This is a genomic window from Nostoc sp. (assembly GCF_036919895.1).
Classification (GTDB): Bacteria; Cyanobacteriota; Cyanobacteriia; order Cyanobacteriales; family Nostocaceae; genus Nostoc.
Genome location: NZ_JBALBW010000013.1, coordinates 1 through 57,671 on the forward strand (window position 1 = coordinate 1; position 57,671 = coordinate 57,671).

The 57,671-nt window shown below is 41.2% G+C and carries 40 protein-coding genes and 1 pseudogene (1 of these 41 running past the window's edge); 22 read left to right on the forward strand and 19 right to left on the reverse strand.

Features of this window, described 5'->3' with window-relative positions; all coding sequences use genetic code 11:
* Window positions 1–130: 130 nt before the first annotated feature.
* The gene (locus tag V7K55_RS01995) at window positions 131–652 is read right to left on the reverse strand and encodes a hypothetical protein (RefSeq protein WP_334827656.1); all 522 of its coding nucleotides are present in this window, start codon (window positions 650–652) and stop codon (window positions 131–133) included.
* 233 nt (window positions 653–885) lie between these two features.
* Between V7K55_RS01995 and nfi the strand changes: the two genes are divergently transcribed.
* The 3 genes from nfi (at window position 886) to V7K55_RS02010 (ending at window position 4,200) form a co-directional block, all read left to right on the forward strand.
* Window positions 886–1,551 (forward strand): deoxyribonuclease V, encoded by a 666-nt coding sequence (gene nfi / locus V7K55_RS02000; protein ID WP_334827658.1) that lies wholly within the window; start codon window positions 886–888, stop codon window positions 1,549–1,551.
* Between the two features lie 107 nt (window positions 1,552–1,658).
* A complete protein-coding gene (locus V7K55_RS02005; protein ID WP_334827660.1) occupies window positions 1,659–2,198 on the forward strand; it encodes an FHA domain-containing protein in 540 nt (179 codons plus the stop codon).
* Between the two features lie 43 nt (window positions 2,199–2,241).
* Entirely contained in the window at window positions 2,242–4,200 is a 1,959-nt protein-coding gene (locus V7K55_RS02010) for an FHA domain-containing protein (RefSeq protein ID WP_334827662.1), read from the forward strand.
* Window positions 4,201–4,685: 485 nt separating this feature from the next.
* Here the strand turns inward: V7K55_RS02010 and V7K55_RS02015 are convergent, their stop codons facing one another.
* Window positions 4,686–4,934, reverse strand: coding sequence for a hypothetical protein (locus tag V7K55_RS02015; RefSeq protein WP_334827665.1), 249 nt, complete (start codon window positions 4,932–4,934; stop codon window positions 4,686–4,688).
* A 134-nt stretch (window positions 4,935–5,068) separates the two neighbouring features.
* Here V7K55_RS02015 and V7K55_RS02020 point away from each other — a divergent pair, with 134 nt between their 5' ends.
* The gene (locus V7K55_RS02020; RefSeq protein ID WP_334827667.1) at window positions 5,069–7,963 is read left to right on the forward strand and encodes a tetratricopeptide repeat protein; all 2,895 of its coding nucleotides are present in this window, start codon (window positions 5,069–5,071) and stop codon (window positions 7,961–7,963) included.
* Between the two features lie 57 nt (window positions 7,964–8,020).
* Here the strand turns inward: V7K55_RS02020 and V7K55_RS02025 are convergent, their stop codons facing one another.
* Window positions 8,021–8,155: a hypothetical protein gene (locus V7K55_RS02025; protein WP_334827669.1), complete on the reverse strand. Its 135-nt coding sequence runs from the start codon at window positions 8,153–8,155 to the stop codon at window positions 8,021–8,023.
* A gap of 75 nt (window positions 8,156–8,230) precedes the next feature.
* On the opposite strand from V7K55_RS02025, the gene V7K55_RS02030 reads away from it, so the two are divergent.
* Both V7K55_RS02030 and V7K55_RS02035 read left to right on the forward strand, forming a co-directional pair.
* The gene (locus V7K55_RS02030) at window positions 8,231–8,485 is read left to right on the forward strand and encodes a UPF0175 family protein (protein ID WP_334827671.1); all 255 of its coding nucleotides are present in this window, start codon (window positions 8,231–8,233) and stop codon (window positions 8,483–8,485) included.
* A gap of 214 nt (window positions 8,486–8,699) precedes the next feature.
* Entirely contained in the window at window positions 8,700–8,957 is a 258-nt protein-coding gene (locus V7K55_RS02035; protein ID WP_334827673.1) for a DUF3368 domain-containing protein, read from the forward strand.
* Between the two features lie 277 nt (window positions 8,958–9,234).
* Here the strand turns inward: V7K55_RS02035 and V7K55_RS02040 are convergent, their stop codons facing one another.
* On the reverse strand, window positions 9,235–9,978 hold the full coding sequence (locus V7K55_RS02040) for a response regulator transcription factor (protein WP_334827675.1): 744 nt from the start codon (window positions 9,976–9,978) through the stop codon (window positions 9,235–9,237).
* Between the two features lie 157 nt (window positions 9,979–10,135).
* On the opposite strand from V7K55_RS02040, the gene V7K55_RS02045 reads away from it, so the two are divergent.
* A complete protein-coding gene (locus V7K55_RS02045) occupies window positions 10,136–11,200 on the forward strand; it encodes a YheT family hydrolase (protein WP_334827677.1) in 1,065 nt (354 codons plus the stop codon).
* A 40-nt stretch (window positions 11,201–11,240) separates the two neighbouring features.
* Entirely contained in the window at window positions 11,241–11,948 is a 708-nt protein-coding gene (hetI, locus tag V7K55_RS02050) for a 4'-phosphopantetheinyl transferase HetI (RefSeq protein ID WP_334827679.1), read from the forward strand.
* 39 nt (window positions 11,949–11,987) lie between these two features.
* Here the strand turns inward: hetI and V7K55_RS02055 are convergent, their stop codons facing one another.
* From V7K55_RS02055 to V7K55_RS02090, 8 genes and pseudogenes are all read right to left on the reverse strand, one after another.
* Window positions 11,988–12,791 carry an SDR family NAD(P)-dependent oxidoreductase gene (locus V7K55_RS02055; RefSeq protein WP_334827681.1) on the reverse strand — a complete coding sequence of 268 codons (804 nt, stop codon included), beginning with the start codon at window positions 12,789–12,791 and terminating at the stop codon, window positions 11,988–11,990.
* Window positions 12,792–13,347: 556 nt separating this feature from the next.
* Window positions 13,348–14,862, reverse strand: a complete 1,515-nt coding sequence (locus V7K55_RS02060) for a thioester reductase domain-containing protein (protein ID WP_334827683.1) — start codon at window positions 14,860–14,862, stop codon at window positions 13,348–13,350.
* A 2-nt stretch (window positions 14,863–14,864) separates the two neighbouring features.
* Window positions 14,865–16,541, reverse strand: coding sequence for a PfaD family polyunsaturated fatty acid/polyketide biosynthesis protein (locus V7K55_RS02065; protein WP_334827685.1), 1,677 nt, complete (start codon window positions 16,539–16,541; stop codon window positions 14,865–14,867).
* A 181-nt stretch (window positions 16,542–16,722) separates the two neighbouring features.
* Window positions 16,723–21,471, reverse strand: a complete 4,749-nt coding sequence (locus tag V7K55_RS02070; RefSeq protein WP_334827687.1) for a PfaB family protein — start codon at window positions 21,469–21,471, stop codon at window positions 16,723–16,725.
* Between the two features lie 221 nt (window positions 21,472–21,692).
* Window positions 21,693–23,411, reverse strand: a complete 1,719-nt coding sequence (locus V7K55_RS02075) for an SDR family NAD(P)-dependent oxidoreductase (RefSeq protein ID WP_334827688.1) — start codon at window positions 23,409–23,411, stop codon at window positions 21,693–21,695.
* Window positions 23,412–23,535: 124 nt separating this feature from the next.
* Window positions 23,536–28,893 carry a beta-ketoacyl synthase N-terminal-like domain-containing protein gene (locus tag V7K55_RS02080; RefSeq protein ID WP_334827690.1) on the reverse strand — a complete coding sequence of 1,786 codons (5,358 nt, stop codon included), beginning with the start codon at window positions 28,891–28,893 and terminating at the stop codon, window positions 23,536–23,538.
* A 211-nt stretch (window positions 28,894–29,104) separates the two neighbouring features.
* Window positions 29,105–29,383, reverse strand: a pseudogene (locus V7K55_RS02085) (hypothetical protein).
* A 712-nt stretch (window positions 29,384–30,095) separates the two neighbouring features.
* A complete protein-coding gene (locus V7K55_RS02090) occupies window positions 30,096–30,425 on the reverse strand; it encodes a hypothetical protein (RefSeq protein WP_334827692.1) in 330 nt (109 codons plus the stop codon).
* A 622-nt stretch (window positions 30,426–31,047) separates the two neighbouring features.
* On the opposite strand from V7K55_RS02090, the gene V7K55_RS02095 reads away from it, so the two are divergent.
* From V7K55_RS02095 to V7K55_RS02125, 7 genes are all read left to right on the forward strand, one after another.
* Entirely contained in the window at window positions 31,048–32,256 is a 1,209-nt protein-coding gene (locus V7K55_RS02095) for an ABC exporter membrane fusion protein (protein WP_334827694.1), read from the forward strand.
* Window positions 32,257–32,337: 81 nt separating this feature from the next.
* Window positions 32,338–33,516 (forward strand): ABC transporter permease DevC, encoded by a 1,179-nt coding sequence (gene devC / locus V7K55_RS02100; protein ID WP_334827735.1) that lies wholly within the window; start codon window positions 32,338–32,340, stop codon window positions 33,514–33,516.
* Between the two features lie 206 nt (window positions 33,517–33,722).
* Entirely contained in the window at window positions 33,723–34,727 is a 1,005-nt protein-coding gene (locus V7K55_RS02105) for an NAD-dependent epimerase/dehydratase family protein (protein WP_334827696.1), read from the forward strand.
* A gap of 146 nt (window positions 34,728–34,873) precedes the next feature.
* Window positions 34,874–35,857 carry a glycosyltransferase family 2 protein gene (locus V7K55_RS02110; RefSeq protein WP_334827698.1) on the forward strand — a complete coding sequence of 328 codons (984 nt, stop codon included), beginning with the start codon at window positions 34,874–34,876 and terminating at the stop codon, window positions 35,855–35,857.
* A 77-nt stretch (window positions 35,858–35,934) separates the two neighbouring features.
* The gene (locus V7K55_RS02115; RefSeq protein ID WP_094331487.1) at window positions 35,935–36,402 is read left to right on the forward strand and encodes a DUF2141 domain-containing protein; all 468 of its coding nucleotides are present in this window, start codon (window positions 35,935–35,937) and stop codon (window positions 36,400–36,402) included.
* Between the two features lie 117 nt (window positions 36,403–36,519).
* A complete protein-coding gene (locus V7K55_RS02120; RefSeq protein WP_334827699.1) occupies window positions 36,520–37,806 on the forward strand; it encodes a glycosyltransferase in 1,287 nt (428 codons plus the stop codon).
* Between the two features lie 407 nt (window positions 37,807–38,213).
* Window positions 38,214–39,488 carry a glycosyltransferase gene (locus V7K55_RS02125; protein ID WP_334827701.1) on the forward strand — a complete coding sequence of 425 codons (1,275 nt, stop codon included), beginning with the start codon at window positions 38,214–38,216 and terminating at the stop codon, window positions 39,486–39,488.
* 394 nt (window positions 39,489–39,882) lie between these two features.
* On the opposite strand, the gene V7K55_RS02130 is transcribed toward V7K55_RS02125, so the two are convergent.
* Both V7K55_RS02130 and argZ read right to left on the reverse strand, forming a co-directional pair.
* Window positions 39,883–40,407 (reverse strand): DUF2085 domain-containing protein, encoded by a 525-nt coding sequence (locus V7K55_RS02130; RefSeq protein WP_334827703.1) that lies wholly within the window; start codon window positions 40,405–40,407, stop codon window positions 39,883–39,885.
* Between the two features lie 41 nt (window positions 40,408–40,448).
* Entirely contained in the window at window positions 40,449–42,560 is a 2,112-nt protein-coding gene (argZ, locus tag V7K55_RS02135) for a bifunctional arginine dihydrolase/ornithine cyclodeaminase (protein ID WP_334827705.1), read from the reverse strand.
* Window positions 42,561–43,270: 710 nt separating this feature from the next.
* Between argZ and V7K55_RS02140 the strand changes: the two genes are divergently transcribed.
* On the forward strand, window positions 43,271–44,863 hold the full coding sequence (locus V7K55_RS02140; RefSeq protein WP_334827707.1) for a glycosyltransferase family 39 protein: 1,593 nt from the start codon (window positions 43,271–43,273) through the stop codon (window positions 44,861–44,863).
* Between the two features lie 302 nt (window positions 44,864–45,165).
* Here V7K55_RS02140 and V7K55_RS02145 read toward each other — a convergent pair whose 3' ends face one another.
* Window positions 45,166–45,555, reverse strand: a complete 390-nt coding sequence (locus tag V7K55_RS02145) for a hypothetical protein (RefSeq protein WP_334827709.1) — start codon at window positions 45,553–45,555, stop codon at window positions 45,166–45,168.
* Between the two features lie 103 nt (window positions 45,556–45,658).
* Between V7K55_RS02145 and V7K55_RS02150 the strand changes: the two genes are divergently transcribed.
* Window positions 45,659–46,063 carry a response regulator gene (locus tag V7K55_RS02150; protein WP_334827737.1) on the forward strand — a complete coding sequence of 135 codons (405 nt, stop codon included), beginning with the start codon at window positions 45,659–45,661 and terminating at the stop codon, window positions 46,061–46,063.
* A gap of 18 nt (window positions 46,064–46,081) precedes the next feature.
* Here the strand turns inward: V7K55_RS02150 and V7K55_RS02155 are convergent, their stop codons facing one another.
* Both V7K55_RS02155 and infC read right to left on the reverse strand, forming a co-directional pair.
* Window positions 46,082–49,087 carry an MFS transporter gene (locus tag V7K55_RS02155; RefSeq protein ID WP_334827711.1) on the reverse strand — a complete coding sequence of 1,002 codons (3,006 nt, stop codon included), beginning with the start codon at window positions 49,085–49,087 and terminating at the stop codon, window positions 46,082–46,084.
* 286 nt (window positions 49,088–49,373) lie between these two features.
* Window positions 49,374–49,907, reverse strand: a complete 534-nt coding sequence (gene infC, locus V7K55_RS02160; protein WP_334827713.1) for a translation initiation factor IF-3 — start codon at window positions 49,905–49,907, stop codon at window positions 49,374–49,376.
* A 677-nt stretch (window positions 49,908–50,584) separates the two neighbouring features.
* Between infC and V7K55_RS02165 the strand changes: the two genes are divergently transcribed.
* Both V7K55_RS02165 and V7K55_RS02170 read left to right on the forward strand, forming a co-directional pair.
* Window positions 50,585–52,678 (forward strand): hydantoinase/oxoprolinase family protein, encoded by a 2,094-nt coding sequence (locus V7K55_RS02165; RefSeq protein WP_334827715.1) that lies wholly within the window; start codon window positions 50,585–50,587, stop codon window positions 52,676–52,678.
* Between the two features lie 77 nt (window positions 52,679–52,755).
* The gene (locus tag V7K55_RS02170; protein ID WP_334827717.1) at window positions 52,756–53,082 is read left to right on the forward strand and encodes a hypothetical protein; all 327 of its coding nucleotides are present in this window, start codon (window positions 52,756–52,758) and stop codon (window positions 53,080–53,082) included.
* Between the two features lie 30 nt (window positions 53,083–53,112).
* Here the strand turns inward: V7K55_RS02170 and V7K55_RS02175 are convergent, their stop codons facing one another.
* Window positions 53,113–53,568 carry a hypothetical protein gene (locus V7K55_RS02175; protein ID WP_334827719.1) on the reverse strand — a complete coding sequence of 152 codons (456 nt, stop codon included), beginning with the start codon at window positions 53,566–53,568 and terminating at the stop codon, window positions 53,113–53,115.
* A gap of 166 nt (window positions 53,569–53,734) precedes the next feature.
* Here V7K55_RS02175 and V7K55_RS02180 point away from each other — a divergent pair, with 166 nt between their 5' ends.
* Window positions 53,735–55,291 (forward strand): hydantoinase B/oxoprolinase family protein, encoded by a 1,557-nt coding sequence (locus tag V7K55_RS02180; RefSeq protein ID WP_334827721.1) that lies wholly within the window; start codon window positions 53,735–53,737, stop codon window positions 55,289–55,291.
* Between the two features lie 160 nt (window positions 55,292–55,451).
* On the opposite strand, the gene V7K55_RS02185 is transcribed toward V7K55_RS02180, so the two are convergent.
* Entirely contained in the window at window positions 55,452–55,649 is a 198-nt protein-coding gene (locus tag V7K55_RS02185; protein ID WP_334827723.1) for a hypothetical protein, read from the reverse strand.
* A 216-nt stretch (window positions 55,650–55,865) separates the two neighbouring features.
* Here V7K55_RS02185 and V7K55_RS02190 point away from each other — a divergent pair, with 216 nt between their 5' ends.
* Together V7K55_RS02190 and V7K55_RS02195 are read left to right on the forward strand one after the other, a co-directional pair.
* Window positions 55,866–57,386, forward strand: coding sequence for an aminotransferase-like domain-containing protein (locus V7K55_RS02190; RefSeq protein ID WP_334827725.1), 1,521 nt, complete (start codon window positions 55,866–55,868; stop codon window positions 57,384–57,386).
* A 167-nt stretch (window positions 57,387–57,553) separates the two neighbouring features.
* On the forward strand, window positions 57,554–57,671 hold the start of the coding sequence (locus tag V7K55_RS02195) for a DUF1003 domain-containing protein (RefSeq protein ID WP_334827727.1). 482 nt of this gene lie beyond the right edge of the window; 118 of the gene's 600 nt are visible here — the first part of the coding sequence; its start codon is at window positions 57,554–57,556; its stop codon lies off the right edge, out of view.

The window sequence follows — 57,671 nt, forward strand, 5'->3', positions numbered from 1 at the left end:
TGAGCGACTGCCGCACAGAGAAGCCAGTGCGTTGCGGGGGTGGAGGAGTTTGTAGCACCTGGCGCAACACAGAGAAATGAGGAGAAGAGAGTTTTCACCAGTTTTTGGGTATTTTTTTATTTGGAAGTCCCTAACGTTCTTTTGTAATCACCGAACTACCATTACTAATACTTACTTTTTGAATAAAAACGTCAGTACAAGATGATAAAATATCAGCGCTTATTTGGTTAGCAATAAATTCAAAATCTTGGTTTGTTAATCCCCGTGCAGTATCGCCACTTAAGTTAATAGAAATAGTCAGAGTTTGAGGATTGCTGGAAGAATTTTCATTATCTACTTCTTCTAGTTCAGCTTCTATTATACCTAGATTAAACTCTTTAGTCCAAGCTGGAAACTTCTTACCAGTTTGTTGTCCGTAAATTTTCACGCTTTCAATAGATGCAGCCCCTAAACCAGTTAAACCTTTGCGGATAAATGCAACTAAAATTTGCTGATTTGGTACTTGGGCAGATTCTAGCGTTACCTCTAACCAAGCATCTTGAAAGGCAACTTTTGCAGCGATCCCTTTGGGGTGTAGGTGGCGGTTCATCAGAGATGCGATCGCTTCTACATCTCCCTGTTTTGCAAGTTCCAGAATATTTGGCTGTGTCATAACCACTAAAAGGGAAAATCTAGGAAAATAAGCTTATATTCTTAGGATTCCCTCTTCACAGCCTTAAGTAACATTATGATCCAAAATATCAACTAGCTTGGGTTAAAATATTTAGTATAAAGATAGTCTTTCACATACCTTTGTAAAAAAGATATTTTCCCTAGCTCAACATCTATTTTGCCCTACCCCAATTAACAGGATTAATATTAATCAGTTTAATTCCAATTTTAGATATGAAGATTTATCAAGATCATGCTTGGCCCTCAACGCTAGAGGAAGCCATAGTTATCCAAGAAACGCTGCGATATCGAGTAATTACTGAAGACGAACTACGAGAACCTATCCAGTCCGTTGCTGGTGTGGATATGGGTTTTGAAGCGGATGGAACCATTAGCCGTGCAGCTGTGGCAGTACTGAGTTTTCCTGATTTGCAAGTAATCGAGACAAGCCTAGCACACCGTCCTACAACCTTCCCTTATGTTCCTGGGTTCCTCTCATTTCGGGAAATACCAGCTGTCCTTGATGCCCTAGAAAAGATTACAACAATACCAGATATCATTTTGTGTGATGGTCAGGGAATTGCTCATCCTCGGAGATTAGGGATAGCTAGCCATTTAGGGTTACTGATAGATATACCAACAATTGGTGTAGCCAAGTCTTTGTTCATAGGTAAGCATGAGGAATTGCCAGAAACTAGAGGCAACTGGCAACCACTGATCCATAATGGTGAAACCATTGGGGCAGTTTTGCGATCGCGCACAGGGGTCAAACCTCTGTACATTTCTTGCGGTCATCGAATTAGTTTACCAACAGCAATTGACTATGTATTACGCTGCACGCCAAAATATCGGCTGCCAGAAACTACACGCATCGCTGATAGACTAGCGTCGGCAAAATAAAGCTTGTTGAAGTTTTTTCTAAATACTTGCTTACACCGACGCAATCGTGTTAGGAATCGCACAGAAGAAAGTTGAAGTAGCTAAATACCATTTACGAAGTTAGAACAATGAACGCACTAACTTTACACTGGCACGATTCAGGCCAAAATAAAACTCAGAACATTTACGAACAACAGCCAAGTAAAAATCTTGGCACTATCCGCATTGGTCGCGACCCCCTCCGGTGCGATATTGTTTTGAGTCACCCCACTGTCTCTGGTTTGCACGTTGAAATATTTTTTCATCACCAGCAACAGCGTTTTTATATTAGGAATTTGCGATCGCAAAATCCCCCTCTGATCGATGGACGGCAATTAGTTCAAGGTGAAATGCCTTTAACTGATGGCACTAGTATCTCTTTGGGACAAATACAACTCAACGTTTCTAGCATTTCCACGGGTAGCATCCCAGCAACAGTTTTGATGCCACCCCATCCACCAGTTCATATCGGAAATCACCATCATTCACCAACACCGCCAGGAGTTTATGGCTTAGAATGCCCCAAATGTCATAAAGTTTCCCCAGGAGAAAATCTACAAATTGGCTGTCATTGGTGTGGGACATCTTTGGCTGCGGCTGTGAGTGTCTTGGTAGCACCGAGTAGTTAGGGAATAGGAAGGCGACAAGGAAAATAATCATGTCCAATGACCAATGACAAATGACTTACAAATCCAATTAAGTTGGGAAGAACCAGCGACGGGAGAACGGCGAGAACCAAGGTTGAATATGCCGATCGCTTTTGGTCGAGAATTCCCTCGCTTACCTGCTGAACTTAGGGGAGTACGCGTTTCTCGGATGCTGCTTAACAGTAACGAAGTTTCTCGCTACCACGCCCTAATTGACTGGGAACAAGACCATCTCGTAGTGATTGACCAAGGCAGCGTTAACGGTGTGTATGTCAATGGCCAACCACAAACGCGCAGTGTTTTGGTTAATGGCGATACGTTGCAAATTGGCCCCTATCTAATCACTATTACCTTTGCTGCTAGTGCCTCTGCACCAGATACTAGCCCTCCTTCAACGATTCACTTCAACGTAAATACCAATCTTCCAGACCCCAGTTTGCCTGTAGCCCAGCCGTTAACGCCCTTGGCAAGTAATTTCCCACCACTGGCGTTTCAGGCGGAAAACGTCGCTGTGCAAGCGCTTTATGCTACAGGATTATCAGTAGATGAATCTGATTATCTAGCGATCGGGGCGGGATTGGGTAGCTTTGTTTGGGCTGATTTTCTGCGACTTAGCGGTGTGCGTCCTGACAAAATTGTAGCTTTGGGATTAGAGGCAGAACCTTATGCTCGTTACAAACGCCTTTGTTTGAATTCGCAAATTCCCTTATATGAAAGACTGCGATCGAATTCTGACTCTTGTCCTGATAATATTTGGGGCTGGCCTAGTTATGCCTTGCGTGAGGCTTGGCACGATTGCACTAAGGGACAGATAAACTCAGCATTTAAGTATTTGTGGCAAGTGTTTTCAGAACCAACATTTGCCGAAACTTATACACCGCGTGCTGGTAACGTCTTTGATTCCATAGACCGGGAAGCGAAGCGTATTGGTTGGAATCAAATTTATCGCTATGGACGAGTTAGGGCAATTCGCAAAACTGATGATGGCAGATATTGTGTAGCCTATTCTCGCGCCCCAGGAGATTATGCTTTTTTAGTTAGTCGTTATTTACATTTAGCTACTGGGTATCCAGCAATTCAGTTTCTTCCTGATTTGCAAGCTTATAGAGAAAAATATCAAGATTTTAAATCTGTCGTCAATGCTTATGAAGCCCACGATCATGTTTATGAGCAACTAGAACGACAAGGTGGTACGGTGTTGATTCGGGGGCGGGGAATTGTGGCTTCGCGGATTATTCAACGCATTTATGAAGCCAGAAAGCGAAATCAGAATATTGCAGTTTTGCATTTAATGCGATCGCCTAAACCTCAAGGTAACAAATTTCAAAATACCCAGCGCCTAGTCAAAAATCATTACGAATTTCAACCCTTTAACTGGCCGAAAGCCTGTTGGGGCGGCGAACTCCGGGTAATGTTAGAAAAAGCCACCCCCGATGAACGCAAGCGTTTATTAGCAGACTGGGGTGGAACTACCACCGCCGACCGCCTAGACTGGCAGCAAATTACTGCCCAAGGCATCAGCGAAGGCTGGTATCAAATTACCTTCGGAGAGGTTTTGGATGTAGAACGAGATGCCCAAAACCGGACTATTACCCATATCCGAGAACAAAGCTTTGGGGAAATAAAATTGCTAGCTGATTTTATTGTTGATGCTACTGGACTAGACGCTAAAGTAGATGCCAATCCTCTGATAGCAGATTTGGTAAAAAATTACAATCTCCCAGTGAATCACTTGGGGAGATTGACTGTAGCGAACAATTTTGAATTAGTAGAAATGCGTAGTGGCAAAGGTCAAATGTATGCTGCTGGGGCTATTACTTTAGGTGGCCCTTATGCCGCAGTTGATAGTTTTTTGGGCTTGCAATATGCTGCATTAGTCGCTGTTGATGGACTCGCCGCCACCCGTGCTACTGGAGTCCATCGTTTGAATACTATAAATTCCTTTAGGCAGTGGTTGAAGTGGGCGTTAAATCAGTCACCTTAGAATTAGGAAGCAGAAGGCAGGATGAATATAGTATTTATCTGGCTGTTTTGAGTTCCAAATCCCAGATTTGAGGTTCAAAGGCTCAACGTTCGAGCAAAAAGGCGCAACGTTCGAGTAAAAAGGCTCAACGTTCGAGTAAAAAGGTGCAACGTTCGAGTAAAAAGGTGCAACGTTTGAGTAAAAAGGCTCAACGTTCGAGTAAAAAGGCTCAACGTTCGAGTAAAAAGGCTCAACGTTCGAGTAAAAAGGTGCAACGTTTGAGTAAAAAGGCTCAACATTCGAGTAAAAAGGCTCAAAAACTCAAGTTATGAGCAATACTTTCAGCCTGCCTGTGATTCAAATCGCAGGTTAACAGCACAAGTCAGTTAAAACTGACTCAAATTAACTAAATTTTAGTCCGTTTGAACGGACTTAAACTATTAGCCTCAGAATTGATTCCGAGGCGGGATAGTAACGAAGCGAAAAATTTGCCTTTGCCAGTCAGGCTACTTTGTTTTTTCGCTTGTCGGGCGTACTAAAGTTTTAACTAAACCCGTAATCGCCACAATCACAGAGGCAATTCCCCCAATCGACAATGAAGTTAAAATTGCCGCCGCCAGAATGATTTCAGTAGGGCTGTATCCATCTCGCATCCAAGTAGATGGATTCTCTACCGATGTTGGCGAGGTGGGGACTAATTGCGAAGTTTGGGTGGTTTGATTGGAGTTGACTGGAGTTGTTAAGGCAGTTCTCATGGCTAAACCTCTTCTAAATGTTTCTATGCAAATCGTATTTCTGCCAGAAGAAGAGGAGATTCCCTAGAAATGGAGACAAAGTAGAGAGAAGGTAGAAATTAAGTAGAATCGAGAAGAAATCTCACAAGCTGTCTATGGAATGGGCTGATTTTCTAGCCAATGAAGCTGCTATTAATAGCTTATCCCCAGAGCAAACGGCAGCTTTTGTAGAGCGTTTGAAGACTGAAAACTCAGGTAAGAGTGAGGCAAAACTTGCCAGCGAGTTGAACATCGGTGCGGCTGCGTTAAAAAAGCGGATGACTGAGGTTTATGACAAATTTGCCCAGTGTTATCCTGAGTTAGCCAATTCTGAAAGCCGGGGTAAGCTAGAAAAGTTACGGGCTTGTCTGACAAACAAATATAATGGCGGGCAAGATGCCCACCCCACAATTAAAGAAATTCATCAAAATATTCCTCCTGCTGTCCCATTTGAAAAATTTGTGGGGCGTGAGGCAGAACTAGAAAAACTGCACCAGCAATTACAAATATCTCGGCAAGTTGCCATTGTAGCTGTGGCGGGTATGGGTGGAGTCGGCAAAACTGAACTCGCTACCCAATACGCCAAACAGCATTTGCAGAAATATCAAGGTGGGGTTTGCTGGTTATCTGCACAGGGAATAGATGTCGGAATTCAGATTCTCAGATTTGCGGAATTAAAATTTAAACTTATTGCACCGGATGACTGGGAATTAGCAGATAGACTGAGATACTGCTGGCAGAATTGGCAACAAGGTGAAGTGCTGCTGGTGTTTGATGATGTCACCGACTACAAAACACAGGTTCAGCCTTATCTACCCCCAGAATCACCCCGGTTTAAAATATTGCTGACAACGCGCCTGGGGTTTGATAGAACTTTGCCACAATTACCTTTGGGTGTTCTCAAACCATTGGCGGCGATGAAATTATTAAAATCGCTGGTTGATAGAGAACGACTTAAAAGCGAACCTTGGATTGCGAGAGAAATTTGTAAATCCTTGGGATATTTGCCTTTGGCGTTAGAGTTGGTGGGGCGATATCTGGATACAATGCCAGATTTGTCTCTGGAAACACTGCTGAAGCGCCTAAAGAAAAAGCGACTGGAACACGAAGCAGTCGCCAAGACTAATCCATTGATGCGTTATGAATATGGTGTGGCTGAAGCTTTTGCATTGAGTTGGGAACAGTTGGATGAAAATGCACAACGCTTAGGCTGTTGGCTGAGTTTGTATGCCTTGGCTGATATTCCGTTATCTGTGGAGGCGATAGAAGATGACGATGAACAAGAACTCAAGGAAAAAGCTATAGCTAAGTTGCGGAAACTACATTTAATACAATGGCAAAGTAAGGGAATTTATCGTCTACATCCACTGATTCGGCAATTTTTCCAAATGAAGTTGGATGAGTCAAGTAATGCAGATGAGTTGAAAACTGCTTTTGTAGCACAGATGGTAAAGGTAGCAAAGCAAATTCCTCAACAGCCTAACCTTGGAGATATTTTCAACCTCACTCCACATATCCCCCACATTGCAGAAATTGCTACCTACCTATCCCAATATCTCAGCGACGAGGATTTAATTTGGTCTTTCACAGGTTTAGGCCGGTTTTATGAAGGTCAAGGACTTTATCAGCAAGCAGAACCTTGGCTACAACAGTGTGTAGACATAGCTCAAAATCGTTTTGGTTTAGAACATCCCAATGTCGCCACTAGTCTGAACAATCTCGCAGCACTCTACGTTTCTACAGGACGCTACAGCGAAGCTGAACCCCTTTATCAGCAAGCTTTGGAACTGACAAAACGCTTATTGGGAGACAACCATCCCAATGTCGCCACTAGCCTGAACAATCTCGCAGAACTCTACCGTTCTACAGGACGTTACAGCGAAGCTGAACCCCTGTATCAGCAAGCTTTAGAACTGACAAAACGCTTATTGGGAGACAATCATCTCGATGTCGCCACTAGCCTGAACAATTTCGCAGCACTCTACGTTTCTACAGGACGCTACAGCGAAGCTGAACCCCTGTATCAGCAAGCTTTAGAACTGACAAAACGCTTGCTAGGAGACAACCATCCCAATGTCGCCACTAGCCTGAACAATCTCGCAGAACTCTACCGTTCTACAGGACGTTACAGCGAAGCTGAACCCCTGTATCAGCAAGCTTTAGAACTGACAAAACGCTTATTGGGAGACAATCATCTCGATGTCGCCACTAGCCTGAACAATTTCGCAGCACTCTACGTTTCTACAGGACGCTACAGCGAAGCTGAACCCCTGTATCAGCAAGCTTTAGAACTGACAAAACGCTTGCTAGGAGACAACCATCCCAATGTCGCCATTAGCCTGAACAATCTCGCAGAACTCTACCGTTCTACAGGACGCTATAGCGAAGCCGAATCCCTGTGTCAGCAAGCTTTGGAACTGACAAAACGCTTATTGGGAGACAACCATCCCAATGTCGCCACTAGCCTAAACAATCTCGCAGAACTCTACCGTTCTACAGGACGTTACAGCGAAGCTGAACCCCTTTATCAGCAAGCTTTGGAACTGACAAAACGCTTACTAGGAGATAACCATCCTAATGTCGCCAATAGCTTGAACAATCTCGCATTACTCTACGTTTCTACAGGACGCTACAGCGAAGCTGAACCCCTGTATCAGCAAGCTTTGGAATTGACAAAACGCTTGCTAGGAGACAACCATCCCAATGTCGCCATTAGCCTGAACAATCTCGCAGAACTCTACCGTTCTACAGGACGCTATAGCGAAGCCGAATCCCTGTGTCAGCAAGCTTTGGAACTGACAAAACGCTTACTAGGAGATAACCATCCTAATGTCGCCATTAGTCTGAACAATCTCGCAGGACTTTATCAGTCTATAAAACGCTATAGCAAAGCCAAACCTCTGTTTGAGCAAGCTTTAACAATTTGTGAATGTACTTTAGGTGTAGATCATCCCGATACAATAGCAGTTCGGAGAAATTATGAAAGGTTTTTAAAAGAAGCATATCGCTAACGATCGCACCCTTTCTTCCAAAATCACACCAAATTGATGCCACACAACAGTTGTAGTTCAAACTTTAGCAGCGATCGCCATCAATTCTAACTTCAAACAGCGATCGCTCCCTCTTAATCTCTTTCTCTGTGTCCTCTGCGCCTCTGCGGTTCGATTCTCATGCTGAGTGACAACGTGCGATCGTCCTGTCATATCCAAAGTACATTGACACTCTCAGGTCTAAAGACGCTGAGATTCTTTGCTCTCTAATAAACTGAGGATAAATGTATGCGAACAGTACCAATCCAATTACCAGAAACAGTATTTTCAGCACTTCGTAAAAGCCCTGAAGAATTTATCCAAGAAATGCGAATTGCCGCAGCAGTTAAATGGTATGAGTTAGGTGACATTTCACAAGCGAAAGCAGCAGAAATTGCTGGGCTAACTCGTGCTGAATTTATTAATGCCTTATCACGCTACCAAGTAGATTTTATGCAATATACTGCCCAAGAGTTAGTCGAGGAACTGGCTAATGTCGATTAATTGTGTAATTATTAACTCTTCACCTTTGATTGTTCTTTTGAAAAGTTAGCAAGCACAATTAGTTCCACAATTATTCACAGAAATTTTAGTTCCATTAGGTGTTTTTGAAGAAGTCACAACAAAAGATGATGTTGCATCAACACAATTACCCAGTATTTCTTGGATAAAAACAGTAGAAGTTAATACTATTGCTCCTGTTGTAGCAGCTTGGGATTTGGGAAAAGGAGAATCACAAGTATTGAGTTTGGCACTAAAAAATTCCGACTGTGCCGCTATTGTTGACGATAGGGCAGCACGGCGTTGTGGTCAAGCTTTAGGTATAACCACTATCGGAACAGGAAGTTTGCTGATATTAGCAAAAAGACGTGGGCTAATCCCAAGCATATCTCGTGGGATTCAAGCTTTGCGTGATGCTGGTTTGTGGTTATCCGATAATTTGGTCAATTTGCTCAAACAACAAGCAGGGGAATAGCGATCGCCCCTCTGTAACTTCAAAAGGCGATCGCTTAGGAACGCAAATTTAATAACGTGCAATTCTTATTTAACTTGGAATAGTGCGTTACGCTCCGCTAACACACCCTACTTTTGCATTTTATTTAATCCACATTCCTTACTATGTCTCTCAAGAGACGCTGCATTGCAACGTCTCTACACATCTCAGCAATAACCTTAACTAAACGGTAAGGATTTAAGAATTTTGCAGAGTTCTTGCCTAAGTGATGGCTTAGTTAAGGGAATTTAGCGTGATTTCATTCAACAACTGTTACTGAAGCCCCTTCAACTGCTGGAGGGATACCTGGTAACTCCAGACAGTATCCAGCACCATACACTGTTTTGATATAACGGGGGTGGCGAGGATCTGGTTCTAGCTTGGTTCTCAAGTGGCGAATATGGACTCGAATCGTTTCTATGTCATCATCAGGATCGTAGCCCCAAACTTCTCTGAGGATTTCACTGGGAGAAACTGTTTGACCGTGGCGTTGTAGTAAGCAGTGAAGTAACTCAAATTCCAAGTGAGTCAATTTCACCGTGTCATTGAACCATATTGCCTCAAATCTTTCGGGAACGAGGGTGAGTGAGCCATAGTTCAAAATCTCACTATGCTTTGCTGCTTGGGGAATGCGGTCAGTCCGTCGCAAAAGCGCCCGCACCCGCGCTAGCAGTTCTTCAACTTCAAAAGGTTTGGTGAGGTAGTCATCTGCGCCAGCGTTGAAGCCTTCTACTTTGTTCTGAGTTTGGCTCAAAGCCGTCAACATTAACACGGGAATCTCAGAGGTGCGATCGTCGCGGCGCAGGCGTTGGCAAACGGTAAAGCCATCTACCCTGGGCAACATTAAATCGAGCATAATCAAGTCTGGCTGTAGCTGGAGAGCCAGCGCTTGACCTTTGATGCCGTCTTCAGCTTGACTAACATCGTAGCCAGCCATTTCCAAGTTGACGGCAACTAGTTCTGAAATCGCTGGGTCATCGTCTATGACAAGAATCCTCGGCATTCTTAAAAAATTATTACTACTTATTAAGGATAAATAACAACCTTTGCTAGATACAAAGATTTTTGAAGCAATGATGAAAAAGGTTTTAAATCTTACATAAATATTAAGATTAAATGACTATGAAATCAAGACTCAACTACACGAAATCTTATAGTCTATGATGTGTTATACTCCCTCCTACAATCCGTCTTGGTTTTTACAAAACGGTGTGATGATGACTGTATACGCCGCTTTGTGGGGAAAGCGTCACTGGAAAAGTACTACTAAAGACCCAGAACCGTCTTATCACGAGAAAATCTTTATTGGTGGCCAAGGTGTGCCAATTTTTGGCTTGGTTGCCATCCCAGAAAATGCTCATAGTACGATTATCGGCACTTATGGCATTACTGGAGAATTAAAAACGGAATGGTTTTTGAGAGTGCTAGGGCGTAAAGCTTATGCTCAGGGATACGCTGTGGTGTTATTTGATTGGCGGGCCCACGGCAGAACTGCCGAACTGTCCCCAACTCTAACTTCTGATGGTTTATACGAGGGGGAAGATTTTGTTCGCATCGCCGCCGCCGCTAAGGCAATGGGATGTCCGGGAAAATTTTGGTTTACAGGGTTTTCTTTAGGAGGACAATTGGCGCTATGGGCGGTGAAGGTGGCTAGTGAAGTGATTAGGGAAAATGAAGATTTAGGACTAGAAGATAGGGATATTGGTGGTGGTATGGTGATTTGTCCGAGTTTGGATTCGGAGCGATCGCTATCTTATCTAGTTACAAAACCCTTGGGCAGATATTTGGAAGCGGGGATTGCCCAAAATTTAAAAAAACTGGCATGGCGGATTCATGATGCTCATCCTGGAAGCCTTGACCCAGAAGCCATTGAACGGGCGAATAGTATTTGGGGTTTTGACAATGAACTGGTAATTAAGCGACTTGGTTTTTCTTCTGTGGAAGCATATTACCAAGCTAGTAGTGCTTTACAAATATTGCCGCAAATTTCAAAACCTACCTTGATCTTATATGCTGCTGACGATCCACTTTTTGACCCAGCTATCATACCGGAATTACAACAAGCGTGCGATCGCAATTCCGCAATAGATTTATTACTCACTCAGCACGGCGGTCATGTTGGCTATTTGAGTAGCAAAGAGTGCCAGCGTAAAGTAAAGGATTCCGATCCTTGGTGGGCCTGGAATCGGATTTTAGAATGGTTGGAGCAACAGCGTAATTCGTAATTCTAAGATCCGTAGTCCGATTTATAAAAATGGTATTATCATGAATTTCTGGCTACCTGCGCCCACAAATTTAACTTTGCGACCGGATGAGATTCATGTCTGGCGGATAGAACTTGACCAACCAGAACCACAACTGCAAAATTTAGCAGCAACACTTTCCAGTGACGAAACGGCTCGTGCTGAACGGTTCTATTTTCAGGAACATCGGCAGCGTTTCATCGCTGGTCGTGGTATTCTGCGAACTATATTAGGTCGCTATTTGGGTATCCAGCCGTCACAAGTGCAGTTTAATTATCAACAGCGTGGCAAACCAGTATTAGCAGATACATTTACTGATAGTGGACTGGAGTTTAACTTGTCTCATTCTCAAGGGTTGGGTTTGTGTGCGGTGAATTGCACCCGCCAAATTGGTGTAGACCTAGAATATATTCGCCCGATGTCTGACATTGAAGCTCTTGCCAAACGGTTCTTTTTACCGAGAGAATATGATATGTTGCGATCGCTATCTCCCAACCAACAGCAAGAGATATTTTTCCGTTACTGGACTTGTAAGGAAGCTTATTTAAAAGCAACTGGAGACGGACTATCCCAGTTAGAGCAAATTGAAGTGTCGCTCACTCCCACAGAACCAGCCAAGTTACAGATATCTGAAGACTGGAGTCTTTTTGAACTAGTACCGGCTAACAATTATCTTGCTGCTGTTGCTGTGGCAAATTTTGGCTGGGATTTGAAATGTTGGCAATATTAATGCTAGTCATTGGTCAAGAGTTATGAATTCTTCCCCTGCTTATTTGTCCTCCTGCATATTCCTCACAATTTTTGTCACCAGGTTTCTGGGTACAAATCTGACGCTTTTTGCAAGTAGTTTATTCATAAAACCAGGAATGACAATGGTTTTGCCCTTCATTAAGGCGTGAAAACCAATTTCGGCAACTGTTTTTGCATCCATCATCTTCTTGCCCTTGAGTAACTTAGAGTCAGCCATACCAGTTCTTTCATGAAAGCCAGATTCTGTTGAACCTGGGCAAAGAACTGTCACAGTGACACCAGTACCTTCTAATTCATTAGCGATCGCTTCTGAAAAAGATAAGATATAAGCTTTGGTAGCAAAATAAACCGCCATCAAAGGCCCTGGTTGAAAAGCCGCAGCCGAGGCGACGTTTAATATTTTACCATCACCTTGCTTTACCATCCCCTTCACGAATAGCTTGGTTAAATGGGTGAGACACACCAAATTTACCTGTAGCATTTCCAATTCAGTAGCTAGGTCTGTTTCGTAAAATAATCCATGTATACCAAATCCAGCATTATTTACCAGCACATCAACATTAATATCGGCTTTTTGTAACTCCGTGAAAATTTCTTCAGGAGCTGTTGAGATAGATAAATCCTTAACAATAGTTTTGACAAAATTTCCAAATTTTTCTTGGAATATAGCTGCAATTTCTACAAGCTGTAACCCATTTCTGTCTACTAAGACCAGATTGTAATCATGAGCAGCAAAAATACATGCTAATTCGTAGCCAATTCCACCGGCTGCCCCAGTAATAAGAGCAGTTTTTTTGCTCCGACCTTGATGTGTTGTGTTCATGTAAGAATATTGGTGAATTCAACTTGATGAAGCTGCGTTGCATTTACAGTGGTTCTCGTTCTACAATTAAGTACACGTAATATCTGAACCAACGATAAACGTCTTAAGTTATTACCCTTTCAAATGCTTGTGTGATGCGTTAGATAGATGTAGCAATCCAAGCGCAAACTTAGGATTTATGCATCGAAGAAGTTGAGCATTAAAGAAATTCGGTTATTTCAAACTGCTAGCGCTGGTTTTTGTGAGTAATCAAAAGCCAGCAGGTAAAATCAAACTTTTGTGCCCGACACTAACCATTCTATCCTCGATTACTTCTGTCAAGAGGTGAATACTAAAAATTTACATTATTGAGCATAAAAAAACAGGGCAATTATCTTGCCTCTGTTGGTGTATCAGTTGTTGCTGGCATCTGAAATATGGTTCTTCAGTAGTACTGAGTTTTAAAAAACATGGACTAAACAAAATTTTTGTAGGGTGTGTTACGGCTTCCGTAACACACCGAAGTATCAGGGATAATACGTTACATTCCTAACACATCCTACAGAAGTTGAAATTCCTAAGCGAGATTCAAGAAACCGCTTTGAATCAAGTAGGCCGTATAAGTCATAAACAATTGAGAATCAATTGGAGGACAAGCAATAGAACTACCTGCCAATGCATGAAGAGTATCTTGGCAGCTAATATGAGGTCTTCTAGCTTGTAAGTACAAATCAGGAATAGTCAGTTGTTCATCAGACCAACGTTCCAGCAAAAATGGCCGCAGAGTATACAAAGGATTGTCAGCAGAAGTCACATTATTGATTAACTCTGATTGCCATTTTTCGTAAGGAATCATCTCAACTGAATAACCAAAAGAGCTTATCCACTCAACTAGCATTTTCAAAGCAGCAGGTTGGGGATGTTGTAAATTGAAAGCTTTACCTATGGATTCTTTTTGGCGTGATAGATAAACGATCGCTTTACTTACATAATCCACAGGTGACATATCCAACATATAATCTACATCAGGGAAATATCCCATTTGTAGACAGCCCTTGGTCATCAAATTGATGAAATCATGTGTGTTACAAATGCCTGTTTTGCTATCACCTGAAATCAGTGGTGGTCTATGGATAGTTACAGGAAGCCCACGGTCACGAGCAATTTTAACTAACTTTTCAGCTACCCATTTTGTTTGTGAGTAACCAAGATAAATACCTTCCCAATGATTGAATTCATCCTGTTCTTTGACAACCTTCCCAGCATAAGCAGTGGATTCAAAAACAGCCACACTAGAAACATAATGTACAGGCTTGACTTTAACTTGACAAGCCAATCTCAAAACTTCTTGTGTTCCTAAAACATTGGCTGCTTTCAGTGCAGAGTATGGGAAAACATAATTCAACAAAGCAGCACTATGATATATAGTATCAATATCGGCAGCTAAAACTTGAAATTGTTCCGAACCAATACCTAATAATGGTTGAGATAAATCACCGACAACCGGAATAATTCTGGAGCTAAATTCTTCCTGCCAAATTGCATACTGTTCCAGATTCTTTTGCAGTTTGCTTTTGCCTTCTTCGGCATTAGCAGCACGCACTAAACAATAGATATCGGCATTGGTTTCTTGTAGCAATTCCCGGATGATAAAAGCTCCTAAAAAGCCAGTTCCTCCAGTTAAAAAGATATTCTTGGGTTCACCCACAAGTACATTAGATGCAGCGCCGGGATGGATGGTGGGGTCAAGAACAGCCTCAGCACCTAAATCTAGAACTGAGGGTGCAGTGTTGGCATTAGAGGCTACTACCTTTGTATCTTGAACTGGTGAACCTTCTTGTACTTCTTCAGCTAAACGCTGTGAAAGAGCCTCAATATTTGGATAATGCCACAGAAGCAATGGAGATGGTTGAAATCCGAGCAACTTTTCTAAGTTACTTACTAGAATCATTGCTTGGGCTGAATCCAACCCATAGTTTTCTAAATGTTCTTTGATATCTATTTCATCAGTTGTTACATTTAGCAACTTAGCTAAGTTAGATACCAAAAATATTTGAATATCCTCTGCGGTGAAAGACTGTTTTATAGTCATTTTTAAATCTCCAACAATGATGTAGAACGAACAGGGTGATATTGACTGTAATAATCGGAAGTTTGCAGCCCTTGAATTTTCAAATTTTGGACGCGATACAAAAAGGCTGTACCAGTCATAATTTGATTAGCAACATCAACTACACCACGATTATTTGGTTCAGATAGGTAAGAACCGCGTACCCAGTCATTGAAACCGCCCATTGCCGGGCCACACCAAATTTGATAATCTACTTCTCTACCTTTCTCGCCAGAACTCGACCAGCGAGAAGATAATCCTAAATACCAGCGAAAAATCAACGCCATTTTTAGCTTAGGATTATTAACTGCTTTCCCAAGTTTCTCAGGATTCTTTTGAGACAAATAAGCCGCAGTTCCTTCCCATACTTCGGCAATAGTTTTGCGAAAAACTTGTTTTTCTAATTTCTCTCTTTCTGCGAGGGGGATGCTTTCAATGGAATCATAAGCGCGGTAGAGTTCAAATAATTTTTGCGCTCGCATGGGGAACATTGTACCCCGTTTGAGAACTTGCAATTTTACTCCCATTTCAAACATATCTGCGGCTGGAGCCATAATCATATCAGCCATTTCTGCTTGGGCTAATAACTTTTTGGTATGTTCACAAGCTCCAGATTCAACGCATGATTGATTAATAGAACCAGTCATTACATAAGCAGCACCCATCATGAAAGCTGCTAATGCTGATTGTGGTGTCCCAATTCCCCCTGCTACACCAATTCTAATTGGTATTTGGTAATGATATTGGGCTTGAATTTCATCGCGCAAGGCAATAATAGAAGGTAGCACACAAACTAAGGGACGGTTATCTGTGTGACCTCCAGAATCAGCCTCGACGGTAATGTCATCAGCCATTGGAACTTTGGCTGCAAGAGTTGCTTGTAACTCAGTGATTAATCCTTGTTCAAGAAGTTCTTTGAGGATTCTGGCTGGTGCTGGTTGTAAAAATTTAGTCGCAACTTCTCGGCGAGAAATTTTGGCGATGACTTTATTTTTTATTTCAATTTGATTGGCGTTATTCAAACCCAATCCAGCAACACGGTAATAAACAATGTTGGGGGTCAAGTCGAGAAATGCAGATGCTTCTACTGTTCTCACTTGATATTTGAGGTATAAATCTACGGCGCGGCGTTCAATCGCTGGTTCATTGGGGCTGTGAATTAAATTAAAAGCATAAGGCCCTTGAGGTAAAGCTTGTTGAATGCGATTGATGGCTGCTTCCAAACGTTCTGGAGTTAAACCACCTGCACCAAAGGAACTCAAAATTTGCTCTTTTCCTAGTGCAATGACCATTTCTTCGGAAGCGATTCCGCCAGCCATTGCGCCAGTAACGTAGGCATATTTCACTCCGTGAGAGGAGAGGAAATTGGGGTCGCCAAATTGTTGAATGCGGATTGGGGCTGCAAATGTTAAGAGTTCTACTTGTGCTGTTGTGCCATTATCACCTGGGGATAAGTAGCCCTCGTTGGTGACACCGATTTTTCCGGCAACTTTCACGATGTAGCAGGGTTTATTTAACACCATCAATTTATCTTTGATGGTTTGTTTCTCAAAAGATACTGTTTCTAAAGAACCTTTCCAAACTTGGTTTTTGTTATAAGACCAAGAGGAGAAGTTAAGGCCATTATCGTGTTTACTTAGTACCGTATCTACGGTTGTCACGGTAGTTATCCCTCGGATTACAAACAATGGATGATAAAAGTGAAGGGTGTAGACTTTTTATAAGAGTCTATGTTTTCATACCAATTCTCTGTGAAGATGCACGTAATAATTTTTTAACGAACTGCAAAGGACGCAAAGGGCGCAAAGGAAGAGAAGGTTTAGAGAGAATTGGTATGAGATATTAGGATTCTTCGTTAAGCAAGTTTTGGGCGCAAGCTAGTTGTAATTGAATGATTTCGCTCATTTGCTGGCTATAATCTTGTCTAGCTTGTAAGAAGGCAGTGTGTGCTTTAGTTATCTTTGAATTATTAGCATTGAGCTTTTGATACTGGGTCTTATTTAAATCGAACATGCTGATGATGCTACTAATTTTTTTAGTTCTGATGGGTGGGGATGAAACAGGAATTGGCTGTTTAATTGCGATTGACTCAGAAGATTGTAATTGTTCTCTCGGTTCAAAAACGTTATCAATGATATTTTTCGCTTTTACTTCTTCTGGCTGAGGCAAGATGTTAGGGAGGTAATTTTCTTCTTGGTTTTTTTGGTTGGAAGTGTTAAGATAATCTTTGATTTCAGATGGTTGGACATTAGGTATATCTGGATGCTGTATTTTGAAGCGTTCGCTCCTAAGATCCCCCGCGAAATCTTCAACAAGTTTACGATTTTCGGCGCTCAAAATTGTAGCAACAATTGCTTTTCCACCCAAGGTAACTGTTCTCAATGTTGCTTTATTTTGATTGGCGGTTCCTTGAGCTTTGTTGTACAGTGGTGATAAATCTACGTTCACTTGATGGCTGAGTAGTTTTGCTAATGCTTTGACCATTGCAGCATGATCATCCATCCCTCGACGATTTAGAGAGACTGTGATATGTTCTTGGTTGCCAAGAATTTTATCAATCCATCGCGAACAGACATTACCTGCGCCTGCTTCTAAAAATATTTTGACTCCATCGCCGTAGACACGATTAACTAATTGCGGAAAATCAAGTTCTTGGCACAATCCTTTAGCGATGTTGTGGGCAATGGTATCACTTTCAAGTACAATCGGTTGATAATCGGCGGCAGAATAGAATACAATACCAGCGAGATTCTGTGATGGTAAGGTGTTTACCTTCTTGATTTCCTCGTACTGCGATCGCATCGCTTCGCAATGTATCACATGGTCGAAGGGCGCGGGGAAGGCATTACAACCTAAAGTTGCAATCACTCGCTTGCAGGCGGCATCATCACCAGCGATTAACACTTCTTCTGGTGTGTTTATTTGAGTTAAGTAGACGCGATTCTCTTGTTTCAGGCATTCTCTAATTTGCGATGGAGTCGCCATGAGAACATAAGTATTCCAAAAATTGTTGTTTGGTGAATCGGTTAATCCCCAATATTCACGCACAGCATTTTTTGGCCCAGATAATTTATCACCAAATAGAGGTGATGAGTTTAAGGTGTTACTTCCACCTTCAAAATCACTCCAAACTCCTTGGGCAACCATCATACTAGTTTCACCCAAGCTATACCCAAATACAGATTGCGGCTTGACTTGAAAATCATCTCGGAAAATTGCCGTCATGTACCTAGCAAAGGCGATTTCGCTTTCAAACATTGCCAGGGAATCATCTAACAATTGTTTTTCGAGAGTTTCTAGTTGCCTGGTTGTTAATTTTGGTAAGCTTCTGGGATAAACTAGTTTTTCAACATCGGCAGCCCGGTTGTAGAGATTGTTACTTTTTAAATCCTCGAAGACTTTCGGAAATAAGCGGAAGACACTGCGACCAATGCCGATATAAGAATTGACGGCTGCGGGGTAAACGTAAGCAACTGCCCCAGTTTTACCTAATGGTTTCGCGGTGAAATAACTTCCTAGTGGTGTTTGCCAATCTGTGCCGTTTTCAAAAGCATTATTTACACCTTTGCGGGCAGATTCAATTTCTTTGAGTAAATCTTTTGTGTTACGTCCTGTGATTGATAAGACGTATTTTGCATCAGATTGCTGTTGAAAAGTAGCGAATGTTTCGCTAGCGGTAGCTGATAAAGAAGAACTCGCTTCTATGGTATTTTGGAGATTGTTGAGAAGATCGGGGATAGTGGAGCGATCGCTAACTGCGATAGGAAACAGATGAAAAGGCATTTGTTGCAAATATCTGTTGTCGCGCTCCTCTTGGCTGGGTTCCTCCGATAAGATTAAATGGGCGTAACTCCCATCTATACCCATGCTATTAATTGCTGCTATTCTGCGTGTGCCGCCTTTATCGACAAACCAAGGTCTTGATTCCATCGCCACATAGAAAGGGCTACCTTCCCATACTTGCGGTGTTTTGACACCAGACCATTTGGGTGTGGCGGGAATATACCTGTAATAAAGACAGAGAGCGGTTTTGATTAAGCTAGCAATTCCCGATGCTGTATAGGTGTGGCCGATATTGGCTTTGACGCTGCCCAATGCACAATGCAAACCGTTGCCCACTTTCGGATAAGCTTGCAGTAAACCTGTGATTTCGGCTTCATCCTCTTGGGGAACGCCGCTACCGAAGACTTCCACATAGTTAACCTCTGTGGGTTGAATCTCCGCCATCTCGAAAGCTTGTTTGCAGACATCACTGATAGCTGAAGCATCAGGTTTTACCGGAGCCTCACTCAAAGTAGAATTACCTTGTGCGAAACTCATGGCATCAATTACTGCATAGATGCGTTCATTATCTTCTTTAGCTTCTTCGTAGCGCTTGAGGACGACAGCGCCGGCACCCTCCCCAACCGTCCAACCATTGGCTTGTTGGTCGTAACCCAAGGTATTTACACCCGTATTAATTGGGGCAAATTGGCTGCGGAATAAGACGTTTTCCACACCGCCGGCTAAATCTACCGCACCCACAACCACCGCGTCTACTTCTCCAGTAGCGAGTAGCATTTGGGCAACTTCCAACGCTTTGAGGGCGGAATTTTCGCCAGCGCTGACGGTGAATGCAGGGCCAGTGAAGTTCCACAAAGCAGAAATCCGACTCGCCATGATGTTGGCGATGTGACTTACATATTCGCCGATTTCTACTGGTTGGTGAATGCTATCTTTAACAATGATTTCCAGTTGGGAAAGGTGTTCAGCAGGTAGAGAAATTCCTTGGTTGAGTAAGCCGTCCTTAACTTGCCAAGATAGATTCCATCTTTGTTGTAGCTGATGCACAGAGAATTCTGTCTCGGCGGCGACAATCACAGCCACATTGCCACCCTCCTGTAGTTTCGCATCTTTCACGGCGCGATCGCTAACCTTCAGAAGCAACAATTGTTGTGGGTTTAATTTCTCTATCTCATTCGGTGGGATTTTGCACGATAAAGTATCGATTTCAAAATCCTTGATATATGCCCCTACTGGTGCTTTCCCGTCTGTTAAACCGTATTCTTTCAGGATACTTTCTTGATTTTCTATCCCATGCCATCTTTGAGGCGGTAGGGAAGTAAAATGTTGTGTGCCATCATAAATACTGCGTTCAAAAGCATCTAAGCCATTGCAGTTACCAAAAAAGGCATCCATGCCGACAATCGCAATTTTGGCAGATGGAACAGGTGGAGTTGATTCAATTGATTGTGTTGTGTTTCCTTGTTCTAAAATCAGATGAGAATTAGTACCACCAAAACCAAAAGCGCTAATAGCTGCCCGTTTAATTGGGGTATTATTATTAGGCCATGCTGTAGCCGTTCTAACAATTTTATCGGCGGAAATTGTACCTTTTTCTGAAGTTAAAGGTTCCGAAACATTCATGGTTGGTGGAATTAGACCATGCGACATACTCAAAATCACTTTAGTCAAGCCAACCATGCCAGCAGCAGTTAGCAAGTGACCAGTATTCGCCTTAGCAGAACCCACCAAAGGCGCAGCTTGGTTTTGACCAAAGAATGTTTCTATGGAGTTGAATTCGGTTGTATCTCCTAGCAATGTGCCGGTGGCGTGACACTCTAAATAATCAATGCTTTTGGGACTAAAGTTTGCCTCATTATAGGCTCGTTCAAAAGCTAAGACTTGTCCTTTAGGATTGGGACTCAGTAAATGTTTACCTTTGCCATCATTGGAGAGTCCATTACCGCAGATGGTAGCGAGAATATTATCGCCATCTCTAACGGCATCAGAATATCTTTTCAGCATCACCATCCCCACACCATCGGCAGGAATTAGCCCTCTTGATGATTTATCTAAGGGACGGCTGATACCATTTTCTGCATATCCTTGAACACCGGAAAATAACATCCGCACGAATAAGGAATCTGCACAACTGATGGCTCCAGCTAACATGACATCAGCTTTGTGTGACCATAAGTAATGAGATGCTAGTTTAATAGCATAAAATGATGACGAACAAGCAGCATCCAGACATAAATTAATCTGGGAAAGGGAGAAGGCTTGAGCAACGATTGATGCTGGTAAACCAGATATCATTGCATTGTATAAAGACGCTTTAGTTGCACTTGGGACAGCTAAATCAAAGTCTTCATACTGCAAAAGTTCTCTGACAGCAGGTGCGATCGCTTTCTGGTAAATTGGAGAGAATAATTGATTAGATAATTTTGTCGGGAATGACAAATTACCTAAAATTACGCCGCATTTTGCCAGTACATTTTGATTACCCCAATAACCACTTTGTTCGATTGCTTGTTTAGCGGCATACAATGACCATTTGAAGGTGTTATCTAAGCCAGCAACAAATTCTGATGGTAGATTGTATTCAGATGGATTAAACTCGAAGTTGCGGATGTATCCGCCTTTGAGGGAATAGGTTTTGTCTGGTGTACCTTTGACTGGATTGTGAAAGATTGTCGGATCTACTCCGATTTCTTCGACAGTTGCAGAGGATGTGGAATCTTTTTGATTAACAATATTTTGCCAGTATTCTTCAGGGTTTTTGGCATCGGGAAATAGGCATGATAATGCGATGATGGCTATTTTTTCCACGATTTATATGCTCCGAGTTTGGGTATTTAGCAAGAGATAATTGACAGGCAGGATTTACGCTGTTCCCCAAACTTTGAAGTGGCAAGTTATAGCAATCCTATTTTAGTTGTGATAAATACTCTTTTTAACGAACCGCAAAGGACGCAAAGGACGCGAAGAAGAGAAAGAATTTCACAGGGATTTTAGGAATGCTATAGGTGTTGAGTGCTAAAGGAAGATTATTAGCTTCTGAGCATTTTCATTGACCAAATAATGGCATGAGCGCCGAGCATTCGTGAATAGATTTTACCTTGGCGATCGTGTATGATGAAGTTAGCGATCGCACTACTTGGTGTCTTAGCTAGTACTTCACAAGAAACGTAAAATGTTTCGTTATGTGGTATCGCTACAAACTGTTCAAATTTTTCTACTTTTCCCGGTAAACAACCTTCCTCATGAAAGTGTTGTGTCCAAATCCATAAGGCGTGCATACTCAAGTCTGTTGTATAAGGATTTACCCATTGGACAGGGAATTGTCCTTGTTGCTGTGCAGTGAGTTCTGGCCAAAGACATTCTGTTGTGATTTTTTCGGGACTGATGTTTAAAACTCTCTTAACTTCCTGAAAACCGGGGCCGTGAAATAATGTAGCCCCACCATTTTGGTAAAAATCTTTTCCTGTAGCGGTGATGATGTTATCTGGTTCGAGATTGAGAGATTCATAGATAGGTGCATCTGGGATTTCACGCTGAAGATGGAGTTGAGCGCTAAAATGAAAATGGGTTTTACCTTCTGGGTTTTTACTCGATATTTTGGCTTTAAGTTCGATGCTTTCAAGATTAGCTTTGGAAATTTCTTCTATTTCTAAGATATGTTCCTTCGCTAATGTTTCATTAAAGGTAATCCCTTTCAAAACTTTGAAGTCTTGGTAATAAAACAACCGATAACCGGGATATAATTGTTCACAGGCGTTGATAATCCAGGTCATTGCACAAGTTGCTGGTAAAACTGGAGAACCAGCAATAGTATGATCGTGTAAAAATGGGTTAGCCTCTAATGTCATTTGGCGACGGATACGATAGGTTCGTAGTTCTGAATCTAATTCTGTAGCCATTGGAACGAGTGGGCTACCAATGACAACTTGTGCGGTTGCATGATTGGTATTATCCATTTCTTTCACGAGCATTTGTGCGCCGACTGCAATGGGAATAATTTCAATTTTTCGCTCTTGAAAAATCTTCTTTAATTCGGCTGTCACCATCCCACTGTCCCAAGCGCCCCAGTTGATAGCGACTACATGACATGAGGGATATTGTTGCTTAAATATATGGGCTGATTTGTTTAGAATTTCATTTGCGATCGCATAATCAGATTGTCCGGGATTTCCGTAAAAGCCTGTTACGGAAGAAAACAAAACTAAATGCCGAAGTTGACTAGGATTGACGCAAGCTAGCAGGTTTTCTAAACCTTGAACTTTAGCAGTGTAAACTTTTTCAAAATCCTCTTCTGTTTTCTTTTCAATTAACTTATCCGCTAAGTTTCCCGCACCGTGGATGATTCCGGTAATTGCGCCAAAATGTTGTACAGCAGTGGCAAGTTTTTCTTGTAAAGCTGGCGTATCTGTGACATCGACGCTGATATATTCTGCTTTCGCTCCGGTTTTTTCAATTGCTGCTAGAGTCTTTTTAATTTCGCGGCTGGAGGTTATTTTGTTATATATTTTTTGCACATTCATGGGTGTGGGCTTCTCTCCTTGAGAAAGAAGATTTTCCATGATGCATTTTTTCAATGCGGAGTCATCGGAGTTTTGAGCATAATCTGGCTCGGTTTCTAATAGTTCGGAGCGGCCGAGGAGGATGAATTTGCCGGGTTGCTGCTGGGCTAATCTGATAGTACACTCAGCCGTAATCCCTTTTGCACCGCCGCTCACGACAAAAACTGATGATGGGGCTGTTTGTATCATAAATCCTCGTAAATACCTGCATAAATTGGTTTTTTCTTCCTCTGTGTCCTCTGCGCCTCTGCGGTTTTTTTTTAACGAACCACAGAGACGCAGAGAGCGCAGAGAGAAGAGATGGAGGGATTAACTAATCGGCGATAATGGTGACTCGTCCTTGTGAGCCGTAGCCAACTTCACTTATATAAAGGTTGGGGTCGTGAAGTTCGGCGATGATGTTTTGTACTGAGTTTTTAGCGTCAAGTCTGGGACTCAAATCAATCGCACGGGTGAATACTTTTGGCCATTCCCATCTCAGAGTTTTGGTTAGTCCGAATAAACCAGCGCCGATCGCACCGAAGTTGACTTTATACTCTAAACCGAAGGCTCCATCGAGGTGAGCTACTGTGCAAAAACAACTACGTCCATGCTTTGCGGCTTCGTTGAGGGAGGGTTTCAGGTGTTTCGCCATCAAAAATACGTGCTTGACGATCGCCTTTTCTGATTCGTTATAAGAAATACTTCCGGTGTGATTTCCTACAAACATCGGGTGGAGATGGATGAAAGCCCCGATCGCGCCGCAATGAGATGCGATCGCTTGTAGTTGTTGTTGGAGATGTTCTTCACTCAAGTTTGCTAAGGTGACGCGGGTTACTCCTGTGGGTAAGGGCGCTTGTTGGGCGATCAGGGATTGGGGGAAGCTGATAACTACTACTTTCCAGCCTTTCTCGATTAGGGATTCAGTTAATTTATAAGTGGTGAGGGAACCATCATCGGTGATTAAACCGATGTGTCCCTCTAGTAACGTGAAATCCAAGTAATCTGGCTGTGGTAAGCTTCTGAGTTTGACGAGATGGCGCTGGATATTATGCTCTAATTCCGGTGGCTGCTGTTGGACAAACTCAGGTTCAGACTTTTTTTTTTCACCTCCAGCCAACTGCTGTAGGTAATCAACTATTTGACCGATGGTGCGGAGATCGCCGAGTTCTTCGATATTCGGTTTGGGTAAGTTGGGGTACGTTTCTTGCATCGCCCCTAAGATTTCCACCCGTTTGATGGAATCAATCCCTAAGTCGGCTTCCATGTCCATTTCTAGTTCCAGCATCTCCACTGGATAGCCGGTCTTATCGCTGGTGATGGCTAACAGGGTTTCACCTAAGTTTGCAAATTCATCACTAATAGCGGCTTCTGGTTCTGGAGTGAATGCGACAACTACACTTGGTTCTGGTGCAACGACTACCTCAACTACTGGTGCAACTTCTACTGCAATCTCAGTTGCTTGTGGTACTTCGTGAATTGCAATTTCTACAGAAACACTTTTGGAAGCGTGGGATTGCAGATACTCTACAACTTGACCGATGGTGCGTTTTTCTGACAGTTCTTCTAAATTAGGCTTGGGTAGGCTGGGGTACATTTCCTGTAGCGCCCCTAAGATTTCCACCCGTTTGATAGAGTCAATCCCTAAGTCCGCCTCCATGTCCATGTCCATTTCCAGCATTTCGACTGGGTAGCCGGTCTTGTCGCTGGTGATGGCTAACAGGTTTTTATCTAAGTCAACAATATCGATGGTTGCATTAGATACAGGTGCTGGTTCTGGAGTGAATGCAACAACTTCTGGAGGTGCGCTAATTTTGACTACAACTTCAGCTTGAGGTTCTACTACTGTGACAGGTGGCTCTACTGTCGAGACAGTGGCGAAGTGCGGAGTGGGAAGTGGTGAGTAGGAAGTTTCAACTACAGGCTCTACAGCAGCCGGGAGAGGTTCTTGAGTAACATTTTTAGCGATAGGCTCAGTTACAGCCAAAGGCTGGCTTTCTACTATCTTGGTAGGTGCATCAGTAACAGTTGTTTCGGTGGTGAAATGATGGCGTACTGCATCGCTTAATTTCTCTGTTAATTGAGTTACACCCTCACCAGAGATGATTTGAGAATACTCTTGCTGTATGAGTTGGAAAAAGCTCTTAGTATATTCCAGCTGCTCTTGAAGATATTGCTCATGGATGCGTAGAGTTTCACCCTGTTGGGAATGAAACTGCATCATGCTACGCTCTAAGCTTTCCATGACAACTAGCTTCATTTTGGCAGTTTCGGCTGTTGATTTACTTTCGCTCAACAAGGAATTCTGCTGCTGCATCAGTTGGAAAAACGCTTTAGCGTATTCCATTTGATGATTGAGATAAGTACCGTGAACTTGTAAATTCTCAGATTGATTTTCCTGGAACTGTGTCAGGAGATATTCTAAACTTGCTAAAAGTTGTTCGTAATTTGTCAGCTTTTCTGGTGTTGGTTGCATCTTAGATTCCTGGACTGGTTGTGACAGGGTAACAGGATTCATCTGTTGCTCTGGCTGGGTGATGATATTAGCAGTCACACCGTTCATTACTGGGGCAGATTTTTTATGTCCGTTAGTCTCGATCGCAGCGAGAGTTGGAGTCACACCTGGGCTGCTAAATAAAGGAGCCGCAGTTTCCGAATATTCGGGGGCGGGTAATGTAACTTTATGCCCATCCTGCAAAGCTAGAGCGAAGGCATTTTTCGTTTTTTCGGATCTATAATTGATGCCGTTCAAACGGACATTTAATGTCTTCTTCGTCTCAATTGGGGGAATAGTTTGAGGAAGTTGGTAAGGATCGAGGTTATTCAAAGCCAGACCAATTACTCGCAACTGCACAACTGCTTCTCGCAAAGAGCGATCGCTATTCTTTTGAGCGCTGGGATTCAGAGATACAGTAATATGTGGGCGATCGCCAAGGATATCTTTTACTAAGTTGGTGAGAATTCTTCTCGGCCCAAATTCCACAAAGCAAGTACCACCCGCCGCATAGATATTTTCAATTTCCTGCTTAAATAGCACCGAATTAGAAAGGTGGCTTTCGAGGATTTTTTGAATACCTTGGGCTTCTTTGGGATACTGCTTACTGGTAACGTTGCTGTAAACAGGGATTTTGGGACTTTGGAATTTGACAGACTTGGTGGCGATCGCAAATGATTTCTGAGCAAAGGCGATTAGCGGTGTATGGAACGCTGCTGATACAGGTAACAATACGGCTGTATATCCTTTCTCGTGTAAAGCCTCTCTGACTCTCGCTATTTCTGCGGTAGGCCCAGCCAAGACAAATTGAGTGGGAGAATTTTGATTAGCGATCGCAACTTGCGGAAAATGCTTCAGCACTGCTTCCACTTTGCTAATATCTTCTTTGACAGCCAACATACTACCCGCATCATGATCCGGGTCTTCGGGTGCAGCCATTGCTTGACCCCTAGCTTTCACTAAGAACAAGTAATCTTCCGTACTCAAAACCCCCGCAGCCCACAAAGCTGTGAGTTCTCCAAAGCTATGTCCCGCCACAAAATCTGACTTAAACCCAGCTTGTTGCAGTATGCTGTACATCCCTGAACTCAACACCCCAATAGCTGGTTGAGCGTATTCTGTGCGTTGTAAGGCAGCAATTTGGACATTTTTTTCTGCCTCTCCAAACACAGGATGAGGGAAAACAATCTCTGATAGCGGCTGCAAATTATCTTTGATTAACAGGCTATCCATATAGCCATGAAGACGGCGCATCAACGGGAAATTCATCACCAGTTCGCGTCCCATCTCCAGGTATTGCGAACCTTGTCCAGAAAATAGAGAGACAACTTTTCCACCCAACTCCATACCAGAGGAACGGTAATAAATCCCTTGGGGATGCTCCCAAGATGCTGCTGTTCCTTTATGTTTCAGCCATTCAATGCTAGTTTGCAGTAACTTGCAAGCTTCTTCCAGATTCTCAGCTACAAACCCAAATCTGGCAGCAGACAGGGGAATCTGTGGTGATTTGCACTCATTGACTAATTGTGAGTAGTGTCTGGGTGCTTCAGGCGAGCGCAACTTACCCAAAATCTCTTCAGATTTGCTCAACAATTGGTCTACCGTAGGAGCAAACAACAGCACTTCACTAGCAGGACTGTGTAAGCGATAGGCGGCGTTTTGGTCGGCTTCATATTCTTCCAGAACGACGTGATAGTTAGTTCCACCAAATCCGAAAGAACTTACACCTGCACGTCTTGGCGCTTCCCCTTCAGCCCGAATCCAAGGTCTGGTTTCGGTATTCAAATAAAAGGCCGAATTTTTAATATTGAGTTTGGGGTTTGGTTCGGTGATATTAATGGTGGGCGGCAATACTTTGTGATGTAAAGCCAAAGCAGTTTTAATCAAACTCGCCGCACCCGCAGCCGCTTTTGTGTGTCCGATTTGTGATTTCACACTACCCAAAGCGATGTGCTGCTTTTTAGAATCATGCACATCAAAGAAGTCTTTTAAAGAACCGAATTCTGTCGGATCTCCAGCCATTGTACCGGTACCATGTGCTTCCATCAAACCAACAGTAGCGGGAGAGAAGCCGGCATCTTCATAAGCACGTTCTAAGGCTTTAACTTGGCCTTCTTTGCGAGGAGCATAAATGCTCTTATAACGTCCATCGCTGGAAGTACCAATACCTTTAATTACGGCATATATTTTATCGTTGTCCCGTTCAGCATCTTCTAACCGCTTCAGGACAATCATCCCAATACCTTCACCTAGCATCATCCCATCAGATTTAGCATCGAAAGGTTTGACATTTTCACTAGGAGAAACAGCCGGTGTTTTGCTGAATGAGATGTAAGCCATGATGGTGTTATCGGTATCAACACCACCAGTCAGCATCATGTCAGAACGATGCTCAACTAGCTCACTGATTGCCATTTTTAAAGCACCAAAGGAACTAGCGCAAGCGGCATCAACTACGCAATTCATTCCGCCAAAATTCAGGCGATTGGCAATTCTACCCGCGACTACATTTGCTAACATTCCAGGGAAAGCGTTCTCATCCCATTTCACATAAGCGCTTTTGATTTTATCGACGATTTTTTTCGTATCTTCGTCAGATAAACCACTACTTTTGAGAACTTTTTCCCAAATCGGATATTCCAATCTGGCAGAAAGTGGCATTCCTAATTGCTTGGCCATCGCCACGCCTAAGATTACCCCAACAGTCTCGCGGCTAAACTCACGTTTTTCACCATAACCTGCATCTTCCATCGCTTCTTTCGCAACCACTAAACTTAATAGTTGCGATACATCTGTGACTTCTAAAATGCTGGGTGGGATGCCGAATTCCATCGGATTAAAATCTACCTCTGGAAGAAAACCACCTCTTTTACAATAGGTTTTATCTTCAGTAGTTCTGGGATTCGGATCGTAATAATCTTCGACACTCCAATGTGTGGAAGGAACATCAGTAATACAGTCAATTTTATTTACTATATTTTGCCAATATTCCCGCAAGTTTCTAGCTTGAGGCAATAGAGAAGCCATCCCAACGATGGCGATCGGATTGTGTTGTAATTGTCTGTTAATTCTGTTGGTTGACACTGATTTATCTGGCTTCATTTTTTTTCCCTCGATAGACTTAATCACAGCCTGTTCACAATTGTTGACAAGGCTCTCTAACTCCGCTAAGGCAGTATCAATTGAATAAGCAGACATAGGGCATAGTGAGTACTGTGAATTGTGTAGCTACAGTAATTTCTGTTGCCTACTAATAATCAAAACTCTGGTTCTGTAAGCAGTTATCACGGAAAAGTAATTACGAATTACGAATTACGAATTACAAATTCTGCCAGGTCAAGCCTGATGTTTCCACGCGGCTTTGGCACACTGCGTAGGCGTAGCCCGTCGTAGACATCGCACAAAAATGTTATCCAACGCTAGACTCTTTAAATTGTGGCAATAGGTCAAAGACGTTGTTAAAACTGGTAAAATAGTCTTGGAGTGTAATAGCTGCTTGACCAGTGAATTTAATCCATTTCTAATGGTAAAGATTTTGAGTAATGGTATCCTACTGGAGTGATGAAAACTGAGGAGTAGCTAAGAGAACAGAAATGTTTTTTTCACCCGAAACCATTTTATTATCTAGGCTAACCACAGGCGCATAGCTGTTGTTAATGACAACATTCTGTATCTCGATCGATTTCATAGCCAATTTCAACGTTCGGGATAATGTATTTTATGCTATTTGAACTAGCAAAGTTGACAAGTTCGTTACACAAAAGACACCACCTTCAATCCGAATTTATGCAAGTTGAAAAAGTAATTAAACGAGCAGATGGTGATGGGAAAGCAGTTATCTTTAGTTATTTTTAATTTAAAATTTCACTTAAATAACTAGTTTGTTTAACCACTTTAAAGCATTGAATTAATAAAAACACTAACATACTTTACAGAAACTAAATCATTCCTTTAAAGTTATTTTATAAATCAACATCCACGATCGCTGCTGTTGATTTGAATAAAATTCAACAGAAAGGTATAACTTATTACTTTATAAATGTGTCAGATATTTTGTTATCTACGCATTAACCATAAAATTGTGCTGCATTAAGTTAACAATGCAAATCTGTTGTCTGCTAAGTAACAATTCTATGAATACATAGATAAATTAAATAACCATAAGTATGCTTTTTCAGAGAAACATCATAATTGAGTCAAAGTTTTGGGTTATTTTTCAATATAAGTCAAGTTAAAAAGCAAAGTGGTTATTTATAAAGCAAATGTTAATTTTTAGTATGTTGCGTGATAAACATAATCGCGATCGCATTAGGGACTTCCAGAAAATAAATTATCCAATTTATTCAGATTATATTTTTTCTTACTCCCCCTGCCCCCTGCCCCTCTGCACCCCTGCCTCTTCAGTGAGACATCTGCTGATGAGGATTCATCTGTGTTCCAGGTTGCATCTGCTCCATCTGTGTTGGATTGAGTTGCATCAAGCTCATATTAACTTTCCCAAAGCCGATCAGTCCCATTGCAACTGCTCCGGCACTGAACAACCCCATTGAAACAAATCCAATAGAAACCACACCCATTGGTACTAATCCAATGGAAATTAATCCGTGGGGAATAGCACCAATCGAAATTAATCCATGAGGAGAGACACCAATGGACAATAAAGCATCATGCGGTGCGATACCGATGGATAGCAGCTTTAATTTCTTTTGCTTATTCTGTCCGTTAGTCATACAACCTAAATTAAAACTAGAGGAATTTTAGGATGCTAAACAACTTTATTAGTATGTGTCAAAAGACAAAGCGTCATACTTTACCCAAAAAACCTTAAAAATCGAGGTTTTCAATCTTTTTAAAAAGGAAGTAATAAAAACAACAGAATATAGTTAGTAACAAATAAATTTATTCAGTCTCTAATCTTACTGTAATAAGAAAATTTTAGTGAGAGAATCAAGACTTATCAAAATCAAACTAGTTGACAAAATTGAATTTTTACGCGATAGTTAATGACAAGTTTACCCAAGTTTTGATTTCATTTTTATTAGCGCTTCATTGTTCTTGAGAGTTAAGTTTTCTGGTTAGGGCTATTGTATTTTACGCTACTGGATTAGATATCAAATTAGGATATAACTTAGGAAGCTTTGAAGTAACACCACTATTATTTTTCACATTAAAATAGTGAATTTTGGTGGTAAAAGCTTACAACAATTCATATAAAAGCAATTTAGATTCATCCAGTTTATTAAGGTAGAAACCCTAGAGGAAAAGCCCTCTTGGTAATTTGTGGATGAGTCTATATCTAATCGATTAAATATAACCAGGCTATCCCCTAGAAAACAGAATTGGAATGAAAATATGGCAGTAAATAAAGAAAGCCGATTATTCACAAAACCCGTAGGGCGATCGCAAGTAATTTTAGCAGCGTCTCTGACTTTAGCGGCCGGATTAATAGCTTTTTATAGTTTGGTACCATTTTGGTCTAAACCGAAAGTTGTGACACCAGCAGCGAATCCTCCAAAAGCTGCTACTCCTGTGAAACTTGCTGTAACCGCCTTGGGACGTTTAGAACCAGAAGGTGAAGTTACTTCTTTGACTGCTCCCGCTTCCAATAATGGGGTGCGAGTAGATAGATTGTTGGTGAAAGAAGGCGATACGGTTAAAGCAGGGCAATTACTGGCGTATCTAGAAAATTATGGTCGTTCTAGAACAGCTTTGCAACAAGCTTTAGACCAACTGCAAGTTGCTAAAGCTAAATTAGCGCAGGTGAAATCTGGAGCTAAAACCGGAGATGTCGATGCTCAAAAGGCTGCGATCGCCCGTTTAGAGCCACAATATAAAGGGGACGTTGCTACCCAACAGGCGACAATCGACCGCATCCAGGCGGAAGTAGACAACGCTCAATCTGAGAATAATCGCTATCAGCAATTATATAGACAAGGTGCGATCGCGGCTTCTGTAGCAGATACCAAAGCTTTGCAACTAAAGACTACACAACAGCAGCTAACAGAAGCTCAAGCCACCCTCAAGCGCACTCAAGATACATACCAAGAACAACGCAAACAAGCGCAAGCGCAACTCACCAGTATTAGCGAAGTGCGTAGTGTAGATGTTCAAGTCGCACAAACCGAAGTCAACAGTGCAACAACATCTGTTCAACAAGCAAAAGCCGACTTAGATTTAAGTTACATCAAATCTCCCATAGACGGCAAAATATTAAAAATTCACGCTAAAACCGGAGAAGTAATCAGCACCAGCAAAGGGTTTGCTGAGATAGGTAAAATATCTCAAATGTATGTAATTGCAGAGGTGTATCAAACCGATGTTCAAAAAGTGCGTGTAGGACAAAAAGCCACAATTACCAGCACTGCATTTACCGGAACAATAAAAGGAACTGTCAAAGAGATTGGTTGGCAAGTTGACAAGCAAAACATCTTCAGCCTCAACCCCGGTTCAGATACAGACCGCAGAATAGTTGAAGTGAAAATCTCCATCGATAATCCCGCAGATAGTAAAAAGGTCGCTCGTTTAACTAACTTACAAGTGGATGTAGCCATTCATATTTAGTCAATTGGCAGATGTCATTCACAAATGAAAAATGACAAATCACCAATGACAAATGACCAATGACAAATGATAAATAAATCCATGATTTTCAAAATTCCTTTAGGATGGCTACAGCTAGCGCAGCAAAAAGTACGTTTACTAGTAGCTGTAGCCGGGATTGGTTTTATTGTGCTGTTAATGTTTGTGCAACTTGGTTTTCAAGATGCTCTTTATTCCAGTGCAACCGCAGTGCATCAGCATCTCAAAGGAGATTTATTTATAGTTAGTTCGCAATACAAATCTTTAACCTCAAATCAAAGTTTTTCGCGGACTCGTTTGTACCAATCTCTGGGGTTTGATGGCGTAGAGTCAGTTAGCCCTATGTATTTACAATTTGCTAAACTGAAAAATCCGGCAACTAGTGAGAAATATTCAATATATGTTATTGGTTTCGACCCAGGTAGACCGGTGATGAATCTCCCAGAAGTGGAGAAAAATTTAGATAAACTCAAAATTCCCGATGTCGTACTTTTTGATCGAGGTTCTCGTCCAGAATTTGGCCCAATAGCTGAAAAATTTGATGCGGGAGATACTGCACAGACAATTGAAATATTTCCCTACAGTTCGTTAATTGGCTATAGAGTCAGAATTGGCGGCTTATTCACATTAGGGCCTTCCTTTGGGGTGGACGGAAATTTACTTGTTAGTGACTCAACTTTTTTGAGGATAAATCCAAATAGTCGTCCTGCGGATATGATAGATATCGGTTTGATTTCACTCAAACCTGGTACTAATGCCGAAACGGTACTGAAAAGTTTGCAAGCAAGTTTGCCTAATGATGTCCAAGTCTTTACCCGCCAAGGCTTCATTGATTTTGAAAAAAAATATTGGGCTGTTAGAACCCCCATTGGTTTTATTCTTAACTTGATGTTGACAATGGCTGCGGTTGTGGGTGTAGTTATTGTTTATCAGATTCTTTACAGCAATATTGCGACGCAGTTCGTTGCTTACGCCACTTTAAAAGCTATAGGTTATGCCAATAGCTATTTATTAAATGTGGTATTTCAGCAAGCTTTGATTTTGGCAATCTTAGGTTATATACCAGGATTTATTACTTCTGTATTGTTATATAGTTTTGCAGCAGAATCGACGAAATTACCAATAGTTATGACCACCAATAATGCATTGATAGTCTTAACTTCAACAGTTCTCATGTGTATTACTTCTGGAGCGCTTGCCATCAATAAACTCCGTTCCGCAGATCCTGGAGATATTTTCTAGCTATTTTTAGCAGCAAAATCAGCCAATCTTTTTGCCTGAACTAAACTCAAAAGTAAGCATTAGTGCAGCCTCTCCACAGAAACATTGTTCCTTATAGCATTTTTAGATTTTTGATTAAAAATTCTTACCAAAATCCCAATTTGGTATAGCTTCAAGTCTTTTATCTAGCAAATCAAATTCACCAATTTAACAATAGGTTCAATTTTATGAACATCAAAGACAAAACCTTGCTAATTACCGGGATTGATGAATTTGTCGGTTTGCGTGCAGCCGAGTTAGCCATAGCGCAAGGGATGAAGGTTCGTGGACTACAAAGTTCTACAGAACAAAGCAAACAATTACAGAATTTAGGTGTTGAAGTAATTATTGGTAGTATCACCGATTCTACTATTGCTCAAAAAGCTTGTCAGGGAGTAGATATCGTTTTACATACATCTCAACTTGCTGAAGAAGCTGGTGCAATTAAGAATTTTCGTGATGTCAATGTTGGTGGTACTGTCAACATAGCTAAAGCTGCTAAACAGGCTGGTGTGAAAACATTTGTGCATCTATCAAGTGTGATGGTTTACGGTTTCAACTATCCTAATGGTATTGCAGAATCTGGGCCGCTTTCGGGCGAAAATAATCCCTATTGTCAAACCAAAATAGAAGCTGAAACAGCAGTTTTAGAACTAAATGATTCTCCAGATTTTGGCATCATCGTTATTAGAGCCGGAGATGTTTACGGGCCAGGAAGTATTCCCTGGATAGTCAGACCAATTTTGATGATGCGTCAAAAATTATTTGCCTGTGCCAATGATGCTAAAGGAGTAATCAATCACGTATATATAGATAACCTGATTGATGGGATCTTTCTAGCGATAGAAAAAGAAACATCCGGTGAAATATTTAATATCACAGACGGACAAGAAACTTCCTGGAAAGAATATTTTATGCGTTTAGCAGCAATGGAAGATTTACAAGCACCCCTTTCATTATCGAAAGATGAAATTAAGTTGTTTCTAAAGCTACGCGTTCAAGGACAAAAACTTTTTCGGAAAAAAGTTGATATCTTACCAGAGTCTATAGATTTTATGACTCGTCCCTACGCCTGTTCTATTGTCAAAGCTCAAAATCTGTTAAATTATAAACCAGCAGTCGATCTAGAATTAGGAATGCAGCGAACACATGAATGGCTGCAAAAAACAGATATTCAAAGCTTGATGAAATAGTCAAAATATTTTTGGAATTGTTGTTGGATTGTAAGAAGTTTGGAGTTAATGACTTCTAACTTTTTAATTCTTCGGTTGCATCTGCCTAACAATTATCTGCAATTGAGAACTAAATAATCCACAGATTTTCCGAATAATCGTTTTATATGACTACTAATCAGCCACGTTTGAGCATCGGATTACCTGTATACAATGGTGAAAAGTTTATCAAAGAAGCCATAGATTCCCTCTTGGCTCAAACCTTTGAAGATTTTGAGCTAATTATTTCAGATAATGCATCTACAGATAAAACTGAGGAAATTTGTAGAGCTTATGCTGAGAAAGACAAACGTATCTGTTACTATCGCAATGACAAGAACATCGGTTGCGCCCGTAACTTTAATCGCGTCTTTAAATTGTCTTCAGGTGAGTATTTTAAGTGGGCAGCTTATGACGATCTACATGCTCCAGATTTTATCGAGAAGTGTGTTGAGGTGCTTGACCAAGACCCTAGCATAATCTTGTGTCACTCCCAGACATATTTCATTGATGAAGAGGGGAGTTTTCTCCAAAACTACAATATTAAACTCAAGGCAGATGCACTAAAACCACACAAGCGTTTTAACGAATTGCTAACGAAACATTTATGTTATCAATGTTACGGAGTAATTCGCTCCAATGCCCTGAGAATGATACCGCAGATGGGTGGTTACGGTAATGCAGATGGAATTCTTTTGTTAAGACTTGGTATTCTTGGTAGGTTTTATGAAATCCCTGAATACTTGTTTTTTGCCAGAAGCCATCCGCAACAATCAATGAGTATGTATTTCCCTAATTATATGTTGTTTACTAACAACACTAAAAAACCCTCATTGAGTATGCTACCTGATTTTTATGCCTATACAGTGTGGTTTGATTCAGCAAAGAAAGGACAGATTTTATTGCCACATTGGAGAATAATTTGGGAGTATTTACTCTCTATATGGCGTAGTCCCCTGAGTTGGGATGACCGGCTGCGTTGTCATCTAAGTCTATATCGGCAGTTAAAAGGGACAGAATATCTTTTGCTGAAAGATTTAATAAAAGTGCTGCAAGTACTTTGGAAAGGTTGGCAAGCAGCATCAATGAAAAAAAGTCAAGTTTTACATTGAACAATTAGTTAAAAATAAAAGCTACTAAATATAGCTTTTATCCAGCCCAAAAACCACCTATTCTTTACTACAAACCTATGCTGAAACTATCTCAATTATCTCATTTTTTACTTGCTACTTTAGTGAGCTTCAGCTTTGCTAAAACGGTAAATGCAGAACCAACTGAAACACTAAGTGTTGTGGTAAATGGCATACAACACAAAAAAGGTGAGATTTGCTTCAGAGTTTACGCAACTGAAAAAGGATTTCCGATGAGTAATTCTAGTGGATCTCAAAGTGGCTGCGCTAAGATTACTGGCAATTCTGTTAAAAAAGAATTCTCAGGTTTGAAGCCTGGAACTTATGCTGTCGCCGTGGTTGACGATCAAAATGGCGATCGCAAACTCAATAAAGACTTTTTTGGTATTCCCACAGAAGGTTTTGGGATTTCCAAAAATCCAACTGTGTCCATACAAACAGGTTCACCAAAGTTTCGTGATGCCAGTTTTGTTGTAAATAAAAATACAACGGTCAACATAATCATGAAGTATTCGCTGGATTCATAGAGGGGACTGGGGACTGGGGACTGCTTCTCTAGGAGATACTTCTGATTTTCAATCCCCAATCCCTAATCCCCAATTCCCAACAATCAAGGCAAGATTCTACCGGAGATTAAAAATTTAATGGAAGATTTGGCGATATTTTTGTCTAAGTCTTTGATGAGTTGGCTGGTTATTCAGGTGTGTTTTACGCTTGTCTTTATATGGTATCTGCGCTCATCCAAAAAAAACTTATTACCAGATGACCAGTTACCCAAAACAGCAGTGATTCTTTGCCTACGCGGAGCCGATCCGTTTTTGCCTAGATGTTTGCGATCGCTCTTAAACCAAAACTATCCACACTATGATTTAAAATTGATCGTTGATAGTCACGAAGATCCCGCTTGGAAAATTGCCAGTGAAAGCATCACAGAGCAAGAAGCGACCAACGTTCAAATTAGCCCTTTGCGAATAGTACGCAACAATTGTAGTCTCAAATGCAGTTCCTTAGTCCAAGCTGTCCGTGAGTTGGATGATTCCTACAAAGTAGTTGCCTTAGTAGATGCTGATACCATAGTCCATCTGAATTGGCTGCGAGAATTAGTTAGTCCTTTAGGTGATGCTAGAGTAGGGGCAACAACAGGTAATCGTTGGTATGTACCGACAGGTAGGTATTGGGGATCTTTAGTGCGGTATATCGGCAATGTATCCACAGTAGTGCAAATGTTTATCTTCCAGATTCCTTGGGGTGGGAGTTTGGCTGTGAAAACAGAAGTGCTTCGCCAAACAGAATTGCTAGATAAGTGGGGACAAGCTTTAGGCGAAGATTTCATGATGCACGACATCCTGAAAAAACATGGATTCCAGGTAAAGTTTGTGCCTTCGCTGCTGATAGTAAATCGTGAAGAGACTTATTTACCCAACTTAATCGACTATCTCAAGCGCCTAATACTTTATTCTCGACTGTATCACCCGCGTTGGTTAGCTTTAGTTAGTGAAGCTGTTTCTAGCATTTTGTTTCCTACAACACTGATCATTTTAGTTCTAGAATCCTTCTTAGAGGCAAAATGGGAAGCTGCGGCTCTGTTCTTAGTCTGTTATGGTGTCTATACTTTAGGATTACTGTTGATAATGCTCGTGTTGGAATTAGAGATCCAGCGAGTGGTTCGCTCTAATGACCAGACGATGCCTATGGGCAAGCCGTTGCACGTCTACGCCAAATTATCAGCTGCTACAATTATCAAAATGTTGATTGGGATTCCGCTAACACAGTGGGTTTATGGGTTAGCGATGCTGTCATCTATTTGGATTTCAACAGTCACCTGGCGCGGTGTCTCCTATCGAGTTCAAGGGCCTTGGAATGTCCGATTAGTGGAATATCGCCCTTATCAATGGTTAGATCAGCCTATTGATAGCAAGGTTTCTCTTTGAGTTAAATCACTAAATATGAACTAGGGCATGAAAGTTATTACACTAAACATTCCCTAGTATTCAAGTTAGATTATCTTATATTTAGTAGAACTATCCTAGCTATAGCTCTTGTCAAAATACACGTTTTTTTGCGAATTATCAAAATCTATTTGTATTAATAGCAAGGGTTTAGACAAATATATTAAGGGGAATTTTACTTCGTAGTTTGGATATTTTGATAGTTTAAACCAAGGTTTATAAGCATCCACTTCACAACCCACACTTTCTCCTGTTTGACAATGTTTAAATCCTTGATTTAACAGTATTGGTGGTAATTACTGAGCTAGATAGTCAGGATGCTCATGAAACATTTGCTGCGTAAATCCTGAATTCAAAACCAGCATTTCCGTGAAATATTCCCCTTTATTATGACTAAGCAAAAACTTCGCATTGCACTATTTACAGGATTGTACGCTCCTTTCTTAACTGGTGTTTCCGTGGCAGTTCACCAACGAGTTCGTTGGTTGCTAGAGCAGGGACATGAGGTTTTTCTAATCCATCCGCAAATTAGCGATCGCTACCCCAAAAATGTTGGCGATCGCCCCATGCAAGGTTTGAATGAAATTCAGTCCTTCCCCAATTTATCTGCTTACGCATTCCCCACAGAACCACTGTTATTCTATAAGTCTCTTCCTCAACCGTTGAGCTATCGCCATTGGAGTGATACCAAGTTGCTGGAGAAATTTAAGCCTGATATTATCTTGGTTGAAGAAGCCGCACAAATGAGAGGTTTATACTCATTTTTCTTGCAAGGTTATGGTCGTCCCATCGGTGTCGAATACGCCAAACGAACAGGCACGCCAATAATATCACTCTTCCATACTGATATCGTTGCGTATATCAAATATTATTTTGGAGATAAATTCTTTAACTTTGTTCGTCCGATTATTCCCGTTTTAGTCAAGCAATTTAGTGAGTCTTATGACTTTAATTACTTTTCTTCTAAAGAACAACTCACTAAATACGAAGAATTGAAATGTCAACGCGCTGAATATGTCCCTTATCAAGGCATTGATTGCGAAAAATTTCACCCGCGAAACATTTGTTACAATCCCATTCCTAACGACAATCGACCAACTATTTTGTTTGTCGGACGCATTACGCCCGAAAAGAATGTCAACCAATTGCTTGATATCTTTCCAGTCATAGCTGCCAAAATTCCTGATGTTCATCTGGTGATTGTTGGTAGTGGCCCCCTAGATGAAGAAATCCGTCAACGTGCTAAAAAATTTGGATCGGGTATTACTGTATGGGGCGAGTCCCACGGTACAGAACTTTTAGGCTGGTTTGCTAGAGCAGATATTTTTGTCAACCCCTCCGTTACCGAAAACTTCTGCACTACAAATAACGAAGCGCTGGCTTCTGGAACTCCTCTAGTTGCGGTTGTTGCACCTTCAACTTCAGAACAGGTATCTCCTGGTCAGAACGGCTTTCTTGCTCAACCTAACAACCCTACGGACTTCGCTCAAAAGGTGATTGCGATTCTAGAAAATCCTGATTTGAAAGCAGACATGACTAAGCAGGCTCGCCCTTCTATAATGGAATTTGATTGGTCGGCATGTATGCAAAAACTTGAAGAGAAACTTTACCAAATCGTTGAAGGATCTCAGAAGGCGAAGGTAGGTAGTAGGATGAGACGATAATCTAAGGGACTTCCAACAAATAAATTATCCAATCTTGTGGGGAATCTTGCCCGCCCAGTTCAATAGGGCGGGCAAGATTCCATTGGTATCAAGTTAAAGTTAAGGAGCAATTGTCAATAAGTAATATTACTCAAAATTTTGTCAAAATCAGGGTAGAAAACACAATTTTGAGGCTAGTGATCGCTTTATATTTAAACCCATCATTGATTGTTGCCTTGAAAATCCAGTACAAAAGTTAATTTCATACTTGATGCTGTGGCGAGTTTTCAGCATAATTACTAATTGACCAAACTTGTTTCACCTTAACTTGACACCAATGGCAAGATGCTCAACCCACAATTTAGATACAAATGCGATCGTGGCACTTGTTTCGACTGACAAAAATTAATCCACTCTACAATTCATTCAAGCTAGTTTTAGCATCCCGCCACCCGTGCAAAATCGGCATAGTAAACAATCCCCACGCCAAACCAGTAATCAACCCAAAAGGCGTAACCAGATAATTATTAAAACTCCACAAACCGAAAATCTGTGCTGCCAATTCTAAAGGATAAGCCATCATCAACACACTAGCGATCGCAGCACCACTCCAGCCATACTGACTTAACCAGTAAAATCCCTTACCACCAGTTACTCCATACAGCAGACGAGTAATCAACAAACCCGTGACAGTGCCGTAGCAGCGCATACACACAGCCATAATAAAAGGTGGTGCTAAATCCAACCCCATATTTGGTTGCGGACATACATGATTACCCATAAAATAGATGATGTCCGCAATCCCAGTCAGCAAAGACACTCCAGACGCAGCCAAAAAGGGAGCGATAGGCGGGCCAAAAACCATCCCCACCAGCATGAAATCAGCAATCAAACTGACCCAATTAACCTGCAACTCTTCACTCAAAGCTACTCTTCCCATCTCCCCTTCTCTGCGTCCTCTGCGCCTCTGCGGTTCGTCTCCTAACCTACCTTATTCACATAAGGACTTGTCAACGTATCCAACTGCTGAATCAACAGACTAAGGAATAATCCCACATCCGTCACCACACCAACCGATTCCACAGAACCGCGATCGCTTAACTTAGTCACCACAGCTGGATTAATATCCACACACACCATTTTCACCCCCGCCGGAGTCATATTTCCCACGCCAATGGAGTGCAGCATCGATGACAGCATCAAAATCATCTCCGCCCCTTCTAAGTGTTTAGCATATTCTTCCTGTGCTTTAATCAAATTCATTTCGGTATCAGGTAAAGGCCCGTCATCCCGAATCGATCCCGCAAGCACAAAAGGTATATTATTGTGGACGCACTCATACATCACGCCACTCTTAATTGCCCCTGCTTCTACAGCTTTCGGAATGCTGCCGTATCTACGGATACTATTAATTACCTTCAGGTGATGGCGGTGTCCACCACGAACGGCGACACCCCGCTTCATGTCCACACCCAAGGAAGTACCCATGATATTTTGTTCGATGTCATGAACTGCGATCGCATTCCCACCCAGCAACGCCTGTACATATCCTTCCCGAACCAGTTGCGCCAAGTGTTCGCCGCCACCAGTGTGAATCACCACAGGCCCAGCCGTGACAACTACCTTACCGCCAGCATCGCGGATTTTCCGTAATTCCCAAGCTACTTGTTCAACCACCAATTCCACGCGCCGTTCGCTGGAAACACCCGCCGACATGAAGCTGAATTCTTGGGTGTTGCGGAGTTCGCGCGATTCTGTTTTGCGAATGGTACGGATACCTAACACATCTACAATTACCTGTTCGCCAACTTTTAAATCGCGGAGTATTTTACACCTAGCAACTACGCCAGTGGGAGTTTGGGTAATTGCGATCGCGCCATCCATCCGTTGATTTTCTACCTTCACCCACTGTCCATTAATTCGGACTTCGGTAGGATAAATTGTACTGACGTAGAAATCATCCGGTGCTACACCATCTTGGATTACAGGTTCCAAGATTGCATCTCGCTCATCATGGGGTAAATTTACTGCACCCAAATCAATCAACATTGAGATGATTTCTTCCATCACCTCATGAGATGGTGCTGATACCTTCACCTCGGCGGCGGAGGTACTTTGCCGTTGTTCTCCCAAGTTGAAATTCAGGACTTGGAAACTTCCCCCAGCATCTATAATCAAATCCAAGGCGCGGTTAATTAAGCCAGCATCAAGTAAGTGTCCTTCCATGCGAATGATCCGGCTTTCTACCGAGACATTGGCATGAATTTCATCTCTAACTGGTTCTGTTACCCGCAAGGTTAAACATTTTGCTGCACCACCGGCTTTGAGAAACTCAGTTAACGGTGTTTCCAGCACTTGAAAACCCACATCTGCAAGGCGAGTTTTCAAAGCTTCACTTGCTTTGTTCATGATTACAATGCTGTCCACATTCACCGTATTACAAGCGAAGTTGACTGCATCGGCTTCCGCAATTGCGATTCGCTTTTCTGGTGCGACTCGTATTTCAATTAAGCGGTTGGAGTAAGAATCAAAAGCGCCTGGATAGTACAGCAAATAGCCATTTGTTAAGGGACAAAAACAGGTATCCAGGTGATAGAAACGTTCGTCTATGAGTCGTAAAGAGAGAACCTCAATATCCAGCCATTTAGCTAGATAAGGGTGAGAATCTAATTCCGATCGGAAACCATATCCCGCCCATAACCAGCGTCCTTCCCGATCTAGCAGTGCGTCTCCTGCGCCCTCAAAAGGCAAATCTTTGGGAAGTTCATTAACTGTATAACCATTTTCCTCAAACCATTGTTTGAAGTAAGGTTCTTCTCCCTGACGTTCTTTATGTAAAAAGCGACTAAGGACGACATTATCCCCCAGTACCAAGCCAGCGTTGGCGGTAAAAACCAAATCAGGCCAACCTTTCTGGGGTGTTACTAAATCTACGATGGCGTGTTGTTTAAGGATCTGGTGTAATCCTTGCCACTGTTCCACGGCGCGATCGCGCGATGATTTATGAATATTCCCTTCCATCCAGGGATTAATCACATAGTCTACATCGTAGTGGTCAGGAGGACACATCAAAAAGCGAATACGGGAAGTCATAAAAATCTTACAAGCGTTTTATATGCTACAAGCCCATTTTAGATACAGATTTTTAATTGACTGACATTTGGTCAAATCTGTGAATGGAGCTTCTATCTTTGGATAGTTGAAGGCTTTACGAAGGCTTCATTTTTAATTCTATTACTGGAAGATTGGCAATAAGTCGAGGAGGTGGCAAAATGACATACATCTATAGCAGCCCGCTGTCAAAAAGAGGCTAGAGGCTCTAACAAGGACATATTATTTCTTTTCCTGGTTAGTCGGCGCGATCGCTAGCTCAGTCTAAAAAATAAACCAGACCAAGGTTCCACTACTCCAAGGTTGAGTTTAAACAAACGTTAACGTACCTTTGCTTTTAATCCTACCCGAAGGCGTATTTATGGTATCTTTGTATAAACTTTATCAAATCTTTTTGTTTTTAACACAAGTATTTTACGTTTAGATTAATTTATACTATACCATGTCAAGTAAAAATTGTATTTAATGTGGTGTTCTACTGCCAAAATCTGCAAATTTTTTGAGACTCATTTTGTTGACATAGAATACCTTTAGCCCAAAGATTTATAGAGAATTCGATCCTGGTTAACTGTTAATCTGAGATGATTATTCAGATGTTTACTTACAGGCTTATACCTGTTATGCTAAACACGAATCTTAGACAAACTGCAATTAAAAGTATTTTGAACTTTTGCTGATATCACTATTGATGTATGAATAACCAATTGTCAGAGAACTGGAATATTTCTAAATCTTGGTTACGTTTTTTAGTAATTATCCTATTAGTTTTAGGTATATTTTTTCGATTCGTTAATATTGACAAAAAACTTTATTGGGGTGATGAGGTTTTTTCATCATTACGCATATCTGGCTATATGCAGTCAGAAATGAAAAAGCAGTTAGGTAATGGTCGTGTGTTCGGCATAGAAGATTTGCAGAAATATCAGTATCCCAACCCAGATAAAAATGCAGCTGATACACTTAAAGGAATTGTCTTAGAAGACTCACAGATTTTGCCGTTATACATTTTGATAACCCGGTTTTGGGTAGAATTATTTGGCAATTCTGTAGCAGTAACGAGAAGTTTCTCGGCATTCATTAGTCTGCTGACTTTTCCTTTTCTTTATTTGCTATGTAAAGAATTATTCGAGTCTTCACTAATAGGGTGGATAGCCATAGCTTTAGTAGCCGTTTCACCTGTTGACGTGGTGTATGCACAAGAAGCACGAGCATACAGTTTATGGATAGTAACCATCTTAGCATCGAGCGTAGCACTGCTGCGAGCCATGCGCCTTCAAACAAAGGTTAGTTGGTTCATCTATGCAGCAGCATTATTAATCGGGTTTTATACCCATATATTTTTTACCTTAGTTGCTTTTTCACAGGGAATTTATGTAATTGCAATCGAACGCTTCCGATTGAGTAAAACATCGATTTCTTATCTGATATCATCGCTTGTGGCGTTTATAGCTTTTGTACCTTGGATTGGGATTATTATTACCAATCCTCAACCAGAATCAGTAGGTTGGGCGGGTGTGAAACAAACATTATTTGCATCAGCTACAAGATGGGCTGGTATATTTAGTCGGACGTTTCTTGATTTAGGTATTAGTCCTAGCGATCCAGGAAAACTTAAGATTGCCTTAATTCCGTTTATTTTAATTATTTTAGTTTTAATGCTCTACTCAATTTATGTTCTATGTCGAAGAACATCTAAAAAAGTTTGGTTATTTGTCTTAACCTTAATTGGCTCAGTAGGGGTTCCCCTACTAATAGCGGATTTCATCTTGCGAGATCGATATGCTACTAGTCGATATACACTTCCCTCAGTTTTAGGTATCCAGTTAGCTGTTGCTTATTTATTGACCACTAAGCTCACGTCTATTTATAGTAAAGCTTGGCAGAAAAAGTTCTGGTCACTTGTGACATTTATATTAATAATCAGCGGAGTTATATCTTGTACGATCAATTCTCAAGCCCAGATTTGGTGGAATAAATACCCGGAAAGATACCAAGAATTTCCGAAAATTGCTAATATTATTAGTCAAGGAGATAAACCACTGTTAATTAGTGATACTGATAACATACTTCCACCAGTACAGATACTTGGACACTTAGTCGATCCAAAGGTGCGATTTCAAATTGTAGAAAAAAATCAGTTACCAGAGATTGCTAATGGCTTTAGTGACATATTTTTGTTATTGTACGATCCGTCTGACTTCTTAAAGGCTGGAGTTGAAAAGGTTTATAACTCAAAATTACAGCAGATAAACCGCTTTTTCTGGAAAGTAACAAAATCCACCTAATTTTGGTGCAGATATGGCGCTTCAAATAGGAACATAACCACAGTCAGCTTTGCTCACCAGTTCAATTCCAAAGTGCATGACCTCATACTAGCTAGTAATATCATATCCGCTAAATTACCCATAAGATAAAGAACCCCACCCCGACAAAGTATAGCTTTAGCGGGGTGGGGTTTTTGGGGTCTAATAAGCAATCAAGCGGACATGATATAATTCCTAAAAGTTGGAGAAATCGATAGCGGACAAGCGATCGCTTTCTTCATTTTAGGTATTTTAAAAGGGCATGTTATGTATGAATGCTAATATCATATAACTTTATTGATTTGCCTCAAAATTGCCGTACACAGTGTACTGTCAGTGTCTAAAAAACCATTGATTGCCGTAAAGTGGTTTTCATTAGGCTGTGGTAAGTATTCACCCGGCAATTCTTTTTCTTTCCATGCAGCCAAAAAATCTAGCGATTGTCGTTGAAATTCTGAAGTTTCTTCGCCACCAAAAGTTATAACTAGAAAGCCAGATTTTTCAGGAAGATGACGGATAGGACTATTGCGAAGAACTTCAGCACAGATGAGTTGTATTTTGGGTTGTAGCCAGGTGTAAGGAAATGGCATCAAATCAAACAAACCGCTAATAGCACAACCACCTTTAATTGATGTCATCTGGTAGTCCATAGTCGTTTTCCAGTCTGTAGACATGAGCATTGCAGTTAACGTGATTTTGCCCACGCGCAACTGCAAGCATCCCCGTGACTACGACTTGGACTTGTACAAAGCTCGTCATTTAATTAAAAACTTTATTATGCAAACTTCTGGAACTCTTGCTGGTTTAGATATCCTGGTAGTTGAGGATGATAATGATACTCGCTTTTTCATCACGACTGTGTTGGAAATGGATGGAGCAAGAGTTATACCAGTAATATCGGCAGATGCGGCACGCAAAGTATTATCTGAATTGCAGCCCGATGTGTTAATTTCTGATATTGGGTTGCCTGGTGAGGATGGCTACACTTTCATTCGCAAAATCCGTGCGCTTCAACCAAAGAATGGTGGACGAGTCCCCGCTATTGCTTTAACAGCTTATGCTGATAGTGAGGATCGGATTCGTGCCTTAGAAGGTGGCTTTGACACTCATGTATCTAAACCGATCGATCCAGAAGAACTAGTTCAGATAGTGGCTAGCTTGGTTGCTTCTTGTAATTGGTAATTATTGTAGTGCCTTGCTTTATTTGTAATTTTTGGATTGGTATTTTTTGAGCAACTCTTTAACTTGAGTAGACACCAAAGGATGTGGATCTTTTTGTAACTGGGGTAAGATTTGCAGGAGAACACGATATGAAACCATATTTAGATATGCGATCGCAGCTTCTCTAACAAAGCCTGTTGGATGACGCAAACTGACTAAAATCTCAGAGCTTGTCAGTTTGATGCGAGTCACTTGAGCAAAATGAAAGCAGCAAGCTAGGCACCAGTCAGAAAGGAAGTTACCCAGCATCAGCAATCTGTGGAGGCGATCGCTAACTATCATGTTCTCATATTCTACGATCTTGGCTTCGACAAGATATTGTAATTTTTCTACCTGCGGTCGGTTATCTAAAATATTCAGCAATAAAGACTTTGAAGACAAAGTTACTGTATGCTCTAAGATTTCTAACCCCCGCGCTAAGTTTACCACTGAGAGCGATCGCAGATTAAATGCTGCGGCTTGCATCTTTTCTGGCGAGTAAAGCAGTTTCAATAATAGTAGCAGTCGCTCTTTCACATCCAATTCCAATTCGATAAGGGCGCGTTGCAATAACTCAGAGACAATCGCAATCCTCTGATTGGATTGATGATTTTCTTTTTCGTCTAGTGTTTGAAAATCAATGTATGCAGCGTAAATTTCACCTAAAAACTTTAATTCCTGCTTAATTAAATTTTCCACCCGACTTTCATAAAATCGATCTACTAAACCTTTAAGTCCTGGTTGTTTGTGTATTTTTAGTAAGCTGCGGAGAATATGATCTCTAGTACTTCCCCACGATATCTCCAGGTTTTCCCATAAAGTCTCCAATGCCTGTTGAGTACCAATTTGAGCAATGGTACGCCAAGCATACATTCGCACTACTTCTGGTTTGTAAATATTGGTAGCCAACCGCAACAGCATTTCTAAAGCTTCATTTTCTAGTCGCACTAGGGCTGACATGGCTGTGCTGCGAGTTGATTTGTAATAAAGTGCTGCAATCAGTGCCGAATAGTACTCTTCTAAATGGGTTGCTGCAATCATTTCCAATACGGCACAGCGTACCCGTAACGACTCATCTTGTAACAAATTCGGGATGTGAATCCGCAACGCCTGCAAATAAACTGCTTCCCTCAGCGCTCTAACTCCATTCACCCGTTCGCGTTCTTGCTTATGAGTCAGCATCCGGCGCATGGTTTGAGTAGCTGCTACCTTTTGCATGGGTGTTCCCTGGCGTAACACTAAAGCGGCGGCGGTGGCACGGATGAGTGAGTTTTGCCGGGGGTGTAAATATTCTTCTAAGAGGCTTAAATTGGGATTTGGTTCAGCCAGCCAAACGTAGCGTAGCGCCAAGGCAAAAACTTCGGGGTTAGTTTCTTGGGGTTGTTCTAACAAAGGACGGATGGCGGATAGATAAGCGGGATTTGCACCTGCCATCAGCATGACTTCCAAACTTTGGCGCTGTAAATCTGGGGTTAATTTGACTAACAGAGGTGCTAAAACTTCCGCAGATCCTTGGGTGTCAATTTGGGCTAAAAGTTCAATACAAGAGCGTTTATCAGCCTCACTGCCTTTTTCTCCTAAAGCTTTGACTACTCCCTGTTTGAAGAATTTTAAGCCGACATTGGTTGCACTCAAGTGACCCCGCGCGACACTCAAGACTAACAGTTCCACATAGCGCGATCGCAATTCCCAAACTACTTTTAAACAGGTGCCAGCTATCAACATTGTTTCTGCTACTAACACCAACTTTTGCAGTGGTTCGGGTACAAACCGCCCAGAAAACAATAGAGTTGCAAAAATTAGCGCTCCTGTCAAACCTGTAGCGATCGCTTCAGCAGTTCCACCAGATAAAGTCTGCATCCGGCTACGAATTGCCTCTGGAATCGGTTGGTACAGGATGGGGCCGCTACTCATGACAAAGGTGTAGCGCAGAAGTTCATCGCAAAATTTGACAATTATCAAACCCCAGAAAAAGCTTTGCGATTGGATGGCTGGAATTAAATTCAACAATACCAACACTCCTGGTAGTGCAATACCTACAGTGATTGGTAAAAGGGTAGCTGTGAAAAATACTCCCATCCGTTCGATGAGTCGGCTGGAAAAAAACCACTGTAATAACAACTCACACAGTCCCAACATTCCACCAAAAAGACCCAAAAAACTGGCGAGTTCTCGGTCGCCCAAATTAGATTGGAGTTCGCGCAGATATTGAAAATCTATTAACAACCCAATCACTTGCAATAGACCGACAAAGGCAAACAATTGCCAAACATAGCGCTTTAGAGGACTTTTAATGAAACGCTCTCGTGAAACTTGTTCTTCAGGAATTAGTTTTTGTGGGGTTTCAGGAAAAGCTGCTCGATAGCGATTAGTTAAATAGAGTAAAATCCCCGATCCTAAGAAAATCACTAGACAGGCGATAAAGATGATCTTATTTAGTGAGGTGTACTGCACTAGCCAAGGCAAACTAAAACCACTAATCACATCTGCTACCAAAAGACCACTACTCACCAGTGGGTAAGTGCGCTTAATCTCCCGAATATTAAATATTTGGTTAGCAACAATGGAGGTGTTGAGGTCATTAACTACATAAAGGGCATCTACCCACAACCGCAGCAGAAAGGCCGAAATAACTGCCAGGTAGGAAACATGCGCTCCCCAACGTAATACAACTAATAAAAGTAATGGCATCAACATACAAGGTGCGATCGCCACAATCACTCGGCGTAAGGGAAAAATCCTTTGCAGCCAAGAGTATAAAAAAACCAGTCCTGCACTCATCACGGCACTGGCAATATACATCCACGGCAAAAGACGAGTTCCATATTCATCTAAAAACAGCGCCACCGTACTGTCTTCTGCCCACCGCAATCCTACACACACAGTTGTGTAAAAAATAAACATTATCTGAGTTCGTTCGCTCTCCTCTGGTCGGAGATTCACCCACTGTAGTAGTCGTGGTAAAGCAACTTTATTTACAGCCAACCAGTGATTTTTCAGTTCCATGCAGTTTTATTTTCTGGTAGTATCACCGCGTAATGGGGAGCAGGGGGCAAGGGAAGAAATATACTTACTTCCTTGTCTTCCTTGTCCCCTTGTCTCCCGCGTCCCCTGGAAATAGCAAAAGTCCTGAGTAACTGAGTATTATGTTTCCCACTCAGCCTTCAGGACTATCGATTTTAGATAAATTTAAATGGCCTTAAAGTTTTGGGCGCATCTTGCATCCAAACGAAAAAACCCTTGGCTATAAGTCAGGGGTTTTTCAAACTTAGTCTATTCAACAGTTAGAGGATTATTTTTTGGGCGAGATGAGCATCATCATGTTTCGCCCTTCTTTTTTAGGCGCTTGTTGAAGCTCACCATAAGGCTCCAAATCCGTTGCCATTCGCTTGAGCAATTGTTCTGCTAGATCGCTGTGTTGAATTTCTCGACCCCGGAACATCACAGTCGCTTTGACTTTATCGCCATCTTTCAAAAAGCGCTCTGCTTGCTTAACACGCACGTTGTAGTCGTGTTCTTCTATTTTGTAACGCATCTTAACTTCTTTAACATCAGCCGTGTGCTGCTTTTTCCGGGCTTCCCGCGCCTTTTTCTCCTGCTCAAACTTATATTTCCCGTAGTTCATAATCCGACAAACTGGCGGGTCAGCTTTGTCACTTATAAGCACCAAATCTAACTCTTTGTCTTCTGCTAGTTGTAGTGCTTCTTGTGGGGGCATAATTCCCAGTTGGGCACCGTCTGTATCAATGACCCGAATTTTCGGGAAGCGAATTCGTTCGTTAATTTGGGGCAGATCGCGAGTTCTTTTCTTCTCAATCACAGCCATTATGATTAGTGGGAGCTCTTAAATGAAGGATTGGTGTAGTCTTGATTAGTATGCCTCAGAGGCAAAATACGGAAATAACTCAGGACTGAAAACGTAGTCTACAGTTCTAGAGTAACTAATCCATAAAATAGTTGCCTCGTTGTATTTTTCATTCTACTAACTCTGAGAGAATTTCTCTGCAATAGTTAATCTAAATTACACAACCTAAACTCATATTAAATATTATTACAATGTTTTGGTGATCTAGTCCCGCATTTCTCACAAGCTTTAAGCGAAGAAGGGGCAGAGGAGCGGAGGAGCGGAGGAGCGGAGGAGCAGAGGGGAAAGAAATTGTACAATTTCTCACCCCTGCTCCCCTGCTCCCCTCTGCCCCCCTGCACAAGCGCAGGCTTTGAGAGATGTGGTGAGAAATCCGGGTAGTGCAGGTGCAAAACAAACGCCGTGAATTTATGTGGATTCATCCTCAATTTGTAGATGAGTATTAATTTTGGGGATAAACTTTTTTGATATCGATTTCGGCAGTAACTACGCTTTAATCATCTGTGCATTTGATACGAAAACCAAGTTTTCCATAACCTTTTTGTATGGCATAATTGTCATGAAATTAAAAATATAGTATAGCAAGCAGAAAGGTTGAAATTGGGCTAATTTTTCATGACTATACAGGAAACAGAATCATGTTGAAAGTTTTTGCTGATAGAGGTGGTACATTCACAGATATTGTTGCCGTTACTAATAATCAGGTAATTGTAGACAGACTCTCAAGAAATCCTGAACGTTTTTTAATTGTTTCTCTGCCTAATCAGCAATGGATCGTAGTTTATAAACTGCTTTCAGAAAATCCCGAACAATATCAAGATGCAGCTATTCAAGGTATCCGAGATATTATAGGTTTTTCCGGTAACGAACCCATTCCTACTGAAGCAATAGAAGTTATAAAAATGGGGACAACAGTAGCAACAAATGCACTCTTAGAACGCAAAGGAGACAGAGTTGTTCTTATCATCACCAAAGGGTTTAAAGATGCGCTGCGAATTGGCTACCAAAACCGTCCTAACATCTTTGCCCGTCAGATAATTTTAGCAACTATGCTTTATGAACAGGTAATTGAGATTGACGAACGTTATGATGCTCATGGAAATAAATTAATCTCTGTAGATGTTAAACAAGTAAAAAAGGAATTACAAGCAGTTTACAACACAGGAATTCGGAGTTGTGCTATTGTTTTTATGCACAGCGATCGCTATCCAAATCACGAACAAATAATATCCCAAATCGCGCAAGAAATCGGCTTTACACAAATATCTGTATCTCATCAAGTTAGTCCTTTAATGAAATTAGTCAGCCGAGGAGATACAACAGTAGTTGATGCTTATTTAACTCCGATTCTCCGCCGCTATGTCAACCAGATAGCGAGTCAGTTACCTGGAGTAAAATTAATGTTTATGAAATCTGACGGGGGTTTAGTAGCAGCCCAACAATTTCAAGGCAAAGATAGTATTTTAAGTGGCCCGGCTGGCGGTATTGTCGGCGCAGTTCAAACTAGTAAAAGAGCAGGTTTTGAATCAGTTATCACCTTTGATATGGGAGGAACAAGTACAGATGTCGCCCACTTTAAAGGAGAATACGAACGACAACTAGATTCGGAAATTGCTGGGGCGCGGATGCGAGTTCCGGTATTAGCAATTAATACCATTGCTGCTGGAGGCGGCTCAATTCTCTTTTTTGATGGTTCTAGTTATCGTGTCGGGCCTAAATCTGCTGGTTCTAATCCTGGGCCTGCTTGTTATCGACGTGGTGGCCCATTAACGGTTACTGATGCCAATGTAATGTTAGGCAAAATTCACCCACAATATTTTCCATCGGTTTTTGGAATTGATGGCAATTTACCTTTAGATAAAGATACTGTCATTCAGCAATTTACCCAATTAGCCCAAGATATTCAAGCCGCGACATTCAATAATTGTACTCCCGAACAGGTAGCGGCTGGATTTATTGCGATCGCAGTAGAAAATATGGCGAACGCAATTAAAAAAATCAGTCTGCAACGAGGTTATGATGTCAGCCAATATGTACTTTGTTGTTTTGGCGGCGCAGGTGGACAAGTTGCTTGTTTGATTGCCGATACCTTGGGCATAAAAAAAATATTTCTTCACCCTTATGCTGGCGTTCTCTCAGCTTATGGAATGGGATTAGCTGATGTCAGGGCGATTAGAGAAGGAGGAGTAGAGCAGCCTTTAACTCAAGCATTAATTCCTAAATTACACAAGTTAATGGAATATTTAGAAACTCAAGCTAGAAATGAAATAGATGAATTGCCTAGTCAAATAGAAATAGTCCGAAAAGTTAACTTAAAATATGAAGGAACTAACTCTACTTTAAGCGTTAATTTCGCCGATAACGTAGTATTAATGCAACAAGATTTTGAGCTTAAGCATCAATCACTTTATAGTTTCATTCAATTAGAGAAAACTTTAGTTGTGGAATCAGCCTCAGTAGAAGTAATTCAGAAAATGGATACTCCTGAAGAACCTTTAATTATTCGGACTCGCCCTTTAGATGAAGCTCCTACATCTGTTGATAAGGTAAGGATATATAGCACTGATAGATGGCATAATACCCCTGTTTATCGACGGGAAGACTTACAACCAGAAGATAGCATTAATGGCCCTGCGATCGTTGTCGAAAAAATTAGCACTATCGTAGTTGAACCTAACTGGCAAGCAAGATTAAATGTACACAATCATCTAATGTTACAGCGTAAATATTGATAAATTTATCAGAATTCGCCTGTATGTGGAGGATAATCAATATCAGTTACCTTGTAGTAAAGCTAAATAGAAGTTAAATGTCACCTTACGTTTATCCGGTTATTAAAACCGCAGAAATAGAAACTACATTCTCAGAATTAGCAGAACAATGGCGGCGTGAGACAGGAATGTTCTCTGTTGCTTCAAAAATATCAATGCATCCCGCTTATCAAAGAATAATCGGGATGGGACAACCTGTTGTTCCTTTAATTATGCGTGAACTTGAGCGCGAACCAGACCATTGGTTTTGGGTCTTAAGTGCAATTACTGGAGCAAACCCTATCGAAGCCGAACAGCGTGGTAGACTTCAGCAAATGGCTGTAGCTTGGATAGAATGGGGGAAAGCAAATGGATATAGATGGTAAGTTGGATGTAACGAATGTCATACAGTATTTTCAAAACAAGTTAAGCGTAGTACGAACACGATTTTGAAAATTATCAAGACCACCGTTACTGTCCCAATGTTTATTAAAGCTGGGTAGAGTATTCAACTCCATTACATCACCACCCTGATAATGTAGAACTTCTTTGTAACCAAATAGTTCATCTGCTTTAGCAAAAATAGGTGGATTTTCCCATGAAATCACCCAAAGAATTTCAACAATTCGATAAATGTTAAAATCCCCTTGCCAATCATCATCTTCTGACTTGTAGTCTAAAACTTTTACCAAGTGAGTAACGTAGCTTCTTTGCCTCAACAGAATTAAATCATTCTTTTGAGGTTTATTGGCATTAATTTTATTGTCTTTCCAGTTTAGCTTAAAAAGATAGTGAATTGGAAACTCTGAGTAAGCCCATAACTCGTCTTGAGATGTTACACTTTTAGTCCAGTTTAAATTCTTTAAATCCATAATGGCTATATTCTCGATGAACAGTAAGTCCTTCTTGTATATTGTTCCCAAATTTAGATATATAGCTCACTTAAATCTGTAAAAATATATTTGACTAAAAAATATAAAAATATGTAATTTCGTATTTTTATTACAAATTTGCATTTTTTATAAAAAGGAGTCAAGAATGCACATCAAATCTCAACCCGATCCCATCCGCTTAGAAATATTCAAAAATCTCTATCAATTTATCGCCGAACAAATGGGAATTGTGTTACAAAACACAGCAACATCTGTAAATATCAAAGAAAGACTGGATTTTTCCTGTGCTATTTTTGACTCATCAGGATTATTAGTAGCAAATGCCCCTCATATTCCTGTACATTTAGGCTCAATGAGTGAAAGTGTTCGCAGTTTAATTAAGGATAAAGGCGACACCCTAAAACCAGGAAATGTCTATCTATCTAATAACCCCTATAACGGCGGAACTCACCTTCCTGATGTCACTGCAATTACTCCTGTTTTTCTAGAGAATTGTGAAAATACTTCATTCCCCACTCCCCTATTTTTTGTCGCTTCTCGCGGACACCAAGCAGATATCGGTGGAATTACTCCCGGTTCAATGCCTCCCCACAGTACCACAGTAGAAGAAGAAGGAATTCTTTTTGATAATTTTCTCTTAGTTGAAGAAGGAAATTTCCGAGAAACCTCAGTCAGACAGCATCTTTCAAATCATACTTATCCTGCCCGTAACCCTGACCAAAATATCGCTGATTTTAAGGCACAAATTGCCGCAAATGAACGGGGAGGACAAGAACTTTATAAAATGGTTTCACAATACGGAATTGAGACTGTTCAAGCATATATGAACTTTGTACAAGCTAATGCTGAGGAGTCGGTGAAAAAGGCTATCAATCTTCTCAAAGATGGCTCATTTGTTTATGAAATGGATAATGGAGCGACAATTAAAGTAAAAGTTACAATTCATCAAGAAAGCCGCAGTGCTACCATTGATTTTACTGGAACTTCTGAGCAACTAAATAGTAATTTTAATGCTCCTAAAGCTGTGACTCAAGCCGCAGTCTTATATGTTTTTCGGACTTTGGTTGATGATAATATTCCACTTAATGCAGGCTGTCTTAACCCTCTAGAAATTATCATACCAGTCGGCTGTATGCTGAATCCAACTTATCCAGCAGCAGTAGTGGCCGGTAATGTAGAAACTTCTCAAACCATTGTTGATGCTTTATATGGCGCTTTGGGTGTCATGGCTGCTTCTCAAGGAACGATGAATAATTTTACTTTTGGGAATGAGCAATATCAATATTATGAAACTATCTGCGGTGGCTCTGGTGCAGGAATCGATTTTGATGGAACTGATGGTGTTCATTCTCACATGACTAACTCCCGTTTGACCGATCCAGAAGTTTTAGAAACTCGTTATCCTATACTTTTAGAAAGCTTTAGTCTTCGTCCCGATAGCGGTGGTAAAGGAAAATATTCTGGTGGTAATGGAGTTGTCCGCCGCATCCGTTTTTTAGAACCTATGACAGCTAATATTCTCTCTGGACATCGGGTTATCCCTCCCTTTGGATTAAATGGTGGGAAAGCCGGAATTGTTGGACGCAACTGGATACAACGTCAGAATGGAATTGAAGAGAATTTAGACAGCACAGCAACAGTAGAAATGAAATCTGGGGATATTTTTGTCATAGAAACTCCTGGAGGAGGAGGCTTTGGATAATTCGTAATTCGTAATTAGAGGGCTTAGGTAAAATATCTCTCAAGCTCTCATTTCTCTGTGTTCTCTGCGCCTCTGCGGTTCGTTATTCTATAACTCGCGCGCACGTCCTAAATTACTGTTACATAAGTAGGGGTTTTAGACGTTTAAAACAGGTGGATTTTTATCTGTAATAACACTTGTTAATCCAAATTCGTATTTCTTCTTCAGAACCAAAACACGCAGAGCGCCCTGTGATTGGATCGTAGGCGTGCCAACAAGAAATGTTACCACGCCAGTCTGATTCCTGCCATACTTGGAGGTCAGAGCCACTTGCTATCCAGATGGTAAAATGTTGCCAATATTTCCGTAAATTTAACATAGTAAAAGTACCTAATGAATAGTGGACTATTACTTTTACTTTCACGTAATAATTGGCAACTGAGAAGGTACAGTTTTGGCAGATTTGATCTAGTACAGTTAAGCCACATTTCAACTGGTATAGTCAAAAAACTCTCAACTGTACTAGGTAAAGTTGGTAGAAATAGTTTATATTGCCAGTATTGATGATTATTTAGTCATTGACGAGTGCGCCAAAATGAACATTTTATTAGAACGACATTCATCAAAACCGATTTATTTGCAGATCCGTGATCGCATCAGTCGTCTGATTAAATCTGGCGCACTCAAAAGTGGCGATCGCCTCCCTTCTATCCGCTCTCTGGCAGAGAGTTTACAAGTTAACAAACTCACGATTATTGAAGCATATAACGTTTTAGAAGCAGATGGGATTGTTTCTGCTCGTCAAGGTTCAGGATATTTTGTCAACAGCGTTTCTGTTAAGAGTACCAACTTAGAATCTAAGTTTGCTCCAGCCCAAAATGTCATAATTACAAAACCAGAAAAGTGTTCTTTTTATGATATGTACACTCCACTGGTGCAAGCACAAACACAGCCAGGAATAATTAATTTTGGCTACGGTTATCCTCGTCCACCCAAAGATATTAACCTTATTGCTAGACGAGCGCTAAGACAAGATGATGCTGATATTTTCTTTCCCCACGAGATGCCTCAAGGACAACTAACTCTGTGTAGGCAAATTGCTCAAATGTTAGTACATCAAGGATTAGAGGTTTTTCCAGAGGATTTAATTATTATTAATGGCTCTCAGCAAGGGTTGTCATTAGCTATGAGTTATTATATCCAACCTGGTGATTGGGTGATTGTGGAAGCTCCTACCTATTATGGTGCAATTTCTATTTTAGAAAACTTAGGAGCCAAGATTATTGGCATTCCCATGACTGCCGAGGGAATGAATTTAGATTTATTAGAGCAATATCTCCACAGCCACCGCCCGAAATTAATTTATACGATTAGTACTTTTCACAATCCGACTGGATTGACGACGACACAAAATCATCGTCAACAGTTATTAGCATTAGCTGAAAAATATGAGTGTCCTATTTTGGAAGATAATGCTTATGAAGGAATAAATTTTGATGCAGTGCCAGCACCCATTAAAGCTTTAGATAAAAATAATTTGGTAACTTATTTAAGTACCTTTTCTAAAACTTTAATGCCTGGTTTACGAGTTGGCTATATGGTAGTTACAGGTAAGCATTATCAAGCAATTATTGAGCGGAAGTTACTCCACGACTTGCACACATCCAGTATTTCGCAAACAATAGTTAGCGAATATCTCGCTTCAGGACATTACCGCCGTCACCTCAGCCGACTCCGCACGGATAATTTGCAAAGTCGTAATACTATGTTGCAAGCTTTGGAGCGTTATTTTCCTGAAGAAATCCGGTGGACAGTTCCCACGGGAGGATTGTTTCTCTGGGTACAGTTACCAGATGATATTCCGATTGGGACAATTCGTAAGGAAGCTTTTGCACAAAATGTATACTTGGCGTGCGGTTCGGCGTTTTTCCCCGATAAGCAGGGTTATCCAGCGATGCGTCTAACTTTCTGTCTCCCGCCAGAGGAGATTGAGCAAGGTATTTCGATTGTGGGTAAGTTACTGAAAAAGTATATTTCTAGCGGATGCGTAGATACAGAGCGGCTTGTTGCCAAACATCGCATATCTCATTACCAACCACTTGTTCACAGTTCGTAGGTTAACACAGATTTCCTAATCTACTTCGCGCTGAACGAGCTTTTTCTGCATACATCGAGATGAGAAGATGAAACTTGAATATTAATGCGATCGCAAACGGTTCGGATAAGATCCCCGCGCCTTTGGCAATTTTTTCAAGGTGCTATTAACAACAGGACATCAAAATTATGCAGCAAGGCGGTATGAATAAAGAGGAAAAACAATACTTAGACTATGAAGACAATAATCCAGCACTGTCTAAAATCATAGAACGAAACATTCGTACTATCATCCGTCTTCGGCTTC

Excerpts from the sequence above, each read along its gene's own strand:
- V7K55_RS01995 (WP_334827656.1), bottom strand. The coding sequence starts at position 652 with ATGACACAGCCAAATATTCTGGAACTTGCAAAACAGGGAGATGTAGAA.
- nfi (WP_334827658.1), top strand. The coding sequence starts at position 886 with ATGAAGATTTATCAAGATCATGCTTGGCCCTCAACGCTAGAGGAAGCC.
- V7K55_RS02005 (WP_334827660.1), top strand. The coding sequence starts at position 1,659 with ATGAACGCACTAACTTTACACTGGCACGATTCAGGCCAAAATAAAACT.
- V7K55_RS02010 (WP_334827662.1), top strand. The coding sequence starts at position 2,242 with ATGACAAATGACTTACAAATCCAATTAAGTTGGGAAGAACCAGCGACG.
- V7K55_RS02015 (WP_334827665.1), bottom strand. The coding sequence starts at position 4,934 with ATGAGAACTGCCTTAACAACTCCAGTCAACTCCAATCAAACCACCCAA.
- V7K55_RS02020 (WP_334827667.1), top strand. The coding sequence starts at position 5,069 with ATGGAATGGGCTGATTTTCTAGCCAATGAAGCTGCTATTAATAGCTTA.
- V7K55_RS02025 (WP_334827669.1), bottom strand. The coding sequence starts at position 8,155 with ATGACAGGACGATCGCACGTTGTCACTCAGCATGAGAATCGAACCGCA.
- V7K55_RS02030 (WP_334827671.1), top strand. The coding sequence starts at position 8,231 with ATGCGAACAGTACCAATCCAATTACCAGAAACAGTATTTTCAGCACTT.
- V7K55_RS02040 (WP_334827675.1), bottom strand. The coding sequence starts at position 9,978 with ATGCCGAGGATTCTTGTCATAGACGATGACCCAGCGATTTCAGAACTA.
- V7K55_RS02045 (WP_334827677.1), top strand. The coding sequence starts at position 10,136 with ATGATGTGTTATACTCCCTCCTACAATCCGTCTTGGTTTTTACAAAAC.
- hetI (WP_334827679.1), top strand. The coding sequence starts at position 11,241 with ATGAATTTCTGGCTACCTGCGCCCACAAATTTAACTTTGCGACCGGAT.
- V7K55_RS02055 (WP_334827681.1), bottom strand. The coding sequence starts at position 12,791 with ATGAACACAACACATCAAGGTCGGAGCAAAAAAACTGCTCTTATTACT.
- V7K55_RS02060 (WP_334827683.1), bottom strand. The coding sequence starts at position 14,862 with ATGACTATAAAACAGTCTTTCACCGCAGAGGATATTCAAATATTTTTG.
- V7K55_RS02075 (WP_334827688.1), bottom strand. The coding sequence starts at position 23,411 with ATGATACAAACAGCCCCATCATCAGTTTTTGTCGTGAGCGGCGGTGCA.
- V7K55_RS02080 (WP_334827690.1), bottom strand. The coding sequence starts at position 28,893 with ATGTCTGCTTATTCAATTGATACTGCCTTAGCGGAGTTAGAGAGCCTT.
- V7K55_RS02090 (WP_334827692.1), bottom strand. The coding sequence starts at position 30,425 with ATGACTAACGGACAGAATAAGCAAAAGAAATTAAAGCTGCTATCCATC.
- V7K55_RS02095 (WP_334827694.1), top strand. The coding sequence starts at position 31,048 with ATGGCAGTAAATAAAGAAAGCCGATTATTCACAAAACCCGTAGGGCGA.
- devC (WP_334827735.1), top strand. The coding sequence starts at position 32,338 with ATGATTTTCAAAATTCCTTTAGGATGGCTACAGCTAGCGCAGCAAAAA.
- V7K55_RS02105 (WP_334827696.1), top strand. The coding sequence starts at position 33,723 with ATGAACATCAAAGACAAAACCTTGCTAATTACCGGGATTGATGAATTT.
- V7K55_RS02110 (WP_334827698.1), top strand. The coding sequence starts at position 34,874 with ATGACTACTAATCAGCCACGTTTGAGCATCGGATTACCTGTATACAAT.
- V7K55_RS02115 (WP_094331487.1), top strand. The coding sequence starts at position 35,935 with ATGCTGAAACTATCTCAATTATCTCATTTTTTACTTGCTACTTTAGTG.
- V7K55_RS02120 (WP_334827699.1), top strand. The coding sequence starts at position 36,520 with ATGGAAGATTTGGCGATATTTTTGTCTAAGTCTTTGATGAGTTGGCTG.
- V7K55_RS02125 (WP_334827701.1), top strand. The coding sequence starts at position 38,214 with ATGACTAAGCAAAAACTTCGCATTGCACTATTTACAGGATTGTACGCT.
- V7K55_RS02130 (WP_334827703.1), bottom strand. The coding sequence starts at position 40,407 with ATGGGAAGAGTAGCTTTGAGTGAAGAGTTGCAGGTTAATTGGGTCAGT.
- argZ (WP_334827705.1), bottom strand. The coding sequence starts at position 42,560 with ATGACTTCCCGTATTCGCTTTTTGATGTGTCCTCCTGACCACTACGAT.
- V7K55_RS02140 (WP_334827707.1), top strand. The coding sequence starts at position 43,271 with ATGAATAACCAATTGTCAGAGAACTGGAATATTTCTAAATCTTGGTTA.
- V7K55_RS02145 (WP_334827709.1), bottom strand. The coding sequence starts at position 45,555 with ATGTCTACAGACTGGAAAACGACTATGGACTACCAGATGACATCAATT.
- V7K55_RS02150 (WP_334827737.1), top strand. The coding sequence starts at position 45,659 with ATGCAAACTTCTGGAACTCTTGCTGGTTTAGATATCCTGGTAGTTGAG.
- V7K55_RS02155 (WP_334827711.1), bottom strand. The coding sequence starts at position 49,087 with ATGGAACTGAAAAATCACTGGTTGGCTGTAAATAAAGTTGCTTTACCA.
- infC (WP_334827713.1), bottom strand. The coding sequence starts at position 49,907 with ATGGCTGTGATTGAGAAGAAAAGAACTCGCGATCTGCCCCAAATTAAC.
- V7K55_RS02165 (WP_334827715.1), top strand. The coding sequence starts at position 50,585 with ATGTTGAAAGTTTTTGCTGATAGAGGTGGTACATTCACAGATATTGTT.
- V7K55_RS02170 (WP_334827717.1), top strand. The coding sequence starts at position 52,756 with ATGTCACCTTACGTTTATCCGGTTATTAAAACCGCAGAAATAGAAACT.
- V7K55_RS02175 (WP_334827719.1), bottom strand. The coding sequence starts at position 53,568 with ATGGATTTAAAGAATTTAAACTGGACTAAAAGTGTAACATCTCAAGAC.
- V7K55_RS02180 (WP_334827721.1), top strand. The coding sequence starts at position 53,735 with ATGCACATCAAATCTCAACCCGATCCCATCCGCTTAGAAATATTCAAA.
- V7K55_RS02185 (WP_334827723.1), bottom strand. The coding sequence starts at position 55,649 with ATGTTAAATTTACGGAAATATTGGCAACATTTTACCATCTGGATAGCA.
- V7K55_RS02190 (WP_334827725.1), top strand. The coding sequence starts at position 55,866 with ATGAACATTTTATTAGAACGACATTCATCAAAACCGATTTATTTGCAG.